Below are 50,046 nucleotides of genomic sequence, written 5' to 3'. Positions count from 1 at the left end.
ACAGCCAACAAAAGTTAAGCAGTGTTGCGAGAAGACTTAACGAAAGACCAAGAAAGACGTTAGAATATGAAACACCAGCAGAGAATTTTAATCTATGTGTTGCATCCATCATTTGAACTCAAGGCACTTACTTGTCGTTAGGATATCTTTTGAAATAGCAATTTTTTAAAGCAAAAATAAAAATTTATACAACGGACTACTCTAAGGTCAGTAGCTGCCACAAAAGAGACCTTTCCTAACACCCTAAATCAGCACCAAAAAGGTCTTCTCTGATACGAAACCGGACGTTAGCCTTGGCTTATCTAGCGACATTTTAATCGATGAAAATCAGCCCTGCGTTAGATAATAGAATTGTTCTAAATTTCATCAGGAATCTATAAAGTCAAAAATTCTAATTTGATTAGAAAATACCAAAGCGGATATTAGATTAATATAATTTTAGGTATTAAATTCTATGGCGCTTCGGGGCACAAAGCGATTTAGGTTATTAACTCTAGTTTAACTGTATTGCAGTGATGTTTATTGTGGTTTTGATTAGGCTAGAAAAATCGCCTGAATTCATTGTAATTCCATGATGATACTCAGCTTTAGTGGTATAAGTTTAAGTTTGTTCGTAGGGGGGAATACCACCAATTCCAATAATAGGTCGCTCATGGTTATAAACCTAACTATCAACTACCTTGAATACAGAAAATGTTTGAACAAGCACTGTTTACTAATTGTTATGTGAATGACCACAGACTTTAGGAGTAAATTTAGGCTCAATTTTTTGCTTGAGGCTCTTTTAACCCAATATCAATTTTGATTATTTAAAACTTTACGTTTCTGGTGCACGTTAAGATACTATTATAAGGTATTAATATTAATCTTATAGTAGTTTACTATAAGATTGCTAAATCTATTTATTCTTTACAATAACTGTTGGTCCAAACTAAGATAGTTACTAACATTATCAATGTTCACATAATCTCTATCCACCTGGTCTGTAGTGGTCGTAAAGAGCTTTCTAGTCAATTTAAGGAATACTAAATGAAGATTCTTGTCGTCGACGACCATGCGCTATTTCGTGAAGGGTTAGTATACGTGCTTAATGGGCTTGAAAATGACCTAACTATTTTAGAAGCGAGTAATTATGATGAAGCGATTATATATTTAAACAGTCATCCGGATCTTGATATGGTTTTGTTGGATCTCTCCATGCCGGATAAAGACGGTTTTGTCCTTTTAAGCTATTGTAGAAAAAATTTCCCACTTGTTTCAGCAGTCGTTTTATCAGCATCGAAACAACAAAGTGACTTAAACCGAGCACTTGATGGTGGCGCTTTAGGTTTTATTCCAAAAGACACAACCAGTAAAGTGATGTTAAATGCACTTCGTTTGATTATTTCAGGTGAAATATACATTCCATCATCGATGACTTTACGAAAAAATAATAATCAGAATACACAGGAAACACTCACTCCTCGACAGCAAGAAGTTGTCAATATGATGATGAAAGGACATTCTAATAAGAAAATAGCGTTAGAAATTGGTATTGCTGAAGCAACGATTAAAATGCATGCCACGTCTATTTTTAAACGTCTTGGCGTAAGTAATAGAACAGAAGCTGCACTTATGATACAAAAACTAGAGCTGTTTAAATAACGCGCGTTTTGGTTATTTTATACTACTTAAAAATGATCTAAGTTTCATCGCTGGAACGGGTTTAAATAACACTAGTAACCCACTGTCTTTTATTTCTATTAATCGTTCTTGCATCATATCACCTGTGATTAATAGCGCAGGGATATCCTTGCCATATTTCTCGTGAAGCGCTTTAATAGCATCAATGCCTGTTCTATTTTCTTTTAACCGGTAATCAGAAATAATAACGTCTGGACTTTGATTGTTTTCTTGAAGTTGGTGTATCGCAACAGTAGTATCGACCGCAGCTATTACCTGATATCCCCAAAGTTCTAGCATACATGTGAGCCCTTCACGGATGCTCTCTTCATCATCAATAACTAGTACGAGTTTATTTGTCGGTTGAATTTGTTCGCATATATTGCTTACTTCGGAATTTGCTTTACTCATCATTACTGCTTGCGTAACAACAATTGAAAAAATTGAACCTTTTCCTATTTCGGAGGTTACTGAAATTTCATGATTAAGTAAGTCGGCAGTTCTTTTAATGATAGATAAACCGAGCCCTAAGCCTTTTTGCCGATCCCTTTCAGGATTACTCACCTGATAAAATTCTTCATAAATTTCTTCAAGTGTCTCTTCAGTCATTCCTATACCTGTGTCTGAGATTCGAATGTAAACTTTCCCGTTACGCGCTTCGCAAATAACTTCCACGCAACCTTCACAGGTATATTTAATGGCATTAGACAAATAATTTCTAAGAATACGTTCAAGTAAATCAGGCTCACTGTGAACGGCTGGATATTCAGTGGGCCATATAAACTCTATATTGTTTTCTTGCGCCTCTCTGGAAAATTCCTTAGTTAACTTGTCAAAGATATCACTCAATGCAAAGTCTTGTTTATTTACTATAACCACACCAGCATCAAGTTGAGATATATCAAGTAACTTGTCAAAAAGATTGGTAAGGGCCGTTACTGATGAATTAATTTGTTCAACAACGCGTTTAACTTTTGGGAACTTGATTGTTTCATCTAGTACCGAGGTAAATAATCCTAATGCATAGAGTGGTTGACGAAGATCATGACTGGCTGCAGCAAGAAACTTAGATTTAGCTTTATTAGCTCGCTCTGCTTCTTCTTTTTGTTCTTTGAGTTGTTCAATAAGAAAGAGGTTTTCAAATCTTAGTGCTAATGTTGCCTTGAAATGTTTATTAATTTTTATGTTAAATAGCGTTAGCACTAAGAAGTATGTAACAGAAATAATGCCCAGGGTATTATGAAATTTATCACCAATGATGAAAAATTGAAGGGTTATTGGCAGTAACGTAGCAGGAATATAAGCAAAGTAGCACGGCAAATAAATACTAAATGTGAAGGCAGAACCTCCTGCCATAACCATTAAACCTCCCAAAAGAAAAATTTGGTATATTTGATTGTCTGCAGGTAAATAAAGAAGGCTAAGCGTCGCCCAAAGTACTCCAGCTAACCCGCTACCTATAATGAGAGATAATGCTAAAGGCCTTAAGTCTTTTGAATCAAATTTATCTTTATAGTTGAAGTACAAGCCAGCTCTAACAGCCACCATAACAAACATTAGCCCTAAACAAATTTTAAGTGAAGTCTGCGAAACGACATCTGAAAAACCATAAGACAGTGCCAAAACAACGACAAAATTAGTAAACAAAATTAAAGGAATAGAACTGTGCATTATTTTAATTTGTTCAGCGTGAATTTTATCTTGAATGTGTTCGTCTTTAACTAATTGCAAAATATTCCCTTTGAGTGTTCTAGGTACCGCGAGTAAATGGTGAATATATTAGTATGTTTATCATGCAGTATTTCAATTGATTCGTCCATCTTACTTCCTAAATTCCAATAAAGTGTAAATATCATGATTTTCAGTTAGATAGGATGTAACTACAGACTTTAGTCTGTGGTAGGTAGACCTATGGGGACTTATACGCTGGTAAGGGCAAGCGTATTATAGGTGCATAAGGCCAATGTGTGCTCGGATAAATAACATAGATTTTTCGCTATAAAGCATCAATCGAATATAACGGACTATTACCATGAAAACTTCAGAAATATCTTCTCCTCCAACGATAAGTTTTCCTTATAAGCCTGACTTCAGTTCAACTAAGTTATGGATGGCCACTTGTGTACTGCTTTCTTCAATGGTTATTAACATTCGAGTGAATGTCTCTTGGGGCAATGTATGAAAGTGCTAGTGATATTGGCATTTTGCTTAGTTGCTCTACTGGCATATTTTTTTCAAGAGCAGCTTGTAGAAAAAGAAATTCTAGTTCTAGATAAAACGCTAGTAGCAAGCATTTCAAATAGAAATATTTCTGTAGTAGATCTCATTGAGCGTCTCAAGTCACGTAGTGGTGGTATACGACAACAGATGGCCAGCGAGCAACAAAAACAACTCGTACTCAATGAAATGATTGCTCGTGAAGTACAAGTAATTGCAGCAATGCGCGCTGGTTATAATACTGACCCTAAAATTATAGCCGCCTTTGAGAACCTTATGGTGGCAAAGCTTAGAAACAATCAACTCGACCAGCTTCTTAATGAAGTCAATGTAACTGACGATGAAATTTCCGCTTATTATCAAGACAACATCGTAAGATACACTACACCTGCAATGACACGTTTTGCCATGATCCAGTTGGCACTATCCCCACAAGCATCGGCAGAAAAATACGCATCGGTAAAAACCACAGCTGAACAGGTGTATAGCTTAGCGAAAACCTTACCTGATTCGATAAATGGTTTTGGCTCTCTAGCGGCGAAATATTCTGATCATCAAGCCTCACGCTACAGTGGTGGTGATGTGGGTTGGTTAACTTCGGGCAAACAAGGGCAATTTGATATTGTTATTGCTACAGCACTCACACAACTCACCCATAAAGCTAAGTTATCGCCATTAGTACAAGGCATTGATGGCTTTTATTTATTAAAACTTATCGATATAAAGCCTGAACATCAAAAATCGCTAGCGCAGGTATCTGGCAATATTAATAACTTAATAGCAAAGAAAAAACGCAAACAGGTTGAATCTGATTGGTTGCTTTCACTGCAAGAGTTGGCAGCACCGCTAGTTATTAATCAACAAGCAATGCAAAGAATTGATCTTTCTAATGCAGCACAGGTACCTAAAAACATGCAAGCATCACCTTTATTACCACAAGGCTAACTGATGCTATATCCAACAATAATAATCCAGACCTTCTTACTCGGAGTCGAATAATGATTAAGTCAATATCACCTTTTGCCAGTATTAGCGTGTCGTTTGCAATATTCTTAAGCAGTATACTTTTCAGTGGCTCATCAATGGCAACTGTCAGCTGTGTAGAAGGCGGGCAATGTACCCAAACCATTGAGCTCGTGCCAGGATGGAATGCTATATATGTACAGGTAGAGCCTGAAGATGGTGGAACTCAGGCGGTATTTGCAGATTTTGTTGATGAAACCGGCCCACAAATAAACAGCGTGTGGACTTGGCTTGAGCAGCGATCAAAAATCGATTTTATTCAAGACCCTGATCCGGAAAATCTATTAAGTGCGGCTGGTTGGTTACGTTATTTTCCGCCGCAAGCACAACAGTCTTTTTTAACTAACCTGTTTGCTATTTCGTCTAACCGTTCTTACTTGGTTAATCTGGCCGGTAGTGCTAACGCGTCCTTGACCATTAGTGGTAAACCCGTAGTGCCGAAAGCAAATTGGGTGGCAGGGTCATTTAATTTAACGGGTTTTCATATTGACCCTACTAACCCGCCTATTTTCTCCGATTTTTTAGCTAACTCATCCGCACATAATGGCCAGCCTATTTACCGTTTAAATAACAACAGCTGGCAGTTGGTTGACCCTTTAACTACACCGATTGAACCTGATGTAGCGTACTGGATTTTCAGTCAAAGCGGCAGTGATTTTACCGGCCCCATGCATATTGATTTACCGCAGCTAAACCGGCTTGAATACGGCTCTACACTAGCGCGCTTAAAACCAATTTTACATAATCGACAGAACGCTGAGCAAGATGTTAAGTTGCACCTTATTGGCGACGCGCTTGGCTTGCGTTACTCCAACGATAACCCAATTGCAGCAGAGCGATGGTTGGCCTTGCCAGCAAGTCTCAGTAAAACCCTTCCTGCCAGTGGCGAACTGCGTTTTCCTTTGGGCGTACGACGCGCCGATTTTACCACTGAAAACTTTAGTCAAACCCTTGAAGTTATTGGTGGTGCGGGTAGTCGTTGGTTAATACCTGTAAGCGCTTCTGCCCCCAAACTCAATTCTTTGTGGATAGGCACAGTAACGATAAACCAAGTTTCGCAGGTGCAGAATTACAAGCACGATTGCGATATTGCTGCCTATCAAGAAATATCCTCTGTGTTAGTAGACGGTGTACCCGTTACCACTACTACAAATATACCGGCCCAAACTTATGCTTTGTGTGTCGATGATAATCGACTACCCATAACAAAAGATGCCGGCAACGTATTAACGCCGGTTGCCGCTGAATTTTCGTTTCGCATTATTATGCATCGCGACGGCACACAAGTGCGCTTACTTAAAGATGTGATTCAAATGCGTAAAAAAAATCTTGATGGCACTGTGGGTGATTACGTTTTACTTACCGATGACTCACTCATAGCCGACTATACCGGCATAGTTTTACGAGATGGCGAAGCCGTTGGTAAACGTGTTAGCACCATGGCCTATGATTTTGGTTTGGATGATTCAGGCACAGAAATCACCAGTATGGGCATGGAAGGGGGCGGCTCGTTAGATACCCATGTAACTTTTCAGCTGAATTTAGCTGCCACAGCGCCAACAAACCCTTTTGGTCATATTTATCATGCTCAGCATGGTAAAAAAACCATAGATGGCCAAGTGGTATCAAGAGCTTATGCCGTGAACCGAAAAATGGAATTTACATTTGAGACTATCGAAAATGGACTCGGTGCAGGCTATGACGCTAAAGGTGGAACTTATAGAGAAGTGGTTGATGGGTTACACAAATTACCCATTATTGCTGCAGGCACCTTTACGCTGCGACACGCCGCTCAAATTGATAAATTGAACCAATAAGGCATCAACCAATGAAAACTATACAACCACATAAAACCAATAATTGGTGCCTAAAGTTAGTTTGGGTATTGCTCATTATTTTTGCATCGATACAAAATAGTATGGCGCAATGGCCAGTGCAATTTGGTGGCGACGGTGATGAAGAAATTATCGACATGGCAGTAGACAGCAATGGCAATATTATTGTTGTCGGCATGTTTGACACCAAAAACTACTTTCCTCTAGGCACTGATGCTAAGTCACTCATTATAGAATCAGCTGGCGGCAAAGATATTTTCGTTGCCTCTTATAACAGTGGCGGTAATGTCAATTGGGTCAGAACAGTCGGCGGCACGGGCGACGATACGGTCAGCTCAGTAGCCGTTGATCATGAAAATGCTATTTATATTAACGGTAATATTGGCTCTGGCGCTGCAACTTTTGGTAACGACAGAGAAACGAGTCTTAGTGTTAATACCGGTTTTACAGGTAAATTTTTTGCTGGCGGAACAAAAGATTGGGCAAAAACCACAACTTATTCTCATTATACTGCACAAAATGATGTTGATTTAGCCTCGTACACAACCACCACTATTAATGCACAACAACAAGAAGAGTTTGCCAGTGGTCTCTTTAGTGGAAAAACAGCAGTCGCAAAGTCATGGAAAGGATATTTCAACGGTATTGATGCTGATGGACTAAGTTCAACAACATACATGATTGAAGGCGGAGATGGAGAGTTGGAATATAGACAAGAAGTGAGCCGAATAGCAGCATCATCGGCGACTGAGGTTTATGTGTTGGGTGTTATTGCTGGTATTGGAAATACTGGAGGCTCATGGTGTGGTACCAATATAGCAAGTGGTGGTGTTTATCCTTATGAGTCGTGGGTATTTGTCTCAAAATACCAAGAAATTAATGGCGTATGGACATGCCAGTGGTTAACACAAGTCGACGATATTCAATATAGAGGCGACATCGTTACCGATATTGAAGGCGACGTATATTATAGCGCTGCTGGCTTAGTCAAACGCTTAGATGGTGGAAGCGGTACTGAAAGTATTTTAGGTGAAGTAGACGACCGTTCGTTATTTACTAAACCTTCGGCTTATACCGTTAGGTACATGGACCATCTTAGTACAGACTTAGGTGGGTTGGCAGTTGATGACGAACAGAACGTTTATATTTCAGGTGCCTATGTTGGCGCACCAATTTTTACCGATCTTGACGAAGCGAAACAATTAAGAGCAGTAACAACACCGTCTTTATTTGTCGCCAAACTGTCGGCAAATGAGAGAAGTGCTGACCCTTTCGGCTGGAAATGGGCAACCACAACTACAACAATTAACGACGAAGAAGACTACATTGCACAAAAAAACGCACGCATTGGGTTAAGCGCCACTGGCAATACTGTATTTGTGGCAGGTTCTACTTCGGGTCGAGAGCGTTTTAATGACAGTGTTGTTGAGCCAAAAGATCGTCAGGTTCTTAGCTTTGATGGCATTGATGATGCTCTGATAATACCATCGGCAGAAACCGAAAGCATTCTCTCTCCTACCGTAGAATTTAGTTTTGCCTTGCGTTTTGGCAACTTAGCTGAATTTCCTCAAGCGCTAATTAGTGATAATGATCCATCGGGCCAAGTATCCGATGCTAACCGCTTCAGCTTGGTGATGGAGTCGCCTACTGAGTTGGTTTTAAACAATTCAGGCGTTACTGGGGATAAACGTTTAATACTTGCATCGCCACTTAATGATGGTAAAACGCACACTTTACGATTTAATTATCAAGCCAGAGCCGGTGAAAATGGTGCTGATATAACGGTTTGGCTTGATGGTGTTCAGCAAGATACTGGTTGGTATAGTTCTTGTCCTGGCAATTGTTTATTTTATGCCGCAAAGTTGTTTTCTTTGGGCTCTCCTGGTGTGTTAGTGGGTACTCATTATTTTAAAGGTACGCTTGAGTCGTTTTCTTTAAATACATTTCCTGTGAACACCTATCCGGACTGTCCCGGCAACACATGTATAAATGGAGAATGGGATTTCACAAGCTCTGCAGAAAATGGCGATATTAGTGATGTAATAGGCAATAACGATATCCTATTAGCAGATCTAAACGCGGCGCAAACACCTTCAATTGGTATTAATACAGACACTGCCCTTAGCTTTGATGGTATTGATAATGTTATTTCAATGCCAATTCCTTATGACACGGTTACACAACAAATACCCGTTTATGAACTTGGTTTTAAAGTATGGTTTGCTGATAATGCCGACGCGTCTTATCCGCAAGTGTTAATGAGTGATAACACCAGATTTCATTTAATTATGGAATCGCCAACCTTGATAACCCTCATTGAAAATCGTGCAGAAAATACCGAGGGCGCATTTAAATTCAAATTAAATTCGCCGCTACAAAGTGGTCAATGGCATACCATTAAAATTAATCGAGCGCTTGAAATATATGGTGATTTTGACAATGCCGTTAGAGCAACAGTTTGGGTCGATGGTGGGCAAATTTATCGTGAAACTAACACCAGTGAATGGTTATATGAATTTGGAGGCATTGAATACAGTGGCTTTGCCGCAAAAACTCTGTTTTTTGGACAAACGAGTAGCACAATAGCAGGGTACACCAATCTAAAACCTTTCAACGGTTATGTTGATGAACTCTATATAAACGCTGAAGTATATTCGTTAGATGCACTACAACTTGCCGATCCAGATGGTCCTGAATATTCACAGGGGCCACTTACCCCAAGTGATTTAAGCCTCAAAGGTTTATGGGAGTTTAATACACCACTAACCAATAGTGTAATTCCCAATTCCGCAAGCTCAGGCACAATGATGGATATTGATATTAGCGGTTTAAGCGCGGCAGAACTTCCTAGCCAAATCATCAATAAATACGATGATCCTCGCGATGGCTATATCTCATTATTAGATGCTGTGTCAGGCTCGTGGTTAATACCGCAAAGCTGGGAAATTGGTGAAGCAATAGCCTTGCCTGATGGAGCATTGCCATTACAACCCGATATTAAAATTGATGGCCAATTAGCTTCCGACTACTCCAGTTACCTATACTGGAGTCCTTCAGAAGGGAAACTATACGTCATTGGTGAAGCACCGGGTATTGTTACAATTGAATGGAAAGTCAGTTCAGATACACAAAATGAAACTAGAGTCACAACGTTAGGCTCGCCAGTTCAAACCAATAAAAATGTACAAACACACGTTGCGGGAACTTCTGTTCTGCTTGAACCTGCAGTAAATAATACAGCGCAACGTTTGGTATTTAGTGGTGTTGTGTATCCAGCAAACTCGAATGATTTAGTGAGTGCGGGTATTCAGGGCAAGGTTTTCAATCGAGCTTCTGTAACGGCAAGTCAGTCTGACTATGTTACCTTGCAATACACAGTTACACCGGAAGGTGAAGCGCCTAATGCACAGCTTCAAGCGTCAGTATTTCAAATCGTTTATACCAAAGACTGGCACGATCCAAGTTTTGACCTTCAGACCGCAGCCGGTAGTTGTGTTATTGGGCAGCCAATAACAGACGATAGGCATAATCTATTGAGCAGTCGCAATGGTCATGTGGTTAATAGTCTTTCTCGCTATGACGGTACCATTCATACAGCAGGCATTGGCCCCATTATACCGGTTAATAAACGTGCCTCTGATGAAATTGACGATTACCTTGGTGTCGTTTGGTATACCGCCAACGATTTTGGACAATATTGGGGCGATACCCCCGCGCAATATAATTGTGCTTGGCCAGAAAATCCTAACAAAATAGTGATTGCGAGCCAACAAGGTTTCGAGCTACTGCCAAATATGAGCAATCCTGTTATTTATCGCCAAAATGACCCTGAGCTAGCCGGTTATAACCCAAACGAAGAGCATGCATTATTTGAAAACGAAAGAGTTTACGCCTTACGCAATGATTTGAATGTAGTGCTTCAAGCAGCAAATTCAGCACAAGGCTCTGATCCTTACGTATTGATAAAATATCAAGACTCAATAGCTGACAATCAATGGGCGTTTGAAGTATTAGCCATTGCAGCAAGTACTAATAACAGACCTTTTAGCCCAATTGATGGCAGTGAACTTTATCGTCAAACTGCCGGCTTATTGTTACAACTGCCACAACCGATGACCCGTATGGCGGTTTGTGAAGAAAATGCAATTACCGTAGATGAATCTACAGCGGCTTGGCAAGATAAAGACGATTTTACCTGGGCAAGAGCCGCAGGTGATGTCACTTTACAATATTACTATCCATTGCAAGGCGGTTTTGATTACGATCTAGATGCCGATGGGTTTCAAGATTTAGAAATAGGTACCTGTATACCTTGGTTAAATAGATTAAACAATAACACCGCTGACTCACCTCCGGTAAATGTTGAATACAGTTTTGAATGGCCAGCATCTGTACCGGTGTTGCAACCGGGTGCCACATTATTCAAACCGAATGGCGAAGTGCCTTGCTCAAATGGCGCCGAGGCTGAAAAAGCATGCTATTTACCCACCATTGACGGCCAAGCTGCCGCACAAATTATTTACGATGAAAGTGTGGAAACAGGTAACGGGCAAGTTGCCGATGCCTTGGTTAAGTTGATGGACCCTTTAAGTGCGCGTAGCGTCGATTTAGAAGAATTAGACGCTACTATTGGCACCTTAAGTCAGCAAGGAAAACTGTTTTTCATCGATCTACCTTTTGTGCTCCGTTCTCGCTTAAGTTATGACAAAATCAATAAACAATTAAGTTTCAAAGGCACGGTTGATTTCCCCTTGTTTGGTGACCCGCACTTACTACCGAACATTATGACAAACAAAGAAAAACAACAAATTTTAGCGCTAAGCATCAACACGCCATTTCAAGACGCAGTAAAGGCCCTATATAACTTAACGCGTAATCCTAATCAACTTGATTTGGTTGCTAACGATGGTGAAGGTGGTGGCTCAGATGGCATACCAGATATTGCCTACTTAATTGGTTTGCAGCCCAAATATTTAGGTAAAGGTATTGATGAAGATGGTGACGGGCTCGCTGACAACTTTGTAGATTTAAACCCTATTAATCAAAAAGATGATCGCTTAGACGACAGTGAATTTAGTTTACCCGGGGGGCAGTTTTTAGCGAGTGCAGTTGACCATACCATAGCAGAGCCACAAGCTATGCTAGGATCTCGTATGGCACTTACAGCTGGCCGCCCAGCTGGCGAAGGCTATGTAACCGTTGTATTTAATAACGACCCTAGTTTAAGTTTACCCATTGAATTAGAAGTTATAAATTTGAGTGCTGATTATGGCGTGTACCAAGGTAATATATGGGTTGTGCCATCAGATAATATTTTTGAAGAAGCATTAACCTTGCGCCATACAGGCGATTTTGCAGGTGATCCTGATGAGATTTCTTTCAATTGGTATTATCAACCGGATACCAGTGGTCAACCTTTTGCACCGCTTAATGCAGATTTCGGCCCTGATAATTCTGGAGACTGGGACTTACTCACGCCAGATTCAGGTCTTGGCGCACTGGATATTACTATTCAAGGTCCCGGTTTATTAACCCTGAGTGATAATTGGTTTATTACCCATTATACCGGTTTACCTATTCGAGATAATGCCACGGTTCCTAGTCCGTGGGCAGGTGACCCAACGCAACCACCCAATGCACCCAAAGCAATGTTAGCCATGGGCTGGATAAAACGGGTTATTGCCGGCTTGAATCCATTTGATCAGCGGGTTAATAATTTCCGCACCGATGAAATTAGTACCTTAAGCAGTATGATAGCCCAAGCAGGCAAACCGTATTCAGGTCCTATTCCCTTTAATCCTGACCCAGATGTTGTCAATGCTGTCGGTATTATTGAAGCGTACCAAACAATATTAGAGCGCGGTAAAGACTTAAGTATTCGTTCTGGTTTCGATGATATTGCGGCGAATACGCAGTTGTTGAATGCTTCAACCCGCATTGCTGACTTATATATGCTGCTAGGTAATGAAGCTTATGCTGATGCGCAAGACCCAACTATTGGTTTTGATACCAGCAGCACTGTTGGCAGCTTAGCGTCTTCAATATTTACCTTTCAAAATCAGTTGGTATCGCCGTTAGAAGAAGAACTAGTATTATTGCGTGGTCGTGATGACAGCCGCGCTGGTGTTGCAGGAGCTCCTGTTAATAACCGCTTGTTTTGGAACTTTACTCAAGGCAGTGGCGAAGTTGCTTATGTACAAAGTTACCGAATTACTGATCAGAACGCCGATGGATTCATTAATGAGACCGATGCCAGCATACTTTATCCGCAAGGGCATGGTGATGCTTGGGGCCATTACTTAACCTCGGTTAAAACGAGATACGATCTATTACAAGAGCCGAATTACACTTGGACACCACGCACTGAGTCAGTAACGATTGGTGGCGCGCCCATTGAAATTGACTACTTAGATGAGCGGAAATTTGCCGGTGCAGCAGCAGCTAAAGCACGCGCGGGTGCTGAAATAGTGAACTTAAGTTATCGTGAAAAATATGTCGAAGCGCCTTCAGGTCAATGGCAAGGTTATAAAGATACCGACCGAGAACGTGCTTGGGGTTTAGACGGTTGGGCACGACGTTCTGGACAAGGGGCTTATTTTGATTGGCTTACTGCCAACGCCATACTCCCTTCACAAGACCCTAATCCCGACAATGAGGGAATTGAAAAAATTGACCGCACAACCGTGGTTGAGTTAGCCCAAATAATTTCGGGTTTCAATTCAATTCAAGCACAAGTTGATAAAGCTGACGCTGGTTTAAATCCTTTAGGTTTAGCCAAAGGAGTGGTGCCATTCGATATCGACCCTAGCTTCTTGCAAGTAAGTTCAGCAGTACAAGGCCAGAATCATTTTGACCAAATTGCCAGTCGTGCTCAAAAGGCATTGGATAACGCCCTAGTCGTTTTTGATCACGCCAGTCAACAAACGCAGTCGCTACGAAACGTGCAAGATGATGTTGATAAATTAACCTCACTGGTAAGTGAACAAGAACGAGGCTTTAAAAACCAATTAATTGAAATATTCGGTTATCCGTATGCGGGTGATATGGGCGGAGGAAAAACCTACCCGTCTGATTACGATGGGCCAGACATTCTTCATTATCAGTATGTTAGTTCTGAGTTATCGGGTAATTTACTGCCAAATGCTGAATTTACAACTTTCTTCTCTCCCATGACATTTGGTACTGAAAATAGCTTTATATTTGACGCAGACTCCCTAAATAATGCATACACTAATGTCGATGCTGGAGCAATATTAGAGGTTAACTTTCCTATTGTAACGGGAGCAGACTGGGACTTTATCGCTCCTGTAGCTTGGGGTAAGCGACGGGCACCGGGGCAATTACAAGTAGCCGTGTCAGATTTGCTTCAATCTCAGGCCAATTTAAAGCGAGCTTTAAAGCGACATGAAAACTTATTATTAGATTTAGAAGCCGCTGTAGATTTGGTGGAAGCGGAATACAACACGGCGGCTGAAACAATTACCGTATTACAAAACCAACAGAATTTATCTGATGATTTAGAATCTGCAATTGGGCTTGCAAGAGCTGTACAGCTCTCTGGGCGAACGGCAGCTAAAGTAGGTGAAGAAATCGGTGAAGCAGTTAAAGAATGCTTTCCAAAAGCAGTTGGATTCTCAGTTGACGCTACTTCCGTTCCTAGATGTACTGCTTTGGCTGGTATAGGTGTAGCGGCAAACGTTCTCGGCTTCGCAGCTGCAGATAATGCTGAGATTGCAGAGCTAGATTTAGAACTCCGTAAAGAAGCAGCTGAACTGCAAGCGGGTATTGAACTGATTTCAAATACAACCAATGTTGAGTTGTTAGCGCGGATAAAAGCACTTGAAAATCTTTGGCGCGAAGAAGCTGTACTTCGATTGGAGCTTTTTACTCAAAGTGAAGTGGTCAATCAGACTCAAGGTCGCTATTTCGCAAAACTGGCTGAGGGTGAACGCTTAATTGAAGAACGTAGGGCATTTCGTATAGCCGCTGCCGGAGATACTCAGCAATATCGTTACCGAGATATGACCTTCCGTATTTTCCGCAACGATGCTTTAGCGAAATATAGAGCGCAGTTCGACTTAGCTGCTCGTTATGTGTATTTAGCAGCTGCAGCTTACGATTATGAAACTAACTTATTGGGTAATGAATCTGGATCGGGTCGTGACTTTCTTGCTGATATTGTGCGTCAGCGCAGTTTAGGGCAGGTGATTAACGGTGTACCTATTGCTGGAACACCTGGCCTAGCCGATGTATTGGCGCGTCTCACTCAGAATTTTGATGTCTATCGAGGTCAGTTAGGGTTCAACAACCCCCAAGTTGAAGACAATCGCTTTTCGCTTCGCAAAGAGCTCTTCAGGCTGGCGGGAAATGACGACGCGTGGAGTAAAACTTTAGAAGAGGCTCGTGTCGCTAACCTTTGGGATATACCTGAATTTAAACGTTATGCGCGCCCGTTCACGGTAGAAAGTGCGGGTGAGCAGCCGGGCTTAGTGATCAGGTTTCCAACAACAGTGACCTTCGGTTTAAACTTTTTTGGCCATCAACTCGGTGGAGGAGATAGTGCTTACGACCCCACTAATTTTGCCACTAAAGTTAGGGCAGTAGGCGCTTGGTTTGAAGGTTATGACGGCGCCGCATTGTCTAATACGCCACGGGTTTATTTAATACCTGTAGGTATGGATGTATTACGTTCGCCCTCAGGGGATGACTTTAAAACCAGAGAATGGCATGTTGTTGACCAAAAACTGCCTGCACCTTTTCCATTAGGCGCTTCAGATTTATCTAATCCTGAGTGGATACCTGCCAATGATTCATTAAGCGATACTTATGGCGATATCCGTCGTATGTCGAGCTTTCGTGCCTATCATGACAGCGGTGAATATGTTCCGTCACAATCGATCAGTGATTCTCGTTTGGTTGGACGATCGGTGTGGAATACCGAATGGATGCTGATTATTCCTGGTGGCACTTTGCAGAATGACTCAGACGAAGGACTAAATCGCTTTATTCACGGGCAATTAACACCCGATGGCGTTAGTCGCGATGGTTCTGGTATTACAGATATTCTTTTACACTTTCAAACCTACGGTTATTCAGGGAATTAAGGCGATGACAATGAAACAAATTAACGTGTTCACATTGACAAAATGTTTAATGGTTTGTCTATTGTTGCAAACGAACTTCACCCAAGCGGAGATACCTGAACCTGACAATTTATTTTACGGTTCTATTTCTCTCGATAGTCTATTGTTAACGTCGGCTGATATTCATGTCACTATTGTGGTTAAAAATAACGGTGAAGAAATAGCAAGTTATCGTTTGGGGGATAATCCCATTATTGAAAACCGTTATGTATTGAATATTCTGATAGATTCGTTAAATGCGCGAACTGACAAAGTTGCACGCATTGGTGATACGTTGACTTTACATTACCATTCAGGAGATCTCGTCAGCGAAGTAGGAGAAATAGTGATTGAGGAGCAAGGAGTAGCAACTGAATTTAACATAGCATTGCTCTCTTCTGATCTTCATGAGGAGGATGATTTAACTGCTAACGACTCTGATGGTGATGGTATACCTGATGAGGTTGAATTAGCAAACGGATTAAACCCATTTGATGCTTCGGATGCACTTCTAGATAGTGACGGTGATGGTATAGATAATTTAAGTGAATTCTTAGCCGGAACTGATATTCAAAAGGATGAACAGCCACCTTTAGTTATTGCGCCAGGGACACTTGTTGTTTCAGCAACAGGATTATATACCCCGATAAATTTAGGTGTTTCGGCTGCTTTTGATCAAAAAGATGGTGAATTGACCCCATTGCCCGATGGCAATGGATTTTATGCGCCGGGTAAATATACCGTAACTTGGACTTCGTCAGATGCTGAGGGCAATCAAGGAATCGATACACAAATTTTAATGGTAAATCCCTTAGTTAACTTTTATGCAAATAAATTGGTCGCGGAAGGTGAGCGAGTTAACGTAACAGTAGAATTAAACGGTTATGCTGCGAAATACCCTGTAACCATACCTTTTGTGGTCACAGGCACTGCTGAGGCAAATGGAATTGACTATACGTTAATAGAAAGTCAAATTGAGATTGATAGTGGTTTGGTTGGTAGTACTGAATTATTGGTGGTTGACGATATGATATCGGGGGAAAATATTGAGTCTATTATTTTCACTATGGGTACACCAATCAATGCTGTTGTTGGCAATAAAAATACTTTTGTTGCCAGTATCACCGAAGAAAACATTGTCCCTCGTGTCAAACTGGTTGTTGAACAAGATAATAAAAAGACAAATATTGTTGTTATCGGTATGGGAAATATTAACGTTACAGCGGTAGTAGAAGACCCAAATATACAAGATACCCATAGTTATGATTGGTCGTTAAGTGATAGCAACTTAGTAGATGTTGATGGAGATACACTTAATTCTATTTTAGCTGTCGATTCCACTGCCCTGACAGCTGGAATATATAAAATTTCATTGCTGGTAACTGACAGTGAAGGAAATAATACTAACGTTGAACATTATATTGAACTTCTACAGGAAGCGCCTTTATTAACAGACGTTGACAGTGACGGAGATGGGGTTGCTGATAATATTGAAGGTTTTCACGATAGTGATGGCGATGGTATTGCACAATATATGGATGCAATAGCACAAATACATTTAATGCGAGCGAATTCACAAGTGAGTAATGCTTATATAATGGAAACTGAGATAGGCTTACAGATTTCATTAAATGAGGTTTCCTTGAATGTTGGAAATAGTTCGCCTTCGATATCGATGGCGGAGCTGCAAACTGTTTTTCCTAACTTACAAGAAGAAAGTAGAGTTTTTAATGGTGGTATTTTTGACTTTCGTGTCTCAGGTATTTCTGAATCAGGTGCTTCAATAAAAATTATTATCCCTCAATTAGCAGCCATTCCTGATGAGGCTATTTATACTAAATTACATATCGAGGATTTAAGCTGGCATCAATTTGTAGAAGATAATAAAAATATATTATATTCAGCGCCCGGAGCTATGGGCTTCTGTCCTGCGTCAAATGACAGCTCTTATGTAGAAGGTTTAGTTGCAGGGTATTGGTGTGTAATGCTTGAGATAGAAGACGGTGGAGTGAATGATGCTGATGGCAAAGCAAACAAAACAGTTGTTGACCCCGGTGGCGTACAATCACCGATTGTTACCGAGGCACCACCTCCAACACCTGAGCCGTCAATTCCAATAGAATCTAGTAAAAGTAGCAGCGGTGGTAGTTTTGACTTTGGTCTATTGTTTCTACTTGCTCTGTTTTTTACTTGTAATCGTCGTATTTTATTCAGATCAAAGGTTGTGATCTGATAAATTGCTCTGTATTTATAATTAGGGCTTCTAATGGTCGTAAATAGTCTGTTTTCAATTGGATAGGCTATTTATCTCTTATTTTTTAAGAGAATATTAACTTTTTATAAAAATGGTTTTTCTACTAAAAAAGTTTGTGTCATTTAAAATTTATACAATAAGAAATGTATTTCTTCTTGAATAATTAGGTTGCTATATTAATTTTATATTGCGCTCAGGGGGCGATTACGCCTTAGACTTAATACTCTATATTGATTCAAAACTTAAATAATTCCAATGTCTGCTTTGGGGATTTGAGATCTAACGCCATGCAAAAGTTTTAGTCATAATTTTAGTTGTGAATGGATGTGAATTTAAGTGAAAAAGGAAGCTTTAGGATCTATGAACTACCGTTTTTAAATCAAAAGCTAACTTCCGCTTTTGGCTAATCAGTGACCTTAAGAACAAACCAGAGTTAATGTCAGGAATGCGCACCAAGTTGTCATAAAATCTAAGGTGCTAACTAACTCTAATTAAGGTTAGTCGAATGTCCGCTTTCAGTCTTTTCAATTAAACCTGAATATTAATCCCCCAAGCTTCAAGATGAAAATTTTGAATGATTTCATTATCTGATGTAGGGCTGCTTTGTCGGATCTGCTGCCGTTATAATATTCAAAAAACACATAAACATTATTGCGCTTTGTGCTCTAAATTGAGAAAGAAAACTAATATATTTAAAGAGTCGAAGGGAAAATATAAATAATGGTGAGTCGCGCCTCTCCACGAATCGCAACAGCATAATAGATAATCGCCAAGATGACGCACGTTAATAGACATTATAGGGCGTTGATAAACTATTAATATACCTATCGATAGAAAAAAAGCCAATTGCACTATGCATTACATAGATTCTTAATATTAAAGTCCTCCTCTTATAGTTTAAGAGCAACCGTTTGGTTAATAATCTTTAACCGACTAAGTAAAATGTATTGTTAACAAATAGTTAAAATATTATTCCAAAACAATAATTATGTCCAAATAAATATAATTTTTAAATATTATGCTATAAATATAATACGTTACGGATAAATTGTTAGACACCACCTGTCCAACAACTCCTTTATAGTTTATAAAAACTGATATTAAAGGCATAAGGATGTATGGCTGAAGTAAAGCTTGCAGAGAGAATTACTGAAATTATAGGCATGCTAAATAATGGTGAATCCGTTAATATCAAGCAACTTGCCGAGAAATTTGAAACTTCTGAACGCACAATCCAAAGAGATATAACTGAACGTTTGCGTTTTCTTTCCCTTATCAAATCTGATAAAGGGTGGAGGATGGATACCCAATCTATAGGTAAGCTCAGCCAAAAAGTCATTCAGAATTTTGCGGCGATTAGTGGCATTAGAGACTTATACCCTTCATTAGATGATGACTTTTTAAAGTCATTAATGAGTCTAGAACACGAGTCGGCATTTTTAATAAAACCACATAATTATGAGTCGCTATCAAATCAATTTTCAAAACAACTATTTTCTAAATTAGAAGCAGCAATAACTCGTAAAGAACGCATTCACTTTTACTACAAAGCCAAAGATTATCAAAATATCCAACCGTACAAGTTAGTAAACTATAAAGGTATTTGGTATTTAGCGGCTGTAGACAATGGCAAGTTAAAAACGTTTCATGCTAACCAAATAGGGAGTGTCTGGCAGACCAAAGAATTATTTGAGTATGACTTAGAAGTTGAAAAACAAATTAACAATGAAGAAAGTATTTGGTTTAGTAAAAATAAACAGGAAGTAGTACTGAAAGTTGATGCGGATATTTCAAGTTACTTTCAAAGACGGCAATTAATACCTGAACAAGAAATAACAAAAACATGTGATGACGGCAGTTTAATAGTAACCACAATGGTTGCTGATGATATGCAAATATTACCTATTATTAAATACTGGATTCCACATGTAAAAATTATTTCTCCATCAAGTTTAGACGATACATTACGAAAAGAACTTAAAGGATATATGTATTAGGTACATATAAATAACTTATTTGATTACAACACTGGAAGATAAAAATGATAGTGAGTAAAGATATGGAAAAATTTAATGTTGCCGTAGTAGCAACAATGAGTTCGGGAAAGTCGACAACGCTTAACGCTATGCTCGGCATCCCATTACTTCCATCAATGAATGAAGCGTGTACTGCAACGATTTATAAAATAGAGGACGTCGATGGTTTAGTTGATTTTCAAGCTAGGTATATCACCCACGATAATAATGAATCGGATTGGGAAAATATTACCACTAAAGACAATAAGCTTATAGAGTGGAACAACTCTGGCTTTCAATTTATTGAAATTAGAGGTGACTTTCCTCATATAGATAATCATAAAAGTATTATTTCTTTTATTGATACTCCAGGTCCAAATAACTCCTCTGATAAGTCACACTCCGACATAACGCATGACATTATATCTACTAGCAAATTTGGGTTCATACTATGTATTATGAACGCATCTCAGTTTGGGGTCGATGATGAAAGAATTTTATTAGAAAACCTACTTGAAGATTTAAAGAAAAAAGGCACCAAAACTAAGATTGTTTTTGCGGTTAATAAAATTGATCAGCTTGATATGGAAACAGAGAAACCACATGAACTGATCAAAAAAATAAAACGATACCTCACTAATATAGGTTATTTCAGACCTACAGTAGTACCAATTATGAGCCTACTTTCTCTTGAGATAAGAGAAGTTATAGAAGCGCACAAAAATAAAGCAGAACTTACATTTTCAAGCAGAAAACAAAAGCAAATTTTAAGAAATATTGAATATTTATCTGAGTTTTCTGAAGAGTACAGAGCGGCGAGTATCAATAGTCCTTCCCAAAAAAAATATCTAGACAATGCAATAAATCAAGCTAGACATTTAAATAAATCTGAGACGGTCATTTTAGCTAATAATGATGTATCAATAGGGAAGTTAATTGAAGCAGACATCGTGACAGGTATTCCATTGCTTGAAGAAATGCTAGAAATAGAGTTATTAAAACATAATAGCGGTAATACCAAAGTGGCGACGGGCACTAAAAAGCTTAAAAAGCTTAAAAAGCCGAAGGTTAAAAGAAAGAAAAGATTAAAGCCAACAAGAAACAAAAAAAACAAAAAGAAAAACAAATAAGGATATAACATGAAATCATTAAAAGTAGAGCTAACTTACAACCCGTACACCGTAAAATCTGAATTTATAATTAATGGTAAAGACATTAAAGAAGGTCCTTTAGTTGATCTGACACTAAATAAAAGATTACAACAGTGGGTAGACAAGCTTTTAGAAGCCTTATCACACACATATAACACAAAAGAAATTGACTTAGTTTTCAATGGCACGCTATTGGATTCTGAAGACGTCAAAGATGCTGTATTCATCTATAACAAGAAGTCAGCTGGTATTATAAATATAAGTTATAACACAACGGACGAGACTGTTGATGATAAGGTAACGGAACTGAAAGCCTTGTACAAAGAAGCCAAAGAAGGACCTTTTGACGAGTTTCGCACAGAAGAAATGGAAATTAATTTTAATACTTCTCTCGCGCCTGAGTTTGAAGTTAATGTTATTGCCACTATGTCGTCTGGCAAATCAACAGTCATTAACGCTATGTTAGGTAAAGAGTTAATGCCCGCTAAAAATGAAGCTTGTACCGCGACTATCGCAAAGATTTCAGACCGCGATGATATGAAAAGCTTTAGAGCAAAACGTATTGACCATCAACAAGACATGATTGATGATTGGCAGGACGCTGATGCAAAATTGATGGAGAAATGGAATGAAGATGCAAATACATCCGTAATTGAAATCGAAGGTAATATTCCCGCAATTAGTGAAAAAGAAAGTATTCGTTTAGTTTTAGTTGATACTCCCGGTCCAAATAACTCAAGAGATTCAGAGCATAGAAAAGCGACTACAAGCGCAATATCAGCCAAAAATATGTCAATGGTTTTATATGTTCTCAACGCAACTCAATTAAGCACTGATGACGATAAAGGCTTACTGAACTTAATTAGAGATGCCATGATGGCGGGAGGTAGAGAAGCACAAGATCGTTTTATCTTTATTGCGAATAAAATAGATAACTTTGATCCTGAAAAAGGTGAGTCTGTCCAAAATGCTCTTAAGAATGTTCGAGAGTATTTACAATATAATGGAATTGCAAACCCAATAGTAATTCCCGCGTCTGCTGAATTAACCAAGTTAATCCGTGTTGCTGAATTTGAAGGAAAAGATTCACTGACACGTAGTCAAAAAGGTAACCTAAATAATTTCACTGAATTGTTCATTGAAGAACCTGAAATGAATATGTTAGAGCATGTTAAAAGTGCTATTAGTAAAAGTACTTACAATAAAATTAATGATAAGTTACAAGCGGCGAAAAACAGCAAAAATGAAGCTAAACAAGCTGAGATTTTGAGTGGGATCCCTATTGTTGAAACTTTACTTGATAACTTTATTGCAAAACATGCAATACCTGCAAAATTAAAAGACGCTGTTGATTCTTTTTCTGGTGTTATGGCTAAAGCCGAAAGCATGAAAAAGTTGGATGCCTTAATTGAGAAAGATACTGCAGAAATGAATAATATTGCAGAGCGTCTTGAGAACTTTTCACAGGAAAAATCGAATATTCAACAAGCTAAAGAGTTCAGAGATAGAATTAAAACAGCTAAATATCAACTTTCTAAAGACTCTAAAAAGTCCAGAATGCATGTTGATAATAAAATAAATGATTTGTTAGATGAACTGCAAAGTAAATTTGATAATGAAATTAGACCCTCTGAAGCAAAAATGGTATTTAAAAAAGCAGAAAGGGATTGTGAGTACCTTTTTGACACAATTGAAAGCATCTTAACCGAAGATCTAGAAAAAGAGCAGATGTCCACGCTTAATCAATTTAGAGATGACTATCAAAAACACATTGCAGAGCTACTTGAAAAAACCTTTCCGAGTAATGATGATTTCGCTCTAAAGGATTTTCAATCGTCTTCGATGGCAATGCCTGATACAACAAGCTTACTTAAAGAAGCGACATATGAAAAAAGAACCCAAGTATGCGTAGGTACAGAAAGACATGGTTTCTTATGGTTAAAAAAACGAGATGTATACGAAACAAAGACTGAAGAACTTGTTGATATGTCAGGACCATGGAATGAATTGGAAGTATCAATTAGAGAACACAAACAAAAAGAGATCACATCGTTCTCTAAAGTAGCTGAAAACAACTTTGAAGAAGCCAAAATACTTTTGTTGAAGCAAATGGATGCAATAGACAATAAAATGGATGAAATGCTTAAGACTATTAAAAGTGCGGCATCAGACAAACAACAAAAAGAAAAAATTCTAGCCGAAAATAAAGCGAAGCAAGACTGGTATAAAAACTTTATGTCTAAACTCGACGCAATTTTAGCATTATAAGGAGTCACAGTATGCAATCTAATCTACGATTAAAAACAGCGATTGAAAATGCAGATTTAATAAGTGCTAGGGCCATTATTCTTGCCTCATTTAGGACTGCACGTAACGAAAAAAACTACCAATTTATCGAATGGGTAAATGAAGCCAAATTGCTATTTCAACAAAAAGACATGCGATTTTTTGATGAAGATGATGACGTTACTGAGTTCACTCATAGTAATGAGCAGTGGGATGAAGAATTATGGAAAACCTTGCGTGTAGAAGTTGAATATAATTTTTCTCAAAAAAAATTAGATGCACTAGTTGCGGTTATGGACCATTTGAGAAAAAGTGGTCATCCTGATTTTCAAGTAAAAACCGTATCTGTTCATCAATCTAAAGCAAACTCACCCCAAGAAACAAAATCGGCAACACCAACTCAATTAAAAACTGGTGTTGTAGCGGGGGCTGCCGTCGGCTTTGCTATTGGAATGTTCATAGGGCGACCAATAATAGGTAGTGTTGTTGGCGCTGCTATTGGTGGTGGAATAGGCAATTCGTTAAACGGAAGTAAGGAATAAATAATGAATGATATGCAAGAGTTTAACGAATCTAAAAATGATGAAAAATTGCAACTTGCTTTACTGGAAGTTGATCAAATAGTATTAAAAGGATATTTAAATCAAATAGAAAAATTTGAACTTTTGCCTATTCAATCAGAATTAGGTGATGCAGTTAATAATATTAGATTAAATAAACTAACTCGAATTGTTTATGATAAGAATGAAGATAATTTAGATAAGCTTGTAAATGCTTTTGGTGCTTTACACAGCTGTAATAGCTCATTGGTCATAGTTTTAAAAGGAAGGAAGCAATATACCAATATATATATAGGCACCAATAAAATTGATGATGCTGACGGTATGAATGGCTATGATGCTGGAGAAACTTTAAAGGCTGCACTGCAAGGTAACTTTCAAGGAATTGAATTTGGTGAACCATTATTTAATTCAGATGTTGAATCATTACTTGAAACGATAAACGGTGAAGACAACAATCATATTGCAAGTGTTGTAGGTGTACCCTCATTAAAAAGTGATAAAAAAGAAAGTTTCTCTCAGGGTATTGAAAAAATTATTGAAGGAATGAAAAATAGAAATTACACCGCGGTAATTCAAGCAACCCCTGTAGCCAATCAAGAGCTTGAGTCTATAGAATTAGCTTATCAAGAAGTTTATTCAACACTATCTGTGTTTGAACAAAGGCAATTAACATTATCTGTTAACGATAGCATCGCGCTAGGTAAATCAATAAGTGACGGAGTTACAAAAACACTTTCCCGTAGTACAGGTCAAACACTAACATCAACAACAGGGAGTAGCACTTCAAATACTCATTCTGAATCTAAAACCAGATCAGACTTTGATATTAAACGCGCACTGACTCAGGCTGCAAGTGGGGCTGCTACAGGGGCTATTGGGGCTGGTAGTGTTTCTGGTGGGTTAGGTGCCCCTGCTGGTGCAGCTATTGGCGCGGCGATTGGTTTTGGCACGGGGATATTTGGAGGTTCAAAAAGTAGCTCCGACAGTTCAACATCTAGTGTAAATAGCAGCGAATCTGATGCATACACAACTAATGATAGCTACTCTAACGCTACCAGTAATACACGTACTGACTCTGAAACATCGACCAGAGGTAATAGTAAATCTATTTTAGTAACCGAAAAAAATAAAACCGTATTGGCACTACTCGAGTCAATTGAGCAACAACTCAAACGTATCCAAGAGTGTAAATCTTATGGTATGTGGAGCTGGGGTGCATACTTTATTGGTGAAAATAAGGTGGATGTGAATTTAGGTGCCGATTTATATTCGGGTGTTTTACGAGGTGAGTTGTCAGGTCTTGAAAGGAACTCTATTTCAACGTGGTCAAGAAGAAAAGACGAGGTTAAATTTTCAGCATTAACTAAATACATATCTCAATTACGTCATCCTATTTTTGAAACCCCTGAATACTTTAGAACCAAGCTGCTTTCATCAGCTTCACTAATAAGTACTAAAGAAGTTGCTTTAGCAATGGGCTTGCCCAAAAAGTCTTTACCGGGAATTCCCGTTTTTGAATCAGTTGAATTTGGACGGGCAGTAACAGCATATAGAAATTCAACGACGAATAACGCTATCAAAATAGGTTCAATTTTCAATCTAGGTAGCACGGATGAAGATTTAAGCGTTAGTTTAGATGTTAACACACTAACTTCACATGCTTTTGTTACTGGTAGTACTGGTTCCGGTAAGTCAAATGCAGTTTATTCAATGCTAAATAATTTATGGCAAGAGAAAAAAATTCCTTTCCTAATTATAGAACCCGCAAAAGGTGAGTATAAACATGTATTTGGTGGTATTAAAGAAGTAAGTGTTTACGGCACAAATCCGAAGATATCTCCCTTACTTCGCATTAACCCTTTCTCTTTCCCTGATGATATACACATTACTGAACATATTGACCGCTTAATAGAAATACTCAATGCTGTTTGGCCGATGTATGCTGCTATGCCTGCCATTTTGAAAGAAGCAATAGAGTTAACTTATGAACATTTAGGCTGGGATCTTTTACACTCAACAAATAAATTTGAGTCTAATATATTTCCTGATTTTCATGATCTTCTGGAAGTACTTCCTCAAGTTATTAATCAATCAGAGTATTCCGATGAAATTAAGAGTAATTACGCAGGAGCCTTATTAACTCGTATTCGTTCTATGACTAATGGCTACTTTAAAACCATTTTTCAAAAACAAGAAATAGAAGCAAGTGAATTATTCGATAAGCCATGCATTATTGATTTATCACGGGTTGGATCGTCTGAAACTAAGTCAATGTTGATGGGGATGGTTTTTCTCAAACTACAAGAGTACCGGATGTCTACTAGCCAAGGGGCAAATTCCACATTAAAGCATATTACTGTTTTAGAAGAAGCGCACCATCTCCTTCGTAGAACAAGTTCAGAGCAAAGCCAAGAAGGTGGAAACCTGCAAGGTAAGTCTGTTGAAATGATCTCTAATGCTATAGCTGAAATGCGTACATACGGGCAAGGCTTTATTATTGCGGATCAAGCACCAGGGTTATTAGATCAATCTGTTATCCGCAATACAAATACTAAAATAATTCTTCGTTTACCTGACTGGGAAGATAGAAACTTAGTTGGGAAAGCTATCAACCTTAACGAGCAACAAATTGAAGAACTTGCTAGGTTAAGAACAGGCTGTGCAGCCATCTATCAAAATGACTGGCAAGAAGCGGTTTTATGTCAATGGGATTATTTTGATGATAGTAACCACCAAAAATTTGAACACTCAGAAAATGATAACTCGGTACCTTTTGATCTTAGAAAGAAGTGCAAAGTAGATTTGATAAAAATACTTGTTAATGGTTATTTAAGGGCAGACACTCCTGAGCAAATCAAAAAGGTTATTGAGCAAGATAATGAAAATTGTGCAATTTATTATCCTCATATTTATTTCAACTTATCGGACTCTACTCCCTTATTAAATATTATGTCTAACTTACTTAACTTAGAGTATTTACTAGACGGGTTACCTAAGAGTGATATTGATAGTTGGGTAAAAGCTTTAAGCTGTAAAGTATTTAATAGTCTAGAAAAAAACATGTTTAATAAGGTAGAAAAAAACAATTTAATTAAAATGGTTTTAGACATATTAATTATTGAAAAACCGAGCAACAAAGCAGCTTTTGAAGTACAGAAAGAAAAAGTTGAGTTAATTTCAGAGGATATTTTATGATATCCACAATGCAAAAAATGCTCACGGAGGTTGCTAAAGAAAAGTCTAACGAGGTAGGAAAGGCACTATCAGATAAGATCCCTGATTTTTCTAAACCTAATAATTCATCTTCAATTGAAAGTAAGGTACCCACTTTCAATTTAACAGCAAAAGAAATAAATAATAGTCCGGATCTACAGGATAGTGAACAATCTAAGATTAAAGAAGAAAGTAATTATTCACCTAACATTAATGAGTCAATTTCTTCCGTAGATGAATTAACTATTTATAATAATGTTCCACTTGAGGAAACAAAAGTAAATGATAAACCAGCATTATGTAGAAATGATATTGACTTAGATAAGCAAGATGATATGGGTAAAACAAACCTTGAACGAATGGAGAAAGGACGTCCGCCACTAGATGAAACAGGGACCCCGCTAGAGTTGCATCATATAGGGCAAGAAGCAAGCAGCCCTTTAGCTGAACTATCTCAACAAGAACATAGGGGCGTGGGAAATAACACAGTCCTACATGATGGCACTCAAGATTCAAAAATTGATAGAGCAGCTTTCCAAAAAGAAAAAAGTGAGTACTGGAAGGCTAGAGCTGAACAATTACAAACAGGGAATATATAAGATGAATCGAGTTGAAAAATATATTAATGAAAACACTAAGGATTTCTTAATAAAGGGTAGTACTCCTAAATCTGAAATTTCTGATGCCCAACTAAAATTAGGATTTTCGTTTGATTTCGAGTATACAACTTACCTTAATAATTATGGCATATTATCGTATGAGTCGATGGAAATTTTAGGTCTAGGAGTTCCTGATTCCTCTTATCTAAATGTTGTTACATCAACGTTGAAAGCAATTGCTGAGTGGGGACAATTCCCTCAGAATGCTGTTGTGCTTGAAAATATAGGAGAAGATAATTATGCCATTATGATTATGGATAAGGGAGTATTTCAATTCTCACCATCCTCACTAGATCTAATCACTAACACTTTAGAGAGCTACTTATTACTTCGATTTTCTGAGGTTGTATAATTTGTAGTAGTCCAGATTTGAACTGAATTATTTTCAGTTCAAATCGATTTACCATCAATTAATATCTCTAACTGTACTCTTCCAAAACATATTTATTTTGATAGCCCAAGTAATAATATTAGTAACATAAATTAGCACCTGAATATGGGTAGAGCGAGTTCATTAAGCTAATATTCGTCATCACCAGTTTGCTGGCTTAAACCTCCAAGTATCGATTTTAGTGCTTTTAAGCGTCTACGCTCCTGCATCTGTGAAAATTCAACAAATGGTTTTTGAGCACTTTCTTCTCCCGCAGGAGGTTTCAACTGTAGACGACTATCTCTTATTAGTACTTCATAGCCCCTTGTTTTTAACTCTGCGTACCCTTCTTTGGTTTCAGCAAATGCTTCTATCAAAGCAGTCAGTGGTAAGTCATATTGAAACGCTAACTTTTACCACTTAGTTCTCAGCTTTTGTGAGCCAAACTCATCCCTCCTGATGGACAGTTTAGAAAAAAGACATTACGAGTTCTGTTTGAATTTCAATCGTTACCCAGCTTTGTTATGCTCTGACTAAGGTCAGCTTAAAGTGCTTTCCATTGAATAGAACATTGTATTTTTTCAATTAAAACTTATTTAATTATTGACATAAATAAAGTTAATTGAGAATATTAATTTTCAATGGAGTGTGCTATTTACTTGAAATGTAAATAAAAAATCAAAGTGGAATTCCCCCCCCTTTATTTATATATATCTCCATATTGTTACACTAATTGATTAGAAGGACTCTAATTTTGTCTCAATTTTTTTCAAATGATTCTTTAAAAATAATATTAACTATATCTTTACTAACTTTAATTCTGCCTGCCTGTGGCGGAGGAGGTGGTTCATCGTCAACCCCATCTACACCTCAGCCAGTGCAGAATCAGTCTCCTTTAGTAAGTGCTGGCGTTAACCAAGCAGTAAATGAAAACACTGAGGTATCGTTGTTAGGCTCAGGCTCTGACTCGGACGGCACTGTTGTTAGTTATAGTTGGGCTCAAAGCAGTGGGGCTGACGTAATATTAAGTACTACTGACTCACTAGCACTTCATTTATGGCACCGGAAGTTACCAGTAACCAAGAATTTACATTTACACTAACGGTGACCGACAATGAAGGTGCAACTAAGGCCGCTACCACTAAGGTTAATGTTAATAATGTCAATATATTACCATCAGTAGACGCAGGCGCAGATCAAAGTGCTTTTTTAAATGATGAGATAATACTTTTAGGTGCCGGAAATGATGAAGACGGAAGTATTACGCAATACCGTTGGATTCAAACGGGTGGCACGAGTGTTACCCTAGCGAATAGTGATACCGCCTCAACTTCCTTTACTCCAAGCAACCTCACCGCAGACGAAACGTTAGTTTTTCAATTAACCGTTATTGACAACGATGGCGGAGAAGCATCAGATCCCGTAAGTGTTAATGTTTTTACGGATGCATCACCTGAGTTATCTGCAGATAAAACCCTCTTAGAAGTAGCGCAAGTTGGTGGCGGGCGAATAACATTTACTGCCATAGATGACTTAACGCCAGAAGGTGATTTATATAATAGCTTAACGTTTAAATGCACGCGTGAACCAAGTGAAAGCTTTGATTTCGTCATAAACTACAATCAGATAAGCTTTATTACGGATGACTCAAAGCCTAATTATGAAGAAGATTGCGTAGCCTCAGTGACCGATACGATTGGGCAAACAGCTAGTGTAACTTTTACCCTGAAAAAACTTGAAGATACGCCCGCCGAGATACTATCATTTGATGGTCCTCTAATATTATTGTCAGGCCAGACAGCTGAAGTAACAGTTATTGGCGATGGCAGTAAAATAGAATTACCACTAGAAGTGACGGACACTAATCACGACCCTGTTGAGGGTATGCTAACCGCTTCTTATGAAAACAATAAAATTACAATCATAACTGCAAACGATGCGATAATCCCTGATGAAGGGCTTGTAATTTACATTGTAGCGAATACAAGGTCTGAGCTAGGGTCAAGAGGAAGAGGTAATGTCCACAGTATTCGCTTAGTCAAAAGTACAACACCTTATGACAATTTAAATGTGGCTTTTGAAAGAGCTAAAAACGAATTTAAACATTCGCAAGATTATTACCATCTAAAAATGTTCACGCTTGATTATGCACAAAACAATCAACTAATCACTGTGGATGAATACGACGATGAGGTTGCTATAACTTATGCACCTTCAACACCATATGAGTTCAATCAAGTAGAAAGAGCGATTAATAATTTAATAAACTACTTACCCAGCGAAGTCACTGACTTAGCCGTCAAACTAAATAATGTTGATCCTAACTTCTATGAGTTTGATTATTTTTATTGGCAAACTGCCGCATTTATTGAACTTTATGGCAAAAGTAATTTTCCAGCGCAACCTGAATACAATAGTAAGAAGTTACTCAGCGACAATAGCTATTCAAACCTTGTAGGTGATACGGCTATCGGAGCTTACGTAGATGATGTTTGGGTGTTCAATACTGGCTATGAATATTTGCAAGCCGTAGTTGATATGAAGTATTGGCTAAATGGAAATGATGAGTTACAAGCCAGTAGCGCTGTAACCCGGGAAATGGCGATTCAACTGCGTGACCGCGCTAAAGATGATAAATTAAAGAGTGGTTTAGCAAATGACGTAAAGCAAGAACGATTAGTTTATCCACTTGGCTTTCGTTCAGAGAAAAAAATTACGCCACCAATTAAGGTAAATAAAAGTTCAGTGATGGCGCAAAGCAGCGAAGATCCAATCTTTAATGATCCCTACTTTAAAGACCAATTATGGATGAAAAATCAACCTATCTATAAAGGCGCGCAAAGCCTGTTAAAGTTAAAGGATACCTTCACTGAAACTCGTACCTCACGTATTGCTGTTATCGATGGTAACTTTATTCCGACCGATGAAATTAACTTTGTTGAAGGTTTTGATGCCGTTGAAATGGATAATGAGCCATTTGTGACTTTTGATGAAGCTCAAGCGGGTGATTATGCCTTTCATGGCATGGCAGTATCATCAGTTATTGGCGCAATTAGCAATAATAATTACGGCATTGCTGGTGCGTTATCAAACGTAGAAATAGTACCTGTTCGCGTTTTTGAAAATGGGCGATTTGGTAGTGGTCATGATGCCGCCAATGGGATACGTTGGGCTGCTGGCTATAGCTTTGAAGGTGTGCAAGACATTAGTTCACCGGTTGATGTTATCAACCTTTCTTTAGGGGGCGTCGGCGAGTGTAATAGCGATTATCAATCAGCCATTAGCTATGCGTTGGCAAAAGGCGTTATTGTCGTTGCTTCGTCAGGCAACGATAGCGATAAAGTTGCCAATGCGCCTGCAAATTGCCATGGTATTGTTGCTGTTGGTGCCAATGATATTAATGGTAACCGAGCTGATTTTAGTAATTACGACATCAATGGCGTTATTGACGCAAGTGCTGTCGGTGTTGAAGTCCCCGTTTTAGATATTGTTATTGGTGATACTGCCTTCGAGGAAAACTTTAGTTTGTGGAACGGAACGAGCTTTTCAGGTCCAATCGTAGCTTCAGTATTGGCTTTGATTAAACAAAACTTAGAAGGGGTTCCTAGTGCCCTTGCTCAACAACACATTAAAAATAGCTCAGGTGGTTTTAACCGGGAATGTGCTGATTGCGGGCCAGGAGTTGCCAATAGCGACGCCGCGGTGAATTCAGCTATTGCTCAACCGGTAAACGTAAAAGCTGAAATCGTCAATAAGTACCACGACTATACTGATGGGTATAAGCAAGGTTACTTGAAAGCGCAAATAGATAATGGAGCTGATGCTTGTAGCTGGTGGGGCGTTACGCTCGATAACGATATTGTGTTTGACGATGAATACGCATTAAAGCTTTCAAGTGGTACCCAGGGCTATGCTTTATCTGGTGTAGATAATCGATTCAATGATGGGGCCCTTGGTGATGTGACGCTGGAGTTATGTAGTGATAGTTCTTGTCTTGCTACCCTAGAAACCACGAACAATCTAACTAAACCTGGAATTTGCCAGTAAATAACCATTAAATGAAAGTAAACTAATAGACGTTTATGTTAATGAAAAACGTCTATTAGTTCATAACTTCATACACAACTATATCAACTAGACAAAATAAGAAGGTAAGCGTAGATTATATTATTTGGTCTACACCAATCATAACCTTGCTGTTTGCTTTGATTCGAGTAAGAGAAAATGAAAATTTTATAGTAATTTTGTTAGTAAATATAGAAGTCGTAATTTGTGATTTTGAGCTTTAATTAAGACGAATATCCCATTTAGAAAGGTTGAAAGCCATAGATAAAATCCACAAAAAAGGGAATAAAATTAAATGATAGTTTATGTTGATATGGATGATTCTCTGCGATTACAGCACAAAAATTGAGTTAGCTAAAATTAATAGCCCTGAAATAGAATTCCCCCAGAGCACAGCTAATTTTTTTAGACAGCTAAACCCTATAATCGGTGCAATTAGCTCAATTGAGATCTTGAGAGCAACAAGGGGCATTGATTTATATATCCTTACAGCACCTTCGACTAAGAATCCTCTCTCGTATACTGAGAAACGCTTGTGGGTTGAAGATCATTTTGATTATGAGTTTACTAAAAGACTGATTATTTGCAGCAACAAAGGATTATTAAAAGGCGATATACTGATTGATGATCATATAAGTGGTAGAGGGCAAGAAATATTTGAAGGTAAACTCATACACTTTGGTAATTGCGAATTCCCAAATTGGAAGTCTGTAATGAAAAAAATCCTGTGATTGATGAGCTCTACTATTCCTTGGAATTCATAAAGAGTCTAAGTGGTTAGATGCTATTTTTCGTATTACCAATTCTGCTTTACTCTCAAATTCCTCGTTGATTTTATTTATTGCCCGCTTTAGATGTTTAACGTTTATTGTCGTCATGGTTATAATCCTTAGAATATTAAGTAATTTGTATTAGTCCCCCTGTATTATCTAACAAAAACCAAAGTGGGTGATTTGTAAGTGACTGTTTTTAAAGGGGGAAGGTGGTTCTTGTCTATCTGTGTTGACTTACGCATTATCTTTTTACTATTTTAAAAGCGTGCGCTGTGTGAATTCTAGTGCATGAATTCTCGCGAAGCAGAAAAGTAGACAAGTTACTGTAGCAAACAGGTATTTGCTACAGTAACTATCGTTTTTATTGGGGTGTATCATGTGAAGTGCTTTTTTAATATCTAAACTTACAGCCTAATCTTTTTAGACTTATCGCTTCAAAACACAAATGACTTAGCTAGTCAGTGATTGAATGGCTAAGTCATAGATTAAGGTATTACTATTTCTTTTGTTTTTTGAGCTTGAAGGTGGATAGTTTGCCTATTGCTGGTTTTCCTTCACTCCCAAACATTTCGTTAATTTTATTTATTGCCTGTTCTAGCTTTGCAGCTTTAGTTGTATTCATTTCGTAACCCTAGATAAATATAGGCACTGCGGCTGAGTGCTTTTATAGTTTCTAACGAAAAGTGAAACGCGCAACTACTGGTGTGGTGGTTTAAGTTATTGTTTTATATCGTCTTGTTTAGCATGGTTGTCTGTTGCGCGTTTTCTTTTCTGCGTTATAGAGAGCATCTAAAAGGTCGTGTGTTGTTTGTAAATAATATGACGTCTCTTAAAGGTATACCCATTACGAACTGTTTGCTGTGCGTGTAACGATGTTCATTTAGGGGACCTTTACATGAACGATTAGGTCCGCTACTTTAGGTCTAAACCCTAAACGAACAAAAATAAGGATGTATCAATGACAGGGCAACGTATTTGCTATGCTAGAGTTTCAACAAATGATCAAGACACTTCCACTTAGATAGAACAATTACAAACGGCTGGCTGTTACCTGATCTTTCATGAAAAGGCTTCTGGTTGCTCTCTGAACCGAACACAGCGCAACGAGATATAAAATTTCATAAGGGATCGCGATACCGTAGTTATTACCAGAATCGACAGGCTCGCTCGAAGTTTGCGAGATCTACAAAACTTAGTGTATGACTTTCAACAAAAGGGTATCGCCATTAAAGCGACGGAGCAGCCCATTGATACCATCACATCAGCCGGTAAAGCTTTCCTGAACATGCTAGGTGTCTTTGCTGAGTTTGATAACAACATTCGCAAAGAACGTCAGATGGAGGGTATAGCGAAGGCTAAGACAAACGGTGTTTATAAAGCTCAAAAAACCAATCTCCGAGGACGTGAAAGAGGAAAATTTTCGCTTGCACAATGATGGCGCAAAGAAAGTTGAAATCATCCATCTGCTTGGGGTAGGGCGTACTAATGTATATAACACATTGAAGCAATATCATTGAGTAAATACGGCTCAAGTGACTACTGGTAGGGCATTGGGTGCAAAAGTATTGGGGATTCAGTGTTAGTGCATATTCTCATGCATCGCGATCACCTAATACCATCTAAGCCGATCACCTAATACCGGGGTATTGAGCGATCGGCATCATGGTATTACGCAGTTAGTTCATGACATAAGTCGTTTCGCTCGAAATATTGAAGATCTTATTCAGTTAATCCGATTTTTTAATAAAAAGACGTTAGTGTACATTTTTCGAAAGAAAACTTAATCTTCTCTGCTAGTTCATCAAACCCAATGAATAATCTTATGTTGACACTTCTTGGTGCTGTTTATCAATTTGAGCGCGAAATGTTATTAGAGCGCCAGCGTGAAGGGATTGCTAAAGCAAAACAGGCAGGAAAATACAAAGGTAAGCCAAATACAATTGAACGAGAATCGGTTTGGAATTTGTTAGATCAAGGTTTTTCTATTAGAAAGGTTGCTAGTGAATTATCTATAAGCCTAGTTAGCGGCCAGAAAATAAAATTTGAGCGGAAAAACAATAAATTTATTTAAAAAACACACTGATTGCTATTAAGGGTACCAAAAAGGCTTGCTTATCAGCTAATGAGCTCATTATCTATGTAGTAACATCTACTTAAGCTTCAAAAGAATAAATAAGCTTATCGGAAAATTAAAGTAGATACATTAACAGAAAAAGGATTAATCTTATTATGAAAAAATTCAACTCTTTATTTATACAGAACAAAACTAAAGTGAAATTGAATCGAGAGTATGGCTACAGACTAGTAAAAGAAATTAACAAAACGCGTGATTTGATAAAAGTGATGGGTTGTACAGAGACTTATAAACGTTGTGACATTATAACTTTCACGAATAAAAGTAACGTTGAAATGTTTCCTGCACTTGAGGATCTTTATATCACTGATCAATACAGTACAGTTTTCGAGCTTCGATTGGGAACAAATATTTGTATTGGTAAGCTAAACGGTCGCTCTTTAAAGCAGTTCATCAATGATCAAATAACAATTTGATATGAACAGTGGATAAATTTTGGGACGTATTATCTTGTTGTAACTAAGTACAATTATCGCTAATACGTCCATACTAAACTGAAAAATAATTGAATAGCAATTATAAGGGTTAGTAAAGATAAGTATCAGTTATATCTGGGCGAAAGTGTCCCAGCTCTTGCGAAACAACATGCTTTGCAAGCTCATAATCTTTCAATAATCTAAACAATGTTTTTAGGCGAAATTTAGCATAATCATGACGTAAACTATGAATTCCTGTTGACCAGCCAAGCCACCGTTTTGATGCAGAGGAAAAGGAGCTTGAGAGTGCTTTACCAAACGCTAAATCATAATGCTGTATGTAATTAATACCACGATCTGTTTTTTCAGATGGAGTTTCTAGCTTAAATGATTCCAGCTGTTCCACCATTTTTGAAGGAATCGCGATTTCTCGAATCAATCCACCTTTGCCTACCACAGAATACAAAACAAATTCGCTTGAGAAACCTAAAAATTTAAATTTTTGAGCTTGTAATTTAATGTTACTTAATACTCTAATACTCGCCGCTTGCTCTTCTAATTTACGTAATGTGAGAAGTTCATGTACTCGTATATTAGAAACTTGACAAATACGCACTGAAAAAGAATTTCTATCGGTGATGTGTGAACAAACTAAATCAATTTGTTCTGTAGTATATGTCCGAGTAAATCTAGGGATTATAGTTACATTTTTATAGTTTTTTACTAATAACTTAGGTTGTGGCTTAGTGCATTTACTTATATACGCGAGCCAAAAATTAAGCACTTGGCAGTCTCTTTCGACTGTAGCCTTAGAAAGTTCCATGCTTACTCTGTAGTTTATGAATTCATTTGCTAATTCAAAGTCAACATTCATTAATAAATTTTTAAGTGATGAAAATGAATCATCAATGACGTTAATTAAAAATGAATTTTCATTAACAAAGTCGGCAAATTGGTACATTGAAGACATACTATCTTGAGCTGTGCCGATAGAACCAATAATTTTATTTTTATGTGCTCGTTTACATTGTCGAGAGATAAAGTTATCTATTTGTGAGTTACGAGTTCCCAATGTTTATTTCCTTAAAGTACTTATTTATATAATTTCTTACTGTGCTGTATGAGATGTTGATGTTCTTTGATTTAGCGAAGATATATGCTTGTTGATAATTTTCACATGATATAAATACTGATAATAATTGATCTCTAATAGGATCTAGCTTTGATCTATAGCTAGCACGCTTACGTCTTGTTCGGGCCAATTCTAGAACCGCGTTGATTTCATGATGAAGTGCGGCTTCTTTATCTATATCCATTGTTAGTTTAATTGATGAAATATTAATTGAATTAACAATTTTTCTAAGATAATTACCATCGATATTGATCCTTTTTTTAACTCTTAACAACATTGCAATATTGCTGTACTTATGCTTTTTTGATAAAAGAAAAGTAATTTCAGCTTTATATTTTAATACTCTATTTTTCTTCATCGTTTGCCTCATTATTTATATTTTATTTTGTAAGATGTATCTAATTTATTTCTCTCTTAATAAAGAAGATCGATCAATGAAGTTTATCGTTGATCAAGTCGCATTAAATTCACGATAGATAATTCTGAGATATTGCTAATATCTAGATAATTAAAGAAAGCTTTTTTGTTATTCGTGATTTTTGATAGCGCATAGCGCGAAGATTTTAGCTAGAAATAGCTAAGTTTTACTCTGAGAAAAGTAAGGGTATATAAGATAAAAATTCAAAAAAGAGAATTTTATAGATCGATAAAAACATCAATATACACAGCAAGCATAATGAAATACCTGCTTTTAGTTCTGCATGTAATTGCTAGTTTCAATTAAAAATACATTAATTAATAGCTATTAGCATATTAATTAATACTACTTAAATTGAGGAAATATATATAAATTGAAATCTTGAATTTTAAGATTCAAGTTAACAATAAATATAATTAATGGTTAAATTATTAGCTGTTTTACTGAATTAACAGTTTGTTGCAATGATAAAGTCAATATGAACATTGCACTTTAAATTGCGTGTTAGAGCATCGTTGATGCTCAATGTTGTATTTTTAGCATCACACTAAAAATTGTTGTTTTCTCATTTTTATGGTTTGAGATACCTTTATTAAAACTAACAAAATCAAAATTATGCATGATGCAAAAATTTTAGCTCCTACCGACTTGATTAAAAAGTGGCTGGCTTTGTTGATTCATTCAGTTTTTGATTCCAGTAAAATTATACGTGAAAACTTTGAATATGCAAGCAGAATAAGCTAAAGTTTGTTCTTTAAGATGTTGTTTTTTAAGTTTATTGTTGTTGTCGGTATGTTGTCGGTATGTTGTCGTTGCTCTGTCTGTTTATTTTTAAGCTGATTTTAATCAATATTTTTAAATATGCATAGACGGTAGAGTTTTTTATAACTAGTTAATAGTATTTAATAACATATAGGTTTAATGGGTAGGTGTTTTTCAGACTAAATAGTTGGAAACAATTACATTCTAAAAATTTAAATGTAAAAAATCAATTTTAGTTTTTTTATGTGCCTGATAGTGCCTGATACTTTGTTTTTGCATGGTCCAGAGGTGTTTTATTCGGGCTGACATAGCCGAATATAATTTCATATTAAAAATAATCAGGGTTTTAATTAAAAATGATTGTTAATACTGAATGAATATTATTTTTTTTATGTGACCAATAACGTCTATTAGATATTGTACTACCTGATGCATAGGTGATTTCTCAGGCTGACATAGCCGAAAATATTTATTAAATTTTCAGATTATTAATAAGGTCATGGATGTATACTGTGAGCATGAAAGGAAAGATTGGACGGTCAGGTTTTGGATAAAATACTCACTGAAGTTAGTGCTCGTATTAACTATAAGTGAATTGATAGTTTTATTTATAATAGTAAAGAAGTTGAGTTGTGTACTAAATCGTTAAAGCTCAAACAAATTCTGAATAAAGTAGAACAAAAAGATTGGTAACAATCTTTTCACAAGTCCAAGTTGTAGGATGGAACAGGCGTTATCATTATCATCAAAGTTTGGAATCGAGGTTTTGTTGACGAAGCCGGAAAAATAACTATTATCAGCCCCGCTGAAAGGGCTAAAATAATCATCAATGCCTACTATGAAATTAAAGACGCGGCATCTTCCTGTTATGACTACCTGTCAAAGTATGAATTTTTCGGTGGATCAGCTGAGACTATCGGTCAACACATCATTACTGTCGAACACCCCAATATAGATATAATTGTTAAAAAAATTTTATCTGCGGCAATTCAATTTGTTGATAACAAAATTAAATTGACCATAAACATTGTTCTTAGTGACCAACCGAAGGTTTTTCATTTTTTATTTGATTAAGTTTATGTTATATAAGTTTTTTGCTTTTTAGTTTATTTAAAATATCTATTAATTTTGGGCTATTTTTGTAATCTAAAATTAGTGGAAACAAATGAGCTTCTCGTTGCTCATCATCTAACCCTGTACGAGTTAGTTTCAGTAAATGTTGAATGTTACACACTTTACATTCAACAGTTTTACTACCATCTATCATGCCATAGTCTTCTTCTACTGATTGGACTTGTTTAGGTGTTAATTGAGGATGTGGCTTAAATACCAATTCTACAGTGTTATTCCACTTTTCATCATTCTCTAGTAAACCTGCACTGCAATATTCTAGCTCGGAAATTTGATACTTATTCATTCGACTTAAGACAAAGTCTCTATATCGTTCTTCTCCAACAACATAAGCTCTAACGTGCCAGCGAAAGCCATTGTGAATTAAAGCCAATGGTTGAATGTTGTATGAAGCCTCCTTCTTTCTTAAGCCAGAATATTTAATGCTCAACACCAGCTTTCCTGTTATAGCTCTGTTGAGTTGTCCCCATAGTTTAATGTTTGGTGCTGTTAAGAAAGGTTGAGAAATATATTCAATTTGATGAAAGGGGCTTTCTTCACCTTTACTTGCAATAAGGTCTTCTACGTGTTTTTGATAAGCAAGAAGTTCGTGAGATTCGGTAGGTAATAATTTAGGTTCAAATACGTCGGTAGGTAAAAATCGTTTCAACTTATCACAATATCTAATATTCCCTATACATTCCTCTTCATAGGCTTTTATGTCTTTTGTCTGTTGTGCTCTTTTTATACCGAAGAATAAATGAAGATAGTTCTTTCTGAATTCGCCTAATAATAGTAAACACAACTCTAAAAATTTTAATCGTTCTTTAATTGTATCTTTCATTTTATCAACTTCCAGAGTCACTTATATCCATATTGTAATCACTTTTTAAAGTATATGAAATAAAACAGTGCCATTTAATAGCATTATTTGTTGACAGAAATTAATTTGATGGTAAAGTATGACGGTGCTACTAAGTGGCACTGTATGAAATACGCGCTGATTTACACACAACTTGCGGGCGCATAACTTAAACAGCTAAAAAGTGAGAAAATAATGGAACAAGTAATACTAGAATATTTTTGTGGTGATGATGAATGGACAGAGGAACAAAGAGAGAAATTACCAGAAGTTATACTTAATGCTAATCTAGAATATCCTGAACAGCATTACTTAATGCCTGTATCGGATAGTAAGCTTGATATTGAGCAATTACTAAAAGTAATAAAAGATTGGGAAGAAGCTGTAAACAGTACGGTTGATTGGTTTGTGCAAGGCCAAAATGATCGAGCAGCTATTCACTTGATGAAAGTACTTAAGCCATTGAATGAAATGGTTAAGCTAAACCCTGTTAAATACAGTGCTACGGCGTTAATTAATGAGCCAAATTTAAGAATGCCACGTGATGCTCGTAATGATTTTGTCCGTAAACCTACCGTTCTTCATCTTGCACTGCTTGCTATCGCACTTAACCACCACATAGACGATGAAACACTAACGCCTTTATTTGAAGAAAAGTTGGCCTCTGTTATTCTGTTAGGTATATCAGGTGGTGGTCGTTCTCCAGAAGATTTATTGCTGTGGTCTATTCAAATCCTCTCTGTAGCAGGTACTTTCACTCTTATAAAAGAACGTTTTTCTAAAGAGAAGTATCTCAATTGGATATATAAATTAACCGAACATTGTAAAAGTATTAAAACTCGTGAAACTGATGAACTGCATCCGATGAGTGTTGGTTACGTTAATACTAATAGTAAAAACTTAGCTGCATTTGGTATTGAAAACTTAACCCAAAGTATGGAGCCAATGTCTCGCCTTAGGTTTCATCATGAGAGAATCAGTGATTATGAAAAATCTATTCAACGGTCCCTTTTACTACAGCAAATAAGTAAAACATACAAAGCGAAAGTTTTTGATTTAGCGAAAAGCTTTATTACTGAAAATCATGAACAACTTCTTCAGTTAGCTGAGCAACTTCGACCTAAACACCAAGTATTTTCATCAAAGCGTCATGAAGTCTTTTTAAAGCCTATATTAGCAAGCAAAATCACAGGCTTTGAAAGCCAACTCCCCTCGTTACTTGAGATAGTTCCCGAAGGTCGTTTTTATGACATCAACCAACATGTTGAAGAAACAAAAGCTTTCTTAAAACACCAGGATTTTATTGGTATGGGTTGTGGATTCTTCGATTGGAAAAATCTATTTGAAAAGGCACCTGAGCATACAAAAATTTATATTCGACATGTTGCAATGGAGCAAGACTGTGATTTAGGCATTTATTTACAGTTAGTGGTGAGTTAACTGTAAATATATTCGGTTATTTATCTTTAACATCTAGGTAGTAACCGTCATCAGCGTAAAAGAACAGTTCGCCATCGGTTAATTGATAATCACCATTAACGTGATTCACATCCTGCCAAAAGGTAGAGGTTTTAGTGAGCTGTTCTTTTAAATCAAGTAGTTCAGGCGTATTTAAAATACTAGAGACTTCTTCGCTACTTAATAATGGAATAAAGAGTTGCCCGTAAGTTTGTTTATTCGTTAGGTCGCTATCAAGCCAATTTTGTCCAAAATATTTGGTAATAGTGCGAGGGATTTTTTTAACATCTGGGTGAAGTTTCGCATCTTGGTACTGTGTAATTTGAACAACGTTTGCTTTACCAGCAAACCTAATAGTACAAAGTAAATCATTAGACGTTGCATACTTTAGCGCCAGCTCTTTAAAGGGAGATGCGCACACCGTTAGGCGACGAGTAGGCATGGTATCAGGGCGTAACCATTCCCAGATATTATCAACCAGGTAAGGTACATTGCTAGGAGCACGTTTAGTTTTTTTATGATGTTTTAAATCTGGTGAATATGACTCTTTTGAAAGACTACGATAAATATTGGCTGTCATGTTATTAGCTATTCCCATTGAATGTTGATTTATTGATAATGCGTTATTTCATAATGAGTTGACAAGTTTTTTATGTATTAACTTTTATTGAAGAGGTTAGGATTATGAGATATGTTTTAGACTTGAATTCACTTAAGCTTATTGAGATTAGTATTGATAGAAAATTTGTTGTGTCAGAGTTTGTTGAACCAGGTCAACAATCGAAAATTTACGTTGCAATAGAAAGGTTAAAAGCCAAATTAATGCTTTCTAACTCAAAGCCTGTCGCTATAACTGAGAAAGGGTAACTTAAAATGCAAGAAGATACAGGCTTAACTGTTTATATTGGTGTCGCCAAGAGTTGCAATAAGCAGGTTACTGAATATGTTCTAAAAAGTTGCGACCAATTAACAACGTTGAATGTTAATGGAGGAAAGCTCATTTTAGTGGAAGAAGGTGAGTTGAATTTTCATAGTGCTGTTTATGTAATAAAAGTAGAGGCAGATGATATTGTTATTACCCGAGATGATGATGCTTTTAAGGTAAGCTTGCTCAATAAAGAGCAACTTAGTGAACTGTTATATGCACTAACTTCATCGTGGTTTTTAGCAAACCTTGTTGGCCATGATTATGCCGATTACGTTTCTTGTTTAAAAATGAGTAGTAGCTTGAAGTTAGATATTGTTGATATGAACAATGCTGACGATTTGAGTTCATTTTTATCTGTAAAAGATCTAGGTAAAACTCCTACCGCCATGACTTGCAATATTGAGGCTGTTGAGAAAAATCTAACACTGGAATGGTTTGAAAAAATAGGAAGTGTTCTAATTCCGTTTGTTGATGATGAAACCTTCTTTGTTATGAGTTTGTCATCAAGAGCAATTCAGCAGTCAAAAAGTAAAATTTATTTAACCTATTTTAATAAGTGAATTTGATATGAATGAATTTAAACAATGGTTTGAACAAAAACTTCACTCACTTGGTGTAACTAAACTCAACTTAGTAGAGCAGGTAGGTTATATAAACACTGCAAAAGGTTTGAGAAGGTTGAATGAGTTTTTGGAGCAACCTCAAAAAACTCATAATGAGTTTATTAAAGCTATATGCTTAAAGTTAAGTTTAGATATGGCTGAATTAAGCGAAAAAATAGCAGAGAGAAAAAAAACAATTACTCCAAATCCTACGCCATTTATTCAGTTAATTTATCCTCGACTAGATTGTATTAGGCCACTATTTCATCAAGGCTGGTTAAAAGGGTTGCTTCGAGAAGAGGTACCTGAAATTATTCAGAGACTTCCTATAGATGAAAAGAATAAACAACTAGAGAATTTGTTCAATAAAAAGTTGGCGTCATTAGATGATGACTTATCACGTCATATTACAGGCTTTATCTACTCGGCTGCAAAAGAATAAACGTCCACACTTTCGGTAGTTTGTTATGGCTATACGTTTGATGACACCACCGGAACTTTCAACATTAGATGAATAGAAAGCTTATTGTACATTTCTTCATTTGTAGAAGATCAAAATCGTTTTAATTTAGCTGCTTTAGTTGAGTATTTAATAGTGGTTAAAGTTTGAATTACACATAGGGAAATAAATAGCATGAAGAATCAAAATAAAGTTATTGAGAATAAGTTTTTTTGGCTCCCTTTAGACCAACGAAAAAGTAAGTATGGTGGGGCGATGGCTCCGAGAAAGTCAGAATTAAGAAAACCTTTATTATGGCTAACGCGTAAGAACGAATCACTCTATCTAGTGAACGGATCTGATGAAATCCTTGATTCAATTGTCATTACTAATGGTGGGTGTAGCACTAATGATGGCGATGGTATAACTGGTTTGACGGATCAAGGAGATGAATATAAAAATATACAGCCTAATACTGGAATAAAAGTAGATCGATTGGATGCACTTCAAGATTGCGATTTATTAGCTCACATAAGTTTAAGAGTTAAATCATCAATCCTTGGTTGCATTGACATTAGCTCAACATTAGGGAGAAATAAAATAAAGGAAACAGTTCTAATTTGGGACACAGGAGAAGGTGAAAAATATGTCAGTGTAAAAAAGGTAAGCTAAGAGTCTCTGCAGTAATTATGGTGGCGGCTAATGATATTAATGAGTAGGAGTTTGTATTATCAATTCAATTTTTAAAACAATAATAAATAAAACACGTCACAGAACTGGTGATAAGTATGACAGTTTTTTTAGAGCTATCAATGAACGAAGATAAATTTTCAGTGGAAGTTCAGGATATAGGCTCACCTATCACCATTATGGCGATACATGGTGGAAGAATAGAGCCAGGGACAAGTAATATAGTTAAGGCTATTGCCGGGAGAGACTTTAATATTATTGCTTTAATGGGGAAAAGTTAAAGAATAATTGGGATTTACATATAACTAGTGAGTTATTTGATGACCAAGAAGCCTTGGCTTTAGCATTACGCTCAGAATTAGTTATAACTATCCACGGTTGTGTAGGGCAAGGTAAAGTTGCCTATACAGGTGGAAATAATAATGAATTACGATTGAGATTAGAAAAAGAACTCAATGGAAAAAGCATTCAATCACGAATTCATCCTAGATTTCATGGAAAAGGAATCAATAATATTTGTAATAAAGTAATAAGTGCATTGGGAGGAATTCAATTTGAACTAACTGGTTGGTTACGGTGTTTTTCGTTGTTCAAACGCCGTCTATTTATAAATACGGTTAGACAAGTTTTGTTGTCACAATAGATGTAATTATTTAATGGCAGAGATTAAACGTGATTCAAACTTTCCAATACTCAATTCATCGACTCCCTTTAACTTAACAGGAACAATGCTTAATTGACCGCTATCTACCCAGAAAAAAGCATTTTGATTGAATATATCGGCAATTTCAAAAGCGGCTTCTTTAGATACATTAATAACATAACTTATTTCTTGATGGAACATATCAGGCGAACAACCAATAATAGGGTGGGATTTTTTTATATTCTCGTCTTTTAGAGAAGAGCTACCTAAAAGCAGAGTCTGTTTGTTATCAGTTAAATGTTTCCTAAGACCTGCGTCATATAAGCTATTAATATTAGCATTGCTAATAGCACCTTCTGGGTTATGAGCTGTAATGATGGCAAATGATCGTGGAAATTCAAATTTTTCGACTACAGAAAACATAGTTTTAGCGTATAGCTGCATAACCTCTTCACTATTTTTCATATGGTTTATCCTGTTTTTTAAGTTTTCTTATCTGTTTATTAATATTACACCAAGAAGAACTCATAATCGTGCCAAGTAAATTGTTTGTGAATTTAAATTCAATTATGTTCGACTTACCTTTGGTCTTTCTACGTTTATCTTAAGAAATTTATATTAACAAATACAGAAACATAAATAAGTACTAGCTTGCTTTTAAGGTACTTAAGTTTCAGTCCCATCCAATTTTTATTGTAGTTCATCAAAACACAAGGCGAGCACAGACACATAATGTCCGCTTTATCCTTATGATGACTTTATCAATTCGACTTGTGTATGGATTCATCACATATGTTTTGTCGATTTATTTGATATAAACAAGTAATTAGGAGAGCAGCATGAATAAAGTAATTCAAACAATCTACGCAGTTAAAGTATTGGAAAGTCTTGGTGCAATCGAAAGGCGTAGCAATAAAATACCACAAGCAGAACTACAGCTTGCGCCAATGTTACATTGGGTTGTGAATTTTTTCGCTTGTTATGGTTGTATGGTAATGGGAATAATTTTGTTTGCATTTTCGCCTTTGGAAAGTGTTAAGTCTGGAGCGATTATTAGTCTTTTGATTTTTTTGTGTTTCAGTATTAAAGAGTGGTATGAAATGTGGGAAGACAGGGCCGAAGAAATACGAGTGCTTCATATTGCAGAAGTATACAGTTGGAAAGAGTTATCAGAAGCCGAAATGCATAAACTTGCTTTGAGTATTAGCAACAGACCGTCACATGTTTTGCTAAGTTATATCCTTTACTTTGTTCCGCATGCCTTATTTTCAGCACATTTTTATTCAATGTTCTGAATGTTTACAAATAGCAGTATTTATAAAGCTAATTTATTAAACAAAAGGTGGCAATATGCAAATTTCAAATGATGTAGCTAGAGCAGAAATACTGAGTTTTTTTAAGGTTAGAGCCGAAGATAAGCAAATTAACAATGTTGAAGAATATGAGAAACATTTATACAAAGTCATTGTTCAGCACTTGAATGTCTTTAGTGGGGAAGACTTGTTAGAACAAGAGCTAACTGAGAGCAAGCTGGAAGAATTTGAATACCTTACATGGGTGGCAGCAGTTGAGTGCTACGAAATCAAATATGACTTACCTAGAAGGTTAAGCCAATTGAGATTTGACTTAGCTCTTAAAGTTAATAAAAAACATAAAAATGTAAATTTGATTGATTTGAATAAAGATATCATTGCCTTGAAGTCTCGTTTACCTGCTGAATATAAAACACTAAGCTCTTACAATGAATATGAATTCCATTTATATAAATTTATTAGTGAAAATTTTTCAGGTAACAAACAAGCTGATTACGATAAATGTTATTGGGGCGACTTAGTAAGGCAATATGAGTTAGAAAATAGATTACCATTAATTTCTCGTGAATTAATTGGTTTAGAGAGGTATCGCGGAATTCGAAGACTAAGACGCAAAGCGTCTTAGTGATGCGTATGATTATTTTAAATTAGTTAGTTTATAACAACGAATAGGCACTTATGAATACAGTCAATAATCAAGTACCTGAAGATTACATGTTATATGGCATTAAACCTGAATATCAAAGCGAAGTTAATGTATTGCTTGCCACTACGGGAGTGCTCAACAGTGTATCTGGCATGCATACGCTGATAATAAGCAATTGCACGGTAGAAACAGGCGTACATTCAACAATGAATACACAACGTTTTGTTTATCAGGCAACCGTTGTCAATATGAATGAACAGCAAGTTAAAATTATGAAAGCACAGGGTGTACCTAATCAATGCTTTGAATACTTTTGTCATAAATTTTCACAGGTGCTTAAAAAGCATCAAGATACAATTTATATTAAACAACATAACCCCATGACATTAAATGAATTGTTACGTTAGTTCAGGTCATTTAATTAATCAGATGACAACACATTTGTTATTCAACTTATAGAGAACTTTTACATGAAATTTAAAACTGTTAATCATTTAACCCCTATACAACAACAAGTAGACAGTTGGATCAATAGTATAGGGATTCGGTATTTTAGTGAACTTACTAATCTTTCAAACTTAATTGAAGAAACGGGGGAGGTCGCTCGCTTAATTGGCAGAGAATATGGAGAGCAAAGCTTTAAAAAGGGCGAAAAGCCTGAATGTATTAAAACTGAGATTTCTGATGAGTTATCAGATGTATTGTTTATTTTGATATGCCTTAGTAATCAACTAGGCATAAATCTAGATGACTCATTTATTAAAAACATGGACAAAAAAACCAAAAGAGATACTAAACGACATGAACTCAATAAGGGGAGTTTTTGTGCAGATCATAAACATTTAATACTACGAAATAATAACGCTAATCATTTTACACATATTCAACAACAGGTTGATGCTTGGATTGAAGAGATAGGAAAAGGTTATTTTAATGAATTGACTAATCTTTCTAATTTGAGTGAAGAAGTTGGAGAAGTCGCTCGATTAATTGGTAGAGCATACGGAGAGCAAAGTTTTAAAAAAGACGAAGAACCAGAATGTATTAAAACTGCCATTGCTGATGAGTTAGTTGATGTATTGTTTATCGTCGTTTGTTTAGCAAACCAGCTTGATATTAACTTAGATGACGCCTTTGCTAAAAATATGGATAAAAAGACCAAGCGTGATATTACCCGCCATAAAAACAACAGTAAATTGAACTAAGGGGTTTTAATATGAAAAGTGCTATGACTAACGATATAGGGAATACAAATGTAATTAACATGCTAAGCCTTTGGGTTACTCCTGATATGTTGCAAGACAAAACACTCTTTGGTGAAATCAAGGCCGTAATTAAAAAATTAAGTGAGTCATCTTATCAGTTATCTGAACGTGAACTGTTTCTCACTCAAGAGCTTATCAATGGACTTTTAGAGGCAACTTTAGCATCATTTGATAAAGCTGATGATTCGCTAAAAGAGGAACTTTCCTTGTCATTAAAAGAAATATTAGAATTTCAGTCATTATTGGTAACTAGTGCCAATAGTCACTAACTTTGTACTCTATTTTCTATATTAGACAGGTAATGTCTGGGGTCGTGTTTACAATGAACATATAAATCATTATTGTTGAGGCTGCGATGGAATATATTACGGTGTTTTTTGGTTCGTTATTAACGGTTTACATGTTGGGTATAAACTCTCAGTTAGTTCGTGATAAAAATTGTATTGGGGCATTTTCTTTAGCATGGTTCATTTCTTTGTCTAACATGCTTTATATCAAAGTGTTTGTAATGAGTGATGAATTTATGCTGACTTATCTGTGCTCGGCATTAGGTAGTGGTATAGGGATTGTTTTATCAATTGTTACTTATTCAAAGGTTGAGACTTACTTAAAGAAGAAATCAATTTTATCTAATAATAATCATGCTATATAAGGAAGTTTTATGTCTGGAAAATATAATGAATATAAAAAACAGTTAGTCGAATTGATAAAAGTAGGTCAATCAAACCAAGTTGATTTTGAGTATATTTTAAAAAGTTTACAAACCAAGCATACTTTAAACGCTGCATTTATAAAGGGGATACGTCGTGAAATTGAAGAGCTTAGTAAAAACTATTTATCAGAAAAAGATGAGCCTCTTCTAGTTATTGCTTTTACAGGAGGTAAGAAAACGTATTATTACTGGCAAGATGAAAATGCTAAAAATTTAGTGCTTGATGAATTAATTCCTGAATTTAGTAGTGAAGCAAGGGCCATGGCAATTAACTTTGTACAAGAACAACTATCAGAGTTTTTACCACCTAAGTATATTGATGAACTACGATATGATTTTCGCCACTCTGAAAAACTACTAAGAAAAAAAGGTGTTTTTAGGGATAAATTAAATGCAGCTAAGCGTAAGCTAGATTTTCACCCTGCGGGGTTCGCAATAACACCCATTGAAGCTGATTGTGATAAACAGTATGCCTTTATATTTGATTGTTTAGAAAATGAAATTGCATTTACTGCTCAGTATGACTCTATTCATAATATCCCCAAAAAATTAACCTTATCTCCTCAAAAAATCACCTATTTAAACCATCAAGTAGTAGTGTTGTGCTTGATGCATGAAGAGAATGAATTGAAATTTTTTGAAATTACTAGATTGAAAAATGTAGCCGTTTGTAGTTCAAAGGAATATATACAAAAGTCACCAGATTATTTTGAATCAAAACATACCCTAAAGGCACGGGTTCACACGTGGGTGAAAAATTACTTTTCTCGAGTGCAGATTGGGCACGGAAAAGCTATGAAAATAATAGATCAGGAAGATGAGCATTCTTGGATTATTGAAATAGAGATAATGCTTGGTAAACATTTTAACAATGACAAGCCGGATCCCTTTTACTTCGCTAATTTTCTAGGACAGTTTGCAGACTCTATTGAAGTGCTTGAACCCGATTGTTTAAGAAGTGAGATGATAAGGCGAGCAAAACGAAATTATTCAATTTATTTGGATGACTGTAGTGACAACATTGAAACGATATCTAAAAGCCCATTTGAAATGACAGGAGAAAAATAAGCCAGACACTTTTTGGATTAGTTAGTGCTTATAATTCAATCATAATAAATATTTAAGGAAAAATTAAATGACTAAACCTCGTTACTTAACTAAATCTCGTTTCAAAATGGCAACTGAATGCCCAACCAAGCTTTTCTATACCGGTAAAAAAGAATACCCAAATACCATGCTTGATGACCCATTCTTAGCAGCCCTTGCTGATGGTGGTCATCAAGTTGGCGAATTAGCTAAGCAGTATTA

The 50,046-nt window shown here is 36.6% G+C and carries 38 protein-coding genes and 1 pseudogene; 31 read left to right on the top strand and 8 right to left on the bottom strand.

Annotation, left to right across the window (positions count from 1 at the left end):
• Nucleotides 1–1,029 precede the first annotated feature (1,029 nt).
• Nucleotides 1,030–1,644, top strand: a complete 615-nt coding sequence (locus H4J70_RS18445) for a response regulator transcription factor (RefSeq protein WP_182251647.1) — start codon at nt 1,030–1,032, stop codon at nt 1,642–1,644.
• 12 nt (nt 1,645–1,656) lie between these two features.
• Here the strand turns inward: H4J70_RS18445 and H4J70_RS18440 are convergent, their stop codons facing one another.
• Nucleotides 1,657–3,393: a HAMP domain-containing sensor histidine kinase gene (locus H4J70_RS18440; protein WP_182241852.1), complete on the bottom strand. Its 1,737-nt coding sequence runs from the start codon at nt 3,391–3,393 to the stop codon at nt 1,657–1,659.
• Nucleotides 3,394–3,694: 301 nt separating this feature from the next.
• On the opposite strand from H4J70_RS18440, the gene H4J70_RS18435 reads away from it, so the two are divergent.
• The 12 genes from H4J70_RS18435 (at nt 3,695) to H4J70_RS18380 (ending at nt 28,352) form a co-directional block, all read left to right on the top strand.
• Entirely contained in the window at nt 3,695–3,844 is a 150-nt protein-coding gene (locus H4J70_RS18435) for a hypothetical protein (RefSeq protein WP_182241851.1), read from the top strand.
• Nucleotides 3,841–4,824 carry a peptidyl-prolyl cis-trans isomerase gene (locus H4J70_RS18430; protein WP_182251646.1) on the top strand — a complete coding sequence of 328 codons (984 nt, stop codon included), beginning with the start codon at nt 3,841–3,843 and terminating at the stop codon, nt 4,822–4,824. Before H4J70_RS18435 ends, H4J70_RS18430 begins: the two co-directional genes overlap by 4 nt.
• A gap of 53 nt (nt 4,825–4,877) precedes the next feature.
• Nucleotides 4,878–6,719, top strand: coding sequence for a hypothetical protein (locus H4J70_RS18425; RefSeq protein WP_182241849.1), 1,842 nt, complete (start codon nt 4,878–4,880; stop codon nt 6,717–6,719).
• Between the two features lie 11 nt (nt 6,720–6,730).
• Nucleotides 6,731–15,841, top strand: a complete 9,111-nt coding sequence (locus H4J70_RS18420; RefSeq protein WP_182251645.1) for a hypothetical protein — start codon at nt 6,731–6,733, stop codon at nt 15,839–15,841.
• 10 nt (nt 15,842–15,851) lie between these two features.
• Nucleotides 15,852–18,092 carry a thrombospondin type 3 repeat-containing protein gene (locus tag H4J70_RS18415; RefSeq protein ID WP_182251644.1) on the top strand — a complete coding sequence of 747 codons (2,241 nt, stop codon included), beginning with the start codon at nt 15,852–15,854 and terminating at the stop codon, nt 18,090–18,092.
• A gap of 1,139 nt (nt 18,093–19,231) precedes the next feature.
• Complete coding sequence (locus H4J70_RS18410) at nt 19,232–20,110, top strand: YafY family protein (RefSeq protein WP_182251643.1); 879 nt, start codon at nt 19,232–19,234, stop codon at nt 20,108–20,110.
• A 62-nt stretch (nt 20,111–20,172) separates the two neighbouring features.
• On the top strand, nt 20,173–21,258 hold the full coding sequence (locus tag H4J70_RS18405) for a dynamin family protein (RefSeq protein WP_182251642.1): 1,086 nt from the start codon (nt 20,173–20,175) through the stop codon (nt 21,256–21,258).
• 9 nt (nt 21,259–21,267) lie between these two features.
• Complete coding sequence (locus tag H4J70_RS18400) at nt 21,268–23,547, top strand: dynamin family protein (RefSeq protein WP_182251641.1); 2,280 nt, start codon at nt 21,268–21,270, stop codon at nt 23,545–23,547.
• Nucleotides 23,548–23,558: 11 nt separating this feature from the next.
• Nucleotides 23,559–24,107 carry a hypothetical protein gene (locus tag H4J70_RS18395; protein ID WP_182251640.1) on the top strand — a complete coding sequence of 183 codons (549 nt, stop codon included), beginning with the start codon at nt 23,559–23,561 and terminating at the stop codon, nt 24,105–24,107.
• 3 nt (nt 24,108–24,110) lie between these two features.
• The gene (locus H4J70_RS18390; protein WP_182251639.1) at nt 24,111–27,323 is read left to right on the top strand and encodes an ATP-binding protein; all 3,213 of its coding nucleotides are present in this window, start codon (nt 24,111–24,113) and stop codon (nt 27,321–27,323) included.
• Nucleotides 27,320–27,940 (top strand): HNH/ENDO VII family nuclease, encoded by a 621-nt coding sequence (locus tag H4J70_RS18385; protein WP_220470401.1) that lies wholly within the window; start codon nt 27,320–27,322, stop codon nt 27,938–27,940. The genes H4J70_RS18390 and H4J70_RS18385 overlap by 4 nt, the downstream gene beginning before the upstream one ends.
• A 1-nt stretch (nt 27,941) precedes the next feature.
• Nucleotides 27,942–28,352, top strand: a complete 411-nt coding sequence (locus H4J70_RS18380; RefSeq protein WP_182251638.1) for an SMI1/KNR4 family protein — start codon at nt 27,942–27,944, stop codon at nt 28,350–28,352.
• A gap of 167 nt (nt 28,353–28,519) precedes the next feature.
• Here the strand turns inward: H4J70_RS18380 and H4J70_RS18375 are convergent, their stop codons facing one another.
• Entirely contained in the window at nt 28,520–28,747 is a 228-nt protein-coding gene (locus tag H4J70_RS18375; RefSeq protein WP_182251637.1) for a hypothetical protein, read from the bottom strand.
• 377 nt (nt 28,748–29,124) lie between these two features.
• Here H4J70_RS18375 and H4J70_RS18370 point away from each other — a divergent pair, with 377 nt between their 5' ends.
• The 3 genes from H4J70_RS18370 (at nt 29,125) to H4J70_RS18360 (ending at nt 33,166) form a co-directional block, all read left to right on the top strand.
• Entirely contained in the window at nt 29,125–29,472 is a 348-nt protein-coding gene (locus H4J70_RS18370; protein ID WP_182251636.1) for a PKD domain-containing protein, read from the top strand.
• Complete coding sequence (locus tag H4J70_RS18365) at nt 29,427–32,417, top strand: S8 family serine peptidase (protein WP_182251635.1); 2,991 nt, start codon at nt 29,427–29,429, stop codon at nt 32,415–32,417. The genes H4J70_RS18370 and H4J70_RS18365 overlap by 46 nt, the downstream gene beginning before the upstream one ends.
• Before the next feature lie 323 nt (nt 32,418–32,740).
• A complete protein-coding gene (locus H4J70_RS18360; RefSeq protein ID WP_182251634.1) occupies nt 32,741–33,166 on the top strand; it encodes a 5' nucleotidase, NT5C type in 426 nt (141 codons plus the stop codon).
• Between the two features lie 538 nt (nt 33,167–33,704).
• On the opposite strand, the gene H4J70_RS20800 is transcribed toward H4J70_RS18360, so the two are convergent.
• Nucleotides 33,705–33,830, bottom strand: coding sequence for a hypothetical protein (locus H4J70_RS20800; protein WP_259368086.1), 126 nt, complete (start codon nt 33,828–33,830; stop codon nt 33,705–33,707).
• A gap of 552 nt (nt 33,831–34,382) precedes the next feature.
• Between H4J70_RS20800 and H4J70_RS18355 the strand changes: the two genes are divergently transcribed.
• Both H4J70_RS18355 and H4J70_RS18350 read left to right on the top strand, forming a co-directional pair.
• A complete protein-coding gene (locus H4J70_RS18355; protein ID WP_404842502.1) occupies nt 34,383–34,643 on the top strand; it encodes a recombinase family protein in 261 nt (86 codons plus the stop codon).
• Nucleotides 34,644–35,018: 375 nt separating this feature from the next.
• Nucleotides 35,019–35,279 carry a recombinase family protein gene (locus H4J70_RS18350; protein ID WP_259368085.1) on the top strand — a complete coding sequence of 87 codons (261 nt, stop codon included), beginning with the start codon at nt 35,019–35,021 and terminating at the stop codon, nt 35,277–35,279.
• Nucleotides 35,280–35,867: 588 nt separating this feature from the next.
• Here H4J70_RS18350 and H4J70_RS18345 read toward each other — a convergent pair.
• The 3 genes from H4J70_RS18345 to H4J70_RS18335 form a co-directional block, all read right to left on the bottom strand.
• Nucleotides 35,868–36,830: a hypothetical protein gene (locus H4J70_RS18345; protein WP_182251633.1), complete on the bottom strand. Its 963-nt coding sequence runs from the start codon at nt 36,828–36,830 to the stop codon at nt 35,868–35,870.
• Nucleotides 36,817–37,248 (bottom strand): hypothetical protein, encoded by a 432-nt coding sequence (locus H4J70_RS18340; RefSeq protein WP_182251632.1) that lies wholly within the window; start codon nt 37,246–37,248, stop codon nt 36,817–36,819. The genes H4J70_RS18345 and H4J70_RS18340 overlap by 14 nt, the downstream gene beginning before the upstream one ends.
• A 1,903-nt stretch (nt 37,249–39,151) precedes the next feature.
• Complete coding sequence (locus H4J70_RS18335) at nt 39,152–40,024, bottom strand: WYL domain-containing protein (RefSeq protein WP_182251631.1); 873 nt, start codon at nt 40,022–40,024, stop codon at nt 39,152–39,154.
• 213 nt (nt 40,025–40,237) lie between these two features.
• On the opposite strand from H4J70_RS18335, the gene H4J70_RS18330 reads away from it, so the two are divergent.
• Complete coding sequence (locus H4J70_RS18330) at nt 40,238–41,482, top strand: hypothetical protein (RefSeq protein WP_182251630.1); 1,245 nt, start codon at nt 40,238–40,240, stop codon at nt 41,480–41,482.
• Between the two features lie 16 nt (nt 41,483–41,498).
• On the opposite strand, the gene H4J70_RS18325 is transcribed toward H4J70_RS18330, so the two are convergent.
• Nucleotides 41,499–42,080: a hypothetical protein gene (locus tag H4J70_RS18325; protein ID WP_182251629.1), complete on the bottom strand. Its 582-nt coding sequence runs from the start codon at nt 42,078–42,080 to the stop codon at nt 41,499–41,501.
• Between the two features lie 104 nt (nt 42,081–42,184).
• Between H4J70_RS18325 and H4J70_RS18320 the strand changes: the two genes are divergently transcribed.
• From H4J70_RS18320 to H4J70_RS21060, 5 genes and pseudogenes are all read left to right on the top strand, one after another.
• A complete protein-coding gene (locus H4J70_RS18320) occupies nt 42,185–42,367 on the top strand; it encodes a hypothetical protein (RefSeq protein ID WP_182251628.1) in 183 nt (60 codons plus the stop codon).
• Between the two features lie 6 nt (nt 42,368–42,373).
• Nucleotides 42,374–42,988 (top strand): hypothetical protein, encoded by a 615-nt coding sequence (locus H4J70_RS18315; RefSeq protein ID WP_182251627.1) that lies wholly within the window; start codon nt 42,374–42,376, stop codon nt 42,986–42,988.
• A 7-nt stretch (nt 42,989–42,995) separates the two neighbouring features.
• Nucleotides 42,996–43,472 (top strand): hypothetical protein, encoded by a 477-nt coding sequence (locus H4J70_RS18310; protein ID WP_182251626.1) that lies wholly within the window; start codon nt 42,996–42,998, stop codon nt 43,470–43,472.
• Nucleotides 43,473–43,664: 192 nt separating this feature from the next.
• Nucleotides 43,665–44,141 (top strand): hypothetical protein, encoded by a 477-nt coding sequence (locus H4J70_RS18305; RefSeq protein ID WP_182251625.1) that lies wholly within the window; start codon nt 43,665–43,667, stop codon nt 44,139–44,141.
• A gap of 116 nt (nt 44,142–44,257) precedes the next feature.
• Nucleotides 44,258–44,802, top strand: a pseudogene (locus H4J70_RS21060) (poly-gamma-glutamate hydrolase family protein).
• A 6-nt stretch (nt 44,803–44,808) separates the two neighbouring features.
• Here the strand turns inward: H4J70_RS21060 and H4J70_RS18290 are convergent.
• The gene (locus H4J70_RS18290; RefSeq protein ID WP_182251623.1) at nt 44,809–45,267 is read right to left on the bottom strand and encodes a DUF3293 domain-containing protein; all 459 of its coding nucleotides are present in this window, start codon (nt 45,265–45,267) and stop codon (nt 44,809–44,811) included.
• Nucleotides 45,268–45,641: 374 nt separating this feature from the next.
• Here H4J70_RS18290 and H4J70_RS18285 point away from each other — a divergent pair, with 374 nt between their 5' ends.
• From H4J70_RS18285 to H4J70_RS18255, 7 genes are all read left to right on the top strand, one after another.
• Nucleotides 45,642–46,097, top strand: a complete 456-nt coding sequence (locus H4J70_RS18285; RefSeq protein ID WP_182251622.1) for a hypothetical protein — start codon at nt 45,642–45,644, stop codon at nt 46,095–46,097.
• Between the two features lie 55 nt (nt 46,098–46,152).
• On the top strand, nt 46,153–46,740 hold the full coding sequence (locus tag H4J70_RS18280; RefSeq protein ID WP_182251621.1) for a hypothetical protein: 588 nt from the start codon (nt 46,153–46,155) through the stop codon (nt 46,738–46,740).
• 53 nt (nt 46,741–46,793) lie between these two features.
• On the top strand, nt 46,794–47,168 hold the full coding sequence (locus H4J70_RS18275; protein WP_182251620.1) for a hypothetical protein: 375 nt from the start codon (nt 46,794–46,796) through the stop codon (nt 47,166–47,168).
• A gap of 63 nt (nt 47,169–47,231) precedes the next feature.
• A complete protein-coding gene (locus H4J70_RS20490) occupies nt 47,232–47,966 on the top strand; it encodes a nucleotide pyrophosphohydrolase (RefSeq protein ID WP_220470400.1) in 735 nt (244 codons plus the stop codon).
• Between the two features lie 11 nt (nt 47,967–47,977).
• Nucleotides 47,978–48,295 carry a hypothetical protein gene (locus H4J70_RS18265; protein WP_182251619.1) on the top strand — a complete coding sequence of 106 codons (318 nt, stop codon included), beginning with the start codon at nt 47,978–47,980 and terminating at the stop codon, nt 48,293–48,295.
• Between the two features lie 86 nt (nt 48,296–48,381).
• On the top strand, nt 48,382–48,678 hold the full coding sequence (locus H4J70_RS18260; RefSeq protein ID WP_182251618.1) for a hypothetical protein: 297 nt from the start codon (nt 48,382–48,384) through the stop codon (nt 48,676–48,678).
• A gap of 9 nt (nt 48,679–48,687) precedes the next feature.
• Entirely contained in the window at nt 48,688–49,806 is a 1,119-nt protein-coding gene (locus H4J70_RS18255; protein ID WP_182251617.1) for a WYL domain-containing protein, read from the top strand.
• Nucleotides 49,807–50,046 lie beyond the last annotated feature (240 nt).

The sequence above is a fragment of the Colwellia sp. BRX8-9 genome (assembly GCF_014077245.1).
Taxonomy (GTDB): domain Bacteria; phylum Pseudomonadota; class Gammaproteobacteria; order Enterobacterales; family Alteromonadaceae; genus Colwellia_A.
This window is presented reverse-complemented; position numbering and strand designations above follow the sequence as displayed.

What these genes read in the sequence shown, in the direction of transcription:
- H4J70_RS18285 (WP_182251622.1), top strand. Translation starts at nt 45,642, where the DNA reads ATGAATAAAGTAATTCAAACAATCTACGCAGTTAAAGTATTGGAAAGT.
- H4J70_RS18385 (WP_220470401.1), top strand. Translation starts at nt 27,320, where the DNA reads ATGATATCCACAATGCAAAAAATGCTCACGGAGGTTGCTAAAGAAAAG.
- H4J70_RS18265 (WP_182251619.1), top strand. Translation starts at nt 47,978, where the DNA reads ATGAAAAGTGCTATGACTAACGATATAGGGAATACAAATGTAATTAAC.
- H4J70_RS18415 (WP_182251644.1), top strand. Translation starts at nt 15,852, where the DNA reads ATGAAACAAATTAACGTGTTCACATTGACAAAATGTTTAATGGTTTGT.
- H4J70_RS18445 (WP_182251647.1), top strand. Translation starts at nt 1,030, where the DNA reads ATGAAGATTCTTGTCGTCGACGACCATGCGCTATTTCGTGAAGGGTTA.
- H4J70_RS18410 (WP_182251643.1), top strand. Translation starts at nt 19,232, where the DNA reads ATGGCTGAAGTAAAGCTTGCAGAGAGAATTACTGAAATTATAGGCATG.
- H4J70_RS18435 (WP_182241851.1), top strand. Translation starts at nt 3,695, where the DNA reads ATGAAAACTTCAGAAATATCTTCTCCTCCAACGATAAGTTTTCCTTAT.
- H4J70_RS18305 (WP_182251625.1), top strand. Translation starts at nt 43,665, where the DNA reads ATGAAGAATCAAAATAAAGTTATTGAGAATAAGTTTTTTTGGCTCCCT.
- H4J70_RS20800 (WP_259368086.1), bottom strand. Translation starts at nt 33,830, where the DNA reads ATGAATACAACTAAAGCTGCAAAGCTAGAACAGGCAATAAATAAAATT.
- H4J70_RS18420 (WP_182251645.1), top strand. Translation starts at nt 6,731, where the DNA reads ATGAAAACTATACAACCACATAAAACCAATAATTGGTGCCTAAAGTTA.
- H4J70_RS18310 (WP_182251626.1), top strand. Translation starts at nt 42,996, where the DNA reads ATGAATGAATTTAAACAATGGTTTGAACAAAAACTTCACTCACTTGGT.
- H4J70_RS18400 (WP_182251641.1), top strand. Translation starts at nt 21,268, where the DNA reads ATGAAATCATTAAAAGTAGAGCTAACTTACAACCCGTACACCGTAAAA.
- H4J70_RS18390 (WP_182251639.1), top strand. Translation starts at nt 24,111, where the DNA reads ATGAATGATATGCAAGAGTTTAACGAATCTAAAAATGATGAAAAATTG.
- H4J70_RS18425 (WP_182241849.1), top strand. Translation starts at nt 4,878, where the DNA reads ATGATTAAGTCAATATCACCTTTTGCCAGTATTAGCGTGTCGTTTGCA.
- H4J70_RS18340 (WP_182251632.1), bottom strand. Translation starts at nt 37,248, where the DNA reads ATGAAGAAAAATAGAGTATTAAAATATAAAGCTGAAATTACTTTTCTT.
- H4J70_RS18320 (WP_182251628.1), top strand. Translation starts at nt 42,185, where the DNA reads ATGAGATATGTTTTAGACTTGAATTCACTTAAGCTTATTGAGATTAGT.
- H4J70_RS18255 (WP_182251617.1), top strand. Translation starts at nt 48,688, where the DNA reads ATGTCTGGAAAATATAATGAATATAAAAAACAGTTAGTCGAATTGATA.
- H4J70_RS18290 (WP_182251623.1), bottom strand. Translation starts at nt 45,267, where the DNA reads ATGAAAAATAGTGAAGAGGTTATGCAGCTATACGCTAAAACTATGTTT.
- H4J70_RS18365 (WP_182251635.1), top strand. Translation starts at nt 29,427, where the DNA reads ATGGCACCGGAAGTTACCAGTAACCAAGAATTTACATTTACACTAACG.
- H4J70_RS18405 (WP_182251642.1), top strand. Translation starts at nt 20,173, where the DNA reads ATGGAAAAATTTAATGTTGCCGTAGTAGCAACAATGAGTTCGGGAAAG.
- H4J70_RS18280 (WP_182251621.1), top strand. Translation starts at nt 46,153, where the DNA reads ATGCAAATTTCAAATGATGTAGCTAGAGCAGAAATACTGAGTTTTTTT.
- H4J70_RS18430 (WP_182251646.1), top strand. Translation starts at nt 3,841, where the DNA reads ATGAAAGTGCTAGTGATATTGGCATTTTGCTTAGTTGCTCTACTGGCA.
- H4J70_RS18360 (WP_182251634.1), top strand. Translation starts at nt 32,741, where the DNA reads ATGTTGATATGGATGATTCTCTGCGATTACAGCACAAAAATTGAGTTA.
- H4J70_RS18315 (WP_182251627.1), top strand. Translation starts at nt 42,374, where the DNA reads ATGCAAGAAGATACAGGCTTAACTGTTTATATTGGTGTCGCCAAGAGT.
- H4J70_RS18260 (WP_182251618.1), top strand. Translation starts at nt 48,382, where the DNA reads ATGGAATATATTACGGTGTTTTTTGGTTCGTTATTAACGGTTTACATG.
- H4J70_RS18325 (WP_182251629.1), bottom strand. Translation starts at nt 42,080, where the DNA reads ATGACAGCCAATATTTATCGTAGTCTTTCAAAAGAGTCATATTCACCA.
- H4J70_RS18350 (WP_259368085.1), top strand. Translation starts at nt 35,019, where the DNA reads ATGAATAATCTTATGTTGACACTTCTTGGTGCTGTTTATCAATTTGAG.
- H4J70_RS18395 (WP_182251640.1), top strand. Translation starts at nt 23,559, where the DNA reads ATGCAATCTAATCTACGATTAAAAACAGCGATTGAAAATGCAGATTTA.
- H4J70_RS18380 (WP_182251638.1), top strand. Translation starts at nt 27,942, where the DNA reads ATGAATCGAGTTGAAAAATATATTAATGAAAACACTAAGGATTTCTTA.
- H4J70_RS18330 (WP_182251630.1), top strand. Translation starts at nt 40,238, where the DNA reads ATGGAACAAGTAATACTAGAATATTTTTGTGGTGATGATGAATGGACA.
- H4J70_RS20490 (WP_220470400.1), top strand. Translation starts at nt 47,232, where the DNA reads ATGAAATTTAAAACTGTTAATCATTTAACCCCTATACAACAACAAGTA.
- H4J70_RS18275 (WP_182251620.1), top strand. Translation starts at nt 46,794, where the DNA reads ATGAATACAGTCAATAATCAAGTACCTGAAGATTACATGTTATATGGC.
- H4J70_RS18335 (WP_182251631.1), bottom strand. Translation starts at nt 40,024, where the DNA reads ATGAAAGATACAATTAAAGAACGATTAAAATTTTTAGAGTTGTGTTTA.